Genomic DNA, 57,671 nt, shown 5'->3' with positions numbered 1-57,671 from the left:
GAAGAGAAGAGTGAATTTGGACGTTATTTGGTTAGTTTAGATTATATAAATGGCAAGCCAAAAATAAAAGCCTCTTTATTGAAAGATCAAAACCTTAGAGAGTTTTTATCTTCTTTAGTTTATCCTGTATATAATGTTACTGATTTTAATGATTTTTCAATTCCTTTCCGAGCAGTAGCTACAGATTTAGTTAATGGTAATGTGGTTGTTTTAGATGAAGGCTCTCTAGCAATTGCTATTAGAGCTAGTATGTCTATACCCAGTGTGTTTCAGCCTGTTCCATATAATGAAACCTTATTAGTTGATGGAGGCGTAGTAGATAATTTCCCGACAGATATAGCCAAAGAATTAGGAGCAGATATTATAATTGGTAGCGATGTTGGTGGAGGGTTACAGCCAAAAGAGAAGCTGGATAATATTGCAACTATTTTATTTCAAACATCTATGTTAACTAGTAATCTAAAAGATCCTGCAAATAGAGCATTGTGTGATATTTTAATCGATCATGTTGAAAACCTAACTTATTCTACTCAAGATTTCGAAAAAAGTAATGCCATTTATAAACAAGGTTTAATTGCAAAAGATGCTAATGTTAGTCAATTAGCTGCTTTAGCTGAAAAATTAAAGACGTATAAACAAAGAACACATAAATTACCTGAAGTAAAAGATGAATTTGTTATTGATAGTATTTTATATCATGATATTAGTAAAGAGAATTTAAATCTTGTAAAGGCAAGAATGAATATTTCTCCAAATAAAAAATATCATATCAAAGAATTGATTAGTGCTGTTGACAGAGCCATGGGAACTGAGCTTTTTTATCAATTAACATATAGAATTGAAGCTGTAGATGGATTAAAATATATGCATTTATATGGTTTTGAGAAAGCTAAAAATCAAATAAGTGGTGCACTCCATTATGACACTCAACAAGGTGTAGGCCTGGTTGTTAATTATTCTGGAAGAAATATTTTAGGATATTCTTCACGATTATTAATAGGTCTCGATATTGCAGAGCATCCAAAGTATAGAATTCAATATCAGCAAAATGTTGGTGAGACTAAAAATTGGTGGTGGCGAGCAGAATCTTTTGGTCAAAAATTAAAGCAAAATTATTTTGTTCAAGGAAATAAAGGGGAAGAATTAAAAACTTCATATTTCCAAGTTTATGGTCAAATTAATAAAAATCTTAATTCTATATATAATTACATTGGATTAGATATTAATTATGAATTTGTAAAATTAAAACCTTCAGTCGACCCTTCGTTTACTAATAATGCGTATGATTTAAGAAAGTACGATTTTAATAATGTGGAAGTAAGTTTCCAGTTTCATCATAATTCAATGAATCAGGTTTTCTTTGCTACATCTGGTATGTACATTAATACTCGAATAGGTAGATCTATTCTTCATGATGTAGATGTTTCATATGAAGATAATCCACAAAACAACACAGATAGTTCTACAAATGGTTTTTCAAAACTTAGTTTATTGTTTGAAAAAAGAATGGCGATAACTAGAAAAACAACACTAATAGCTGGCATGTCTTCAAGATTTATGTTTATTGACAAACTTGGGCAAAATGAAGTTTCAATTTTACAATATGGTCAAGCAGCTAAATATTTATTAGGTGGAAATCTTGTAAGACCCATTAGAGATACTTTTGTGTTTCAAGGGCTTGAAGATTCAGAATTAGTAGCGACTCAATTTATGAAACTAAATTTTGGATCTCAATTCAATCCATTAAATAATATTTATGTAACACCATATGTTAACTTAGCCTCTGTTGGATTTGGTGATTTTGATGATTATATGAAGGATGCTTTTTCTCCAAAAGGAGATTGGATTAATACAACAAATACTAGTTTGCTTTTTTCAATGGGAACAACAATTTCTTATAATTCTATTCTTGGACCTGTGAATTTTGATATGGCTTACATTAATAATCTAAACAAAGTAAAACTCTTTTTTAGTGTAGGGCTTCAATTAAGTATTCCATATTAACATTGTTTTAAAAAAGGATGAGAAAAATAAAAATTGACAGCGTTAAAATGTTTATAACGTAGCCATGAGTATTTAGCCAGATGTTTAATTTATCCATAATCTGATTTCCTTTTTTTCCAAAACTCCAATAAACAAATAGCGGTATAGCTGATATTAAACTCACCATAGCAAAAAACGGAAAAGCCCCTAATATAGAACTGTTGTGCGTGTTTAGAAGACTTCCAACCGTAAAGGACATAGCTATATCTCCTGGCATTAAAGCAATAAGAAAAAAAGCAATTAGCGCAATTCTAGATAATGTAGCATTTTTAACACTTTCCAACCATTTAGGAAGTTTGGTTAGTTTTTTTCTGTTAATAATTGTTTTAATTAAAATATAAAAAAGGATACCAGCAAGAAGATATTTAAAATAGGGTTTCCCATGAGAAGATAATTTATGAAAATGTGTTGCTTGTATTACAAAATAGTAAATATAGGTTGTTAAAATAATACTAGCGGTAATAGATAAAATATACACTAAAGAACTTTTTACAGGGTCTTTTCTTGTTATAAGTAACATAGGGACCAAAATTTGAGGCCCAAGCATGACAGTAAAAGCAAGAGGAACGAATGTTAAGTTATCCATAAACTATAATTAAGAATCAATAAGTAATTGGTTAAATATACGTAACAATTTACATACTTTTATTAATATAATTCTATATTAAAGTTTGTTGTATGTTTAAAAGAACTTTCATCTTAGAACACTGTAGGTTGGTTATTACATTGAAATCTTATATATTGTTCTGACTTAAATTTTATAATGAATAAAACTATTTTATATTCTGTATTCAGTTTACTTTTTTTATCCCTTAATTTTTCAGGTTATGGACAATCTGAGCTTCTAAATAATCAGGAAGTTATAAAATTGAACAATCTTTTAAAAAAGCATGCAAAAAATACAGACAGTCTAACTTTTTATGCCAATAAATTACTAAGTTATTCCGAAGAAAATAATCTGGAGTATTGGAAATACAGTGCTTATGTAGCATTAGGAAATTCGCAAAGAAATTCAGGGCATGTTATTGAGAGTAATAATATGTATCATCTTGCATTAAATATTGCAGAAGCTATTTCAGATGAGAAAGCGCAATATATGGTTATGAATAATATTGCAATGAACCATAAACGCTTAAACCGAAATGATTCGGCATATTTTTATTTTAAGAAATTAGATAAGTATCATTCTAAACAATTAGAAATTTTGCCTGCTAGTATAGCAAAAATGAATGTTGGATTAACGTTTCTTCAATATCAGGAATTAGATAGTGCAGAATATTACTTAAATAAGTCGTATAAAGGTTTTAAAGATTTAAACAATAAACGATTTATTGGCCAAAATTTGAATTTGCTAGGTGAGCTTGAATTACAAAACGAAGCCTTTAAATTAGCACTAGAGTATGCTGATTCTTGCCTTGTTTTAGCAAGAGAAAATAATTTGAACTTTTTGTTGCCTACTAATTATTCCTTGCATTCTAGAATTTATAAAGGCATGGGGAATACTGAACTAGCAGATAAGTATATAAAGCTTTCTCAAGAGTCTCGACCTAAAAACGTGGAGCTTTCAGATTCTAGAATATCAAATTTAAATAATGCCATTAGAGTTGATAAAGCAAAAGTATATGAGACAGTTATAAACGAAACCAAAGATTCTAAACAATTTTTTAAATCTAGTTTTGCAATAGCCTTGATTGTTATTTTAGTATTGGTTTTTATAGTATTTATTTTTTTTAAACGCCATAAGGCAATAGAAAGTGAGTTTAAAGACATTCAAAAAAAGATTGATGCTATAAGAGAAGCAAAGCAAGAAATGGGCAAACCTCATGAAGATAAGTTAATTCAGTTAAAAAGTAAAGCGTCGATTAATTCTTCAAATATTTTATATGTTAAGTCTGATGGGCATTATGTAAAATATTTTTTAGACACTAAAAAGAATCCAGAAGTAGATAGAAATACTATGATTGAAGTTGAAAAAATGCTACCATCTCAAATATTCGTACGTATTCATAAATCTTACATTGTAAATATTAATAGAATTAAAATTATTAATTCAAATAAAGTTATGCTAGATACTGGTGAGTGGATTAATTTATCTCGTGTGTATAAACAAGCTTTAAAAGATATTCTTAACAAGACCTAATTTTCTGGTATTTCATTTATAATTTCATGTAGGTTGTGAACAGAAAGCTGTCATTCACGACAAAAATTCTTTGTTTGGTTAGCTAATCCATAAATTACATAGTGCTATTAATCAATTTTTAGAATATACCAGTTTTGTATTCTAACCAAACCAGCTAACTATGAAATATTTTTACTTTAGATTAACTCTAGTTTTTTCTTTATTATTTTCAATTAACTTAAATGCGCAAATAGTTTTTACGGAAGACGTAACAGTGCCTTTTGATGGCGTTAGGGGTGACGTTGCATTTGCCGACGTTGATGGAGACAACGACCATGATGTATTGATTACAGGATATGATGGAACTAATCCCACAACTAAATTATACACCAATGATGGATTAGGTGGCTATGCGTTAGTGCCAGGCACTACCTTTCAAGCATTTTTTATAGGAAGCGCAATAGCATTTGCCGATATTGATGGTGATAACGACCAAGATGTGCTAATAGCAGGAAATACTAGTACTAACTTCCCATATTCGAGACAAACTAAACTATATACTAATGATGGTACTGGTGTTTTTACAGAAGTAGTAGGCACTCCATTCGATGATTTATGGGAACCCTCTTTGGATTTTGCTGATATAGATGGCGACAATGATTTAGATGTACTAATAACAGGTGCTGGAACAGCATCATATATTACCAAACTTTATACTAATGATGGTAGCGGTAATTTTACAGAAGTTATTGGAACACCTTTTATAGTAACTGGGTCGAGTGATTCCGAGTTTTTAGATATTGATAACGATAATGATTTAGATATTTTAATTACTGGAGTAGATGCTAGTGCTAATATAAATTCTTTCTTATATACCAACGATGGTAGTGGGAACTTTACCATCATGCCAAGCCAACCTCTTGTAGGTGTATATCAATCTTCAGTATCTTTTGCAGATATTGATGGTGACAATGACAATGATTTACTATTAACAGGTGTTACTAGTACAGGTCAAGGTGTTTTTCTTTATGAAAACGATGGTAGTGGTAATTACTCTTTAGTTCTTGGAACCCCTTTTGCATCAATGAGTGGAGAGGCTCTAGATTTTGCTGATATTGATGGTGATAACGATCAAGATATAGTAATTACGGGTGGTTTACAATCTAAAGTTTTTAGTAACGATGGCAATGGAAATTTTGTCGAAGAATTAAGCGTTCAAATTGAAGGAACCAATGAATCTGCTCTAGCTTTTGCAGATGTAGATAACGACAATGATCAAGATTTAATGGTAGTTGGAAATGGAGCATTATCAGGATCTATTGCCAGATTATATCTTAATGAGTCGAATCCTACAGTTGCTATACCAGACACCAACTTTGAACAAGCCTTAATCGATTTAGGTATTGACACCAATGGCTTAAATGGTAACATATTAGAAGTAGATGCGCTAGCTGTTACTCAACTCTACATTAGTGATCCTGTTAACAACCCCAATTTCCCAAATGTAAATGCTCCTATTTCAGACTTAACTGGATTAGAAGGTTTTACAAATTTAGAACGTTTTTCAGCAAATGATAATAGTTTAACGTCCATAGATGTTACACAAAACACGGCATTGGAGTTATTATTTTTAAAAAATAATCAAATAAGCACCATAGATATTTCGAACAATTTAAGTTTAACTCTTTTATCATTAGAAGGCAATAATCTGTCCAATATAGATGTATCCAGCCATACTGCTTTAGCTCAATTATATTTAGGAAGTAACAATCTATCAAGTATTGATGTAACTAATAATATTAATTTAGATAGGTTTTACATTAATGACAATCAATTAACTTCAATAGATGTTTCCAACAATACACTTTTAAAAAGGCTGTGGTTGCATAACAATTTAATTTCAACTATTGATGTAACAAACAATACAGCACTTGAATTATTATACTTAGAGGGTAACCTATTGACTTCTGTGGATGTCAGTCAAAATACCAATTTATTTAATTTAGCTGTAGGCTATAACTCAATTACCAGTTTAGATGTTACTAATCTCACTGTAATAGAGGCTTTAACTACTGAAGGGACCTTAATAAACTCATTAGATTTAAGTCAGAACACAATTCTTGAACAACTCGTGGTTTCAGATAATCCTAACTTAACAAGTATAGATGTATCAAACAACCCTCAGCTTTGGAACTTATTAACTTTTAACACACCTATTGCTAGTTTAGATTTATCGAACAATGCAATTACAAGTTTATACGCTGGAGATAATGCTGCTCTTAGTTTTATGGATTTACGTAATGGAAACAACGTAAACATGACCGTTTTTGATGTGCCTAACACGCCAAACTTAACTTGTATTAATACAGATGCTGTAACAGCACAAGTTATGGTAGATTCTGGAAAAGTATTAAGTACAGATTGTAGTAATACCACAACGATTGCAATTCCAGATTCCAATTTTGAGCAAGCCTTGATTGATTTAGGTTTTGACACCAATGGCTTAAACGGAAATATTTTAGAAACCAATGCGCTTGCAGTAACGAATCTATATATAGGTGATCCGTTAAACAATACTAATTTACCGAATGTTAATGCTACAATTTCAGATTTGACAGGTATTGAAAGTTTTACAAACTTAGTACGATTATATGCAAATGATAATAGTATTACAACTATAGATGTAACTCAAAACGTCCTTTTGGAAAGGTTGCAGATTCACAACAATCAAATAGCTTCTATTGATGTGACAAATAACACAGCACTTGAGGTATTATGGTTAGAAAATAATTTGCTAACTTCTGTAGATGTTAGTCAAAATACAAGTTTACTCAATTTAGCAGTAGGTTTGAACCCGATTACAAGTTTAGACGTTACTAATCTTACAGTTATTACAAACTTAACAACTGAAGTTACACAAATTAGTGCAATAGATTTAAGCCAAAATCCAGAATTACGACAAATGTGGATTGCAGACAATCCTAATTTGACAAGTATTGATGTATCAAACAATCCATTGCTTTTTAATTTAGGTATTTATAACACCTCAATATCAAGTTTAGATTTATCAAACACTGCTATAGAAACCCTATATGCAGGAAATAATGCATCACTTAGTTTTATGGATTTTAGAAACGGTAATAACATAAACGTAACTGTATTTGATGTGTCGAATAACCCACTATTAACTTGTATAAATACAGATGCTACTACTTCGCAAGTTATGGTTGATTCAGGAAAAGTATTAAGTACAGATTGTAATAACACCACAACTATAGCTATTCCAGATGCCAATTTTGAGCAAGCACTAATAGATTTAGGTTATGACACCAATGGATTAAACGGAAATATTTTGGAAACCAATGCACTAGCTGTTACTCAACTATACATTAGCGATCCTCTAAATAATGCTAATCTCCCTAATGTAAATGCTACAATTTCTGACTTAACTGGATTAGAAGGTTTTACAAATTTAGAGCGTTTTGCAGCTAATGAAAATAGCATAACGTCTATAGATGTTACACAAAACACTGCGTTAGAATGGTTGTTTTTAAGAAATAATCAATTATCTAGTATAGATATCTCAAATAATTTGGCATTAACAAGATTCTCATTAGAAGGCAATACAGTTTCCTCTATAGATGTTTCATCTCATTCAGCTTTAACTGAATTATATTTAGGTAGTAATAATTTTTCTAGCATTGATGTGTCTAATAACATAGCTTTAGACAGGTTTTATATTAACGACAATCAAATAACTTCAATAGATGTTTCCAACAATACACTTTTAAAAAGGCTGTGGTTGCATAACAATCTAATTTCAACCATTGATGTTACAAGTAATACAGCACTTGAATTATTATACTTAGAGGGTAACCTATTGACTTCTGTAGATGTGAGTCAGAATATAAGTTTACTCAATTTAGCAGTAGGTTTGAACCCGATTACAAGTTTAGACGTTACTAATCTTACAGTTATTCAAAACTTAACAACAGAAGTTACTCAAATTAGTGCGTTAGATTTAAGTCAAAATGTAGAATTACGACAAATGTGGATTGCCGACAATCCTAACTTAACGAGTATTGATCTTTCTAATAATCCACTGCTTTGGAATTTAGGTGTTTACAATACACCTCTAGAAAGTTTGGATTTATCAAACAATGCCATAACAAGTTTATATGCTAACGATATGCCAAACTTATACCGATTAGATTTAACCAATGGTATGAACACCAGCGTAACATATATAGACATAACTAATAACCCTAGTCTTGAATGTATTTCTGTAGATGACGCAGCTTATTCAACAGCTAATTGGACAGAAGTAGATCCAACTGCTGCATTTAGTGAAGATTGTAATTCCGTTTGGACAGTTTATACTACAGATCCAAATTTAGACACTGCAATTAATGCTTATTTGGGAGTTATTGATACAGACATGGATGGTGTGATGTCTTATGAAGAAGCATCTAATTATACAGGGACTTTAGATTTAAGTGGCTCTGGAATTATAGATATAACTGGACTTGAAGCTTTTACTAGTGTTACAGAAATTAATTTATCTGGAAATTCTATAACAGACATTAGTAGTTTAATTTTTGGTAACGTAGTTACATTAACGCGTAATGATTTACAATTTAAAACGGTTGAACGAAGAGCTTTTAATTCTTTACAAATATTAAACTGTAGTAATAATAATTTAAAAAGTTTAGATGTTAGTATTATTACAACATTAACATCTTTAGATTGCTCTAACAATCAATTAGAAGTTTTAAATGTCAAGAATGGGAATAATACAAACTTTGTAAATTTTGATGCTTCTGGAAACCCAAGCTTATATTGTGCTTTAGTAGATGATATTTCTTATTCTAATACCAACTGGACAGCAATAGACAACCAAACACTATTTAGTGATACGGACTGTAATGCTAAATTACAACCAAAAGTATTTTTGCAAGGCGCTATGCTAAATCCAGTTTCTGGTGAAGAGCATTTAATGAGAGATAATTTGAGATCTCTTGGGTATATTCCAACAACAAGTCCTTATGTAGATGGTTTAACATGCGATGTTTCTGTTTTTAATGTAACAGGAGATAACGCTATTGTAGATTGGGTAGAGATTTCACTTAGAAATGCCTTAAGTCCAGGAAATAAATTACAAACCAGATCTGCTCTGTTACAACGAGATGGAGATGTTGTAGATGTCGATGGAGTATCTGAAATAGCTTTTAATCTATGGGCAAAATCTTATTATGTCTCAATTAACCATAGAAACCATTTGGGAGTTATGTCTAATGGGCCAAATATTTTGAATTTTACTCCTTCTACATTTAATTTTTCCGATGGAAGTATCTCAACTTATGGCACAAATGCCCAAGTCGTTTTAGGTTCAGGAGATACAGGGCTTTGGGCTGGAAATACGAATGGAGATCACATCATACAATATTCTGGGGTTGTACCAGATTCGCCAAGTATCTTATCTTTTGTACTTAATGATCCAAGTAATATATTTAATTTACCAACCCACTTTGTAGATGGCTATTATAATTTTGATGTAGATATGAATGGGAGAGTTCAATATACTGGATCTACTCCAGAAACACCATTTATTTTACAGATTGTCTTAGCACACCCAGGAAATGTATTCAATCTAAGCACGCATCAAATACTAGAACAATTGCCATAAATTTTAACAAAACACTATTGATTTAAATTTTAATACTATGAAAAATTTTACATATTTATCACTCATTTTTTTAACGAGCTTGTTTTCAACACAAGTTTATGCTCAAGATGGTTACAGCTATACTTTAATACATGATGATGGTTATAACTTTACCGTAGCTGCAGTACCAAATTATGATTCTGGTACTTTTACACCAATAACAGAATCTTATGGTTTTGTAATTGTATTACCAGATGGGATAACAGCAACTTTTAATGAGTACTTACCAACTGGAACTTCAGGCACACCTACAGCTCTAGATGGAGCAGCTGTCTCAGGATTAGATCCCTCAATGGCAGACAAAGATTTATATTTAATAACAACAGTAACCAATGCAGCAACTTTTGCAGCTCATACTGCAGGGACAGTAATTCCATTAGTAAGTTTAACGGTTAATGGAGGTCCAACGTCTGGAGAGATTAGTATTTTATCTAACGATTCGGCATTAGTCTTGGCATATTCACCATTAGAGAGTTTTATGCAAGTAGATGTTGTAGACGATGGAACAGTTGTTTTTGGAAATGGTATTTTAGCAGGTACTGGATTAACAGGTAATACAAGCTTTATGTTTTCTACATTAACAGTGGAACAAGTTGTTTTAGAAGATAATACTATAACTATTTATCCTAATCCAGCTTCAGACTATATTACTATTATTTCAAATTTGAGCAGTACTTATATGTTGATAGATATAAACGGAAAAGAAATATTTAGTGGATCTGTAATAAATGGACAAAGCACTATAGATTTATCAAAACTTAATTCTGGAATTTATTTTATCCATTTCAAGAATGATAGCAATATTACTATCAAAAAAATAATTAAGAACTAAAGAAATAATTTTTATTTAATTTAATATTAGTATCAATTATATAAGGAAAAAAGACGCAAAACATATGTTTTGCGTCTTTTTTTAATAAAAAAATTCATCATGACATACCATGTCATACTTTTTTTAGAAGAGGTGAATTACATTTGTACTATCAAGTTGAAATGAAAAATAAAAATTTGATTAGTATTGATTTTAGAATGACCAAGATTGATTAATAGCAGAAGTTTTTTTGGTTGATTGTAAAAGAGTCTTGCAGAAATGTAAGGCTCTTTTTATTATGTTTTAATAGTACTGATTTAAAACAATAAAAAAGCCCTACACTCTTTCATGTAAGACTTTTACTATTGTAGCGAGACCGAGATTTGAACTCGGGACCTCTGGGTTATGAAAAATATAACTATTTGATAATCAATTAGTTATATTGATATTTTTGCTAAATTTGTATTCAAAAACGAGAACAATCTTTGTTCACTAGTTTATAATTATTTGAAGTTTCAATATATAAAATTTTTATAAAAAGACTGTTATTTAGACAGATATAATTTCTGTTTGAAAATGATGGTATTTACTTGTAACAGTTTTTAAATTTTAATTAGGTGATTCTGGAAGTGAACACGGTTTTTTATTTATTTAATGAAAGTTTACTTAATAGAAGCACATGAATTTTAAAATAATATAACCAAAAACATTCTTATCTTAGTTGTGCCAAATATAGACAATGACCTTCCAATTTAAATTTCTAATATTTTTATCTTTAATCTATGGGGCTTGTGGTTTTGCTACTTGTAAAATAGTACAACAAAAACCAGTTGATAGTGCTGTTTATTACTACTACAAAGTTTTAAAACCAGATTCTAAAACTGATTTATTGCATGCATTTGTATTTTACAGAAATAAAAAAGATGAAAACTTAAAACAACAGGATACATTAAATGCTATTTATAACCTAAGACAAATAGCAATTATACAAAAGAAATTAGGCATATTGTACGATAGTGAAACTACTGCTATTGAGGCTTTAACTCTTTTAGAAAAACTCCCTTTTGAGAAAACCACAAAAGAATCTAAAGCTGGAATATATAACCATTTAGGAAGGGTTTATAGTGAAATGCAGGATTATACTAATGCCATTATTTACTATAAAAAAGCTCTTGATATTGCAGAAACTGAGGTGCAGGATTTGGTATTACGTAACAATATAGCATATGCGCATATCAAGGAAGGTAGATTTTCATTGGCTCTAAAAGAGTTTGCAACTATTTTGAATGATAGTGAAAAGTATAATGATTCCATAATTATTGCCAGAACATTAAATAATTTGGGTGTAGTAAAGGGAAAATTACAAGATTCAACAGCTCTAAGAGATTTTGAGAAAGCTTTAGAAATCCGATTGTCTTTAGGTAATAATTCCGATATTTTAGGAAGTTATTTAGACCTATCGGTATATTATGAAGATAAAGGAGATTTGGTACAGTCAAGATACTATGCCCAAAATGCTTATAAACTAGCAAAATTATCCAATAACCCAACGCATTTGGCACATGCTCTTAGTCTCTTACTGGATCTTAAGGAAGATGATGAAGTACATTCCTATAAACAACTGATGGATAGTATTCAGACGGCTAACTTATTGATAGAAGGGAAATATGCTTCTAAAAAATATGCTCTTGCTAAACAAGAAGCCTTGGCAAATGACAGACTTTTGCAACTAGAAAAAGAAAAAAACTATAAATATCTATATGGTTTCCTTGCTATATTTATTTTAAGTCTAGGTGTTATTACTGCCTTTTTTCAAAAGCATCGTTTTAAAAAGCAAAAGCAATTAGAAATATATAATACGGAACTCCGAATCTCAAAAAAAGTTCATGATGAAGTTGCTAATGGTGTATATCACATTATGACTAAGATTCAGCACGAGGAGAAAAACAATGAAGCAGTTTTAGATGATTTAGAAATAATTTATAATAAAACAAGAGATATTTCTAGAGAGCATAATGAAATCCCAATAGACGAAAATTACCATGATCTATTATTCGATATTTTATTAGCTTCAAAAAGCTCAGAAGTAAATATTATTATAAAAGGGTTAACTAAAATAAATTGGGAAGATATTTCTGATGTTAAAAAAATCACCATTTACCGTGTGTTGCAAGAATTAATGACTAATATGAGCAAGCATAGTCAGGCATCATTAGTGGTTGTTGATTTTAAAGAAACGGCTAGAAAAACAACTATTTCATATTCAGATAATGGCATAGGATGTACGTTAAATAAGAACAATGGCTTGCTAAATGTGGAAAACCGTATTCATACATTAAATGGTTCCATTACTTTTAAATCTCAAACAAAGCAGGGGTTTCATGTTTTAATTAGCGTTTAAAATGTTTAAAAAAGTATTAGTTTCAGATGATTTGGTTAGCATTAATTTAGGAATGTTGACCATTTTAGATAGCCTTAATGTAAAAGATGTTGCGTCAGTACAATATTGTGATGATGCTTATTTAAAAATTAAAAGAGCGGCATTTGATGATGTTCCATTCGATTTGTTAATAACAGATTTATCTTTTAAGAAAGATCATCGTGATCAAACTTATCAAAATGGTGAAGATCTTATTATAGCTTTAAACAATGAATTTCCAGACCTAAAAGTAATAGTGTATTCTATAGAAGATCGTATTCAAAAAGTCAAAAGATTAATTAATAATTATCAAGTTAAAGCATACGTTTGTAAGGGTAGAAGAGGACTTGTAGAATTAGCTGAAGCGATTAAATCGGTAAATAATAACCAACTTTATGTTTCCCATGTAGTATCCCAAGCTTTACATAAAAAATCAGATTTGGAAATTGATGATTATGATATTTTCTTAATCAAACAATTATCAAATGGTTTAACACAAGACCAAATTAGTACTTATTTTAAATCAGAGAATATCTCACCAAGTAGTTTAAGTTCTATAGAGAAAAATCTTAACAGATTGCGTATTCAATTTAAAGCCAATAATGCTATTCATTTAGTTGCCATTGTTAAAGATTTAGGGTTGATTTAATTTATTTCTTCTCTTTACGGATAACAGTAAGGAAATAGAAATACCTTATTTTATATTTGGTCTAAGCTATTAACATGCTTAATTAACGTGGGAGAGTTTATAAAGCGTACATGCTATTGTACGCTTTATTTTTTTATTAATATTATTTGTTAATTGTTTTCTTTACAAATGTATTTTTCTTTAATGTAGATGGTAACTTCTTTTAATGTTCTACCAGTTATGGGGTGAACTCCAAAATGATTAAAAAATTCATATTCTCCATTAATGGATTTTCCGTACCATAAATTTGCGCTACCATCTTCTTTAAAAAACATGTAATTACATTCTGGGTCAATCCTTTTAAAATTATTCAACAAATTTTCTTGAATTGGTATGGCGTTAACTTCTTCACAGCTAACTTTCTCATACTTTACATTATCAGTCCAAGTCATGCACTTATTTGAAAGAGAATCAAATCCAAAATAAGAAGCTATAACAATTAAAGAACCTACTATTATTCTCTCTTTCGTTTTTTTTGGCTTAACTAGTTTTGATTCAGGAATAGGGTTTTTATTTACATAATCATTGAAATCTTCGTATTCTAAAAATTTACTCAAATGATCAGCTATTGCTGGGGAGATATTTATCTGGACTTTGTTTTTTTTAATAAGATTGTTATAATAATTACGTAGTGTTCTCTCATTAATTTGAAAATTATGCAGCTCTTCAACTTTATCTACAATATACTTAGCTTGTTGTGTAACAATATCTGAATCAATATCATTTGCTGATTTTTTAAAAACTAAAACTACTAATTCCCTATACCTATTCATCTAATCTTAATATGCTTTAAAGCTACAAATAAAAATAAATTTAGATGGAAAATACTTTTCCATCTAAATTCCATATGCTTTCCAGTCCTAAAAACATATATATCCTTCATTTGCTTCAAATCGAATTGATGAAGTAGTCTGTAAAGTAAATTGGGAAGTTAGCTTTCAAACTACATCTTCAATTCATTCTTCCCGAATTAGAGAGACGTCTCCAATTAAAATGTGTGTGTTGCTATACACTTTATGAATCCTAAAATCATTCGGGCAGCAACACTATTGTCTAATTTAAAAAGAGCCAACAATGAAAAAAATGTTTTTACTGCTTATCATATCAAGTCTTTATGTAGGTTTAGTTTCATGTGATCCTGAATCTATAGAAGACAACAATAGGACGGCAGAATGTTGTGGGAATGAAGGAGACCTTCCTCCACCACCTCCACCATCTGGAGGTTAGTATATGGAATGAATTTATTAATCTTAAAATAAAATTGAGGAATGATTTTATGAATTATTCCTCTTTTTTTTTGCTTACGGATTTCCGTAAGGGTTTATGATTTAATGTGTTTAAGTTTGAATCATTAAACTTTAAATAGGATAAATATGGCAAAGTATTATGTAAATAAAAATTCACAAGCAAATGGTGATCATGAAGTTCATAAAATTGGATGTTCATTTATGCCTGAAGATCAAAATAGAGATTATTTAGGAGATTTCAACAATTGTAAAGATGCAGTTAACAAAGCGAAGAAGTATTATTCTAAAGTAAATGGCTGTTATTATTGTTCAAAAGATTGCCATACATCATAAATTATAAAACTATGAAACATATTTATATTGTAATTATAGCGTCTGTTATATTTTCTTGCTCTTCACCAATGAATAAAAAGTTTAATGAAGAAACAGCTAAAGACGATATAGAGAGAATAAAAACTAAGTTAGATTCAACAGAATTAATGCTTTTAGCTGGAACTATGATAAGGCTTAAGCTTCAAGATGAGACACTTGAAACAATGACTTATTCAGAGATATTAGAAAAAGGGAAACTTTGGAAAATTGAGCAAGAAAAAATTGAAGCAGAACAAAGAGAGCTTGCTGCTAAAGCATTAAAAATTGAAAATGATAGGATTAGACGTTTATCTGAAAGCATAATAGTATCATGTTTTTCTAAAGGATTTACTAAGTATGATTATGAAGATTATATCACATATAAATTTGTTATTCAAAATAAAACTGATAGGAAAATAAGAGCAATAAAAGGGTCTATAACTTTTAATAATTTATTTGATGAAACTATAAAGTCTTTGAATCTTGTGTATGATCAGTCAATTGATCCAGGGATGGAAGTAACATATAATGCTCAAACTGATTACAATCAATTTACAGATAGTGATAAGGCATTAAAAAACAAAGAATTAAAAGATATGAAAGTTGTTTGGAAACCTGAGAAAATTATTTTTGAAGACGGATCAATCTTAGAATAAATAATTTATGCGTTTCAGAATTCAAAAGCAAATAAAAATTAGGCGATAATAGAGTGTTAATGGACTTACGTCTAGTGATAAAACAAGTTGCCTAGCTAGAAAGTGTATCGTTAACCTCAAAAGATTATAAGAAATTTTTTTCTAAATCATCAATAATACATATTTATCAGTGTTTATAATGCTCTTATCATTAACTATAATATTTGTAATGCAAATTTATCATGGGATATAGAAGAGGTTATTATAAGAAAGATGGAACATACGTACAAGGTCATTACACCAAATCAAGAAGTAAATCTAATACCAACAAAAATAAAAAAGGTTGTGCCAGTATAATTATGACACTCCTAATTTTTTTCAGTTTCACATTATATTTAATAAACTTATTATGATTTCAACCGAATTAAAGAGCCATTTTTTAAGATTATATCAAATGGCATTTTCAGACGACAATTTTGATGTTCTTGAAATGCAAATGCTTTATAAATTTGCAGAAGAAAGAGGTGTTACCAAAGTGGAATTGGATAATATACTTTTAAATCCATCACATGAAACAGCAATACCTGAAATGGTCGAAGACCGACTTGAATATTTATATGATCTCGCAATTATGATTTGGGTTGATGGAATAGTAACCCAAGACGAAAGAAATACATTGAGAAAATATTGTGTCAAATTTGGGTTTTTAGAAGAGAATATTGATGAATTAACAGGTTTTTTGCTCGAAAATGCAGAAAAAGGAATTGCTAAGGGTGAATTGCTAAAATTAATGAACGAATAAGATGAGTGCACTAAAAAAGATATTTGCGTTAAAAAGTGGCGAACCAAAAACAGTAGAAAAGCCAACCGAGGAAGATCAAAAAAAAGTAAAACTTACTTTTTTTGAAAGCGGTTATGGATCTTCCAAACAAGCTCAGGGTAACGAAAAGGTATTTAGAGCTTGTTTAGAAGAAGTTTATATGGATTTTAAAGGAAAATGTCGTGAGGATGAAAAATTGCAGAATGAATTGAATGCACCTTACATGGACGAAAAGGGTAGGCAGGAAACGGAACTCAAGAAACGTTTAACTGCTCAGGGATTAATGGAAGAATCCATTAAAAATTTTGAAGACAAAATTGTTGTATATAAAAATGATATTGTGGAAGTAAAACGTGAACCTGAAAAATATGGTTTAGACGTTGATAAGAAACCAAAAGCACAATTTTATTTGGGGTTATTTGTAATAATACCTATTACCTTTTATTTACTTGTATTTTATATGTCAGCGTCATTCTCAGCTTTTTTTAAGAATTTTGATAATAACGAGTTAACAGCAGCTATATTTGACGGTAAGGCATTATCAAAAGCCATTGAAGGAGGATGGCTTGAAGGTGTTTTTATTGCAACTATTCCATTTGCATTTATGGGATTGGGCTATTTAATTCATATGTTTTTAAAACACAAACATTGGACTTCCTATTTGAAAATTGCCACTTTATTTATTGTGACCTTCATTTTTGATGCAATTCTTGCTTATCAAATTGAAAAGAAAATTTATGAAATAGAAAGAACACCAGATTCGCCAATATTTGATTTACAAATTGCATTTTCTAAGGTTGAGTTTTGGGGAATCATTTTTGCTGGTTTTGTGGTTTATATTATTTGGGGTTTAGTTTTTGATTTTATAATGAAGGAATACGACAATTTTGATAAGATAAAATCTTTTATCAAATCAAGAAAAGAGGATATTAAAAACTGCGAGCAAAATATTATAAAACTCAAGGAAAAAATGAACCCTTTAAAAGAAGAAATCTCTGGAATTGAAGGGAAAATCATAGATCTACAAAGAACCATAGATGGTTTTATTTTTTCTAATAAACAGTATCTAACTTACCATACTGAATATGTAAAAGGTTGGTTTTTGTCAATTGCTGATAATTTTGATGGTCTTAATAGAAGAGATGAATTATTGACAAAGTGTGAGGAAGTTGAAAAATTACATTTGGATGCACACAATGTAAATGATGAAGAATATGAAGGAAGATTATACAAACTAATCAACTAGAAATTTTTATGAAAAAAAACATTATCATATTGTGGCTTAGCTTTATTGTTTTATGTTCATGCAAGAGAGATAAAGAATTAGAATCAAGTGAGAAGCTGCAACCAGAGTATACTATGATTAAATTATCAGGGGACAGACCAAATCTCAATATTAGTATATTACTTGACTTGTCAGATCGAATTGATCCGGTTAAATACCCAAATGGAGCAATGGATTATTACTTAAGAGATATTGGTCATATAAAATCTGTAGCCCAAGCTTTTGAAATTCATTTAAGAAATAAACAGAGCATTAGAATTAATGATCATATTCAATTATATCTTGATCCAGAACCTTCAGATAGAAAATTAAATGAAAAAATTAAAAGTCTAAAAATGTCTTTTACAAGAGACAATGCTACTCGCGAATTAATCCTTCAAACATCTAAAAGTTATGACAGTATCGCAAGGCAAATATACGAAACGGCTATAACTGATAATAAATATGTAGGTTCAGATACTTGGCGATTTTTTAAGAATAAAGTAAAAGATTATTGTATTGATGATCAATCAAGAAATATTTTAGTAGTTTTAACGGATGGCTATATTTATCACAAAGACACCAAATTAAAAGAAATAAATCACACAACTTACTTAACTCCCCAAGACATTCGTAAATTTAAACTTGATGATAAAGATTGGCAAGAAAAAATAACCAACGAAAATTTTGGTTTTATACCAGCAAATTCTGATTTAACAAATCTGGAGGTACTTGTTTTAGGAATTAATTCTGATAAAAAGAACCCGTATGAAGAAGATGTCATTATTAAATATTGGACAGACTGGTTAGAAAATATGGGAATAAGTAAATTTGAAATTAAAGTAACTGACCTTCCAACTAACATGGATAAACTAATTAAGGATTATATTTTAAATGAATAGAGTAAAACATTTAGTACTGTTTTTTATTTTAGTTTCTAATATAGTTTTTGCCCATAAAACAATATTAAAAGATACAATCATTAACGGCAAAGTCGTAGGCATTACAGATGGAGATACGTTTAAATTGTTAACTCAAGATTCCACATTATTAATAGTTAGATTAGCCAATATAGATTGTCCTGAGAGAAAACAACCATTTTCTATTAAAGCTAAAGAGTTTGTGTCTCAGGCAATATTTAATAAAGAGGTAACTATTAAAGTTTTAAAGAAAGATAGATACAGACGTTTAATAAGTGTTGTATATTACAATGATAATTTAAACCTAAACCAAGAACTGCTAAAAGCTGGATTGGCGTGGCACTATCTAAAATATTCGAATGATACTACTTTACAAATGTTAGAAGACCAAGCCAAAAAAAATAAAGTAGGTTTATGGCAAGACCCAACAGCTATAGCTCCTTGGGAATGGAGAAATAAAAAAAAGAAAAAAAGTAAGTAATGCAACCTTTAAAGATATTTATTATCATTATTACCCTAGGGTTTACATCTTTAGCGTTTTCCCAAGATGTATTTACTACAAAAACGGGAGAAAAATATCATAAAGAATCTTGTCGGTATTTAAGTAAATCTAAATATAGGGTAGATTTAAAAGATGCTATTCAATATGGTTATGACCCATGTTCCGTATGTAAGCCTCCAGCAAAAGCATCAAATTCAAGTAGTAATACTTCTAATTATACCAGAAGCAATACCACAAATACTTCTTCAAACACATCAAGCTCTTCAGCCACACAATGTACTGGCAAAACAAAGGCAGGAAATCGTTGCAAACGGACTACTAAAAGTGCTAGTGGCAGATGTTATCAGCATTAGCGAAAAGACCTATAGAACCATCTAAACACTTAACCCCTTTTGAATAAGAAAAATTATTTCACGCTTTAATTTTTGGTTACGGGTTTCCGTAAGGTAATTTTTTATTATTGGATTAGATTTGAATACAAATCAAAATCCATATCATGAAAAAACTATTACTAGTCCCTTTCGTATTTTTAATCTTAGCTTGTTCTACAAAATATATTAAATTTTCACCTTCCAATAACGAAATCTTTACAACGGATAGATTGTCTGAGTTTTTAAAGAAAAACCCATCTCCTAAAGTCGTATTAAGAACTCCTAATTTTTCTTCTCAAACAACCGAAGAGGAAGATATAAGCTATCTATATAGCGCCATTGAGAAAGAGTTTTTAAGCAATGGATTTGTGGTTCGTGATAGAAATTTGTTTAATCAAGTGGTATCAAATAATGAAAACACAGTAGATTATGCCAAATTAAAAGCCAAAACAGATACCGACTTAATTATTGAACTAATAAAACTAGATAGAGAAGTTATTTATGAAACTAATAAATATCATACAGATAAGGGGAAATCGGGTTTATTGGACGATCCATATAAGCAATATGGTGCAGCTGTTGAATTTAAAGTGGTTTTAATAGATAATAATGAGTTTGCAGGCACCTATAAATTTCACTATGCACCATGTTCTGAAGGAAATGGCTGTGAAATTAGCGAGTCTTTTAAAGAACGAATGAAACGAATAGAGAAAAAGAAAGAGGGCTATGTAATCGTTGAAAAAGATGTGTTAGAAGAATTTATGAGACATGCTACCTTACGTTTAGTTGAAGATATGAGAGACTAATTAAAACCAAGATTATGAAATACTTTTTAAACTACTTAGTTGGCGTACTTATTCTTTGTGTATCAGTAAATACATTTTCACAGGAGGTTGCCTGCAATGACTTATTATCTTTCATTAAAGAAAATGGGTATAGCAAAGGAAGTCTAAGTAGTTACACCTTAGATTCAGAATGGCTTTATGAAGTAAAGACTTATAGCTATGACTATAAGATATATGTTGTGGCTAAAATAAAGACAAGTGAATACAGTTATAGCACGAATACCTATATTTTCTGTGGTATCCCTTCATACAATTGGTCTAACTTTCAATATGGAGGTTATGGAGATTCCAATTCTTATGGCGAACGTTTCCACAAATATATTATCGATTATAAGTGTAATTGTTATTAATAAAAAGCTCCAACTATATTTTTTAAATATATTTTTTCTTAAATTAGTAGTCCTTCCCTTAGAATAATAGCGTCCTAAAAAATCTACAGAATTATTGAGAGTTATCTCAAGTACTAACTTATGTTATACTCACTTAATAACATAAATTATGAAATCAAGAGTATTCATTATGGCATTGTTGTTTGTAACAACAAGCTTATTTTCACAATCAAGTAGCATTAACTACAGAGCCCTAATCAAAGATGGAAATGGTAATGTAGTAGCCAATCAAAGTGTCACTATTCAATTTAAAATATTACAAGGAGATGGAATGTTCAATGTCTATCAGGAAACCCATATTCCTGATACAGATGCCAATGGTATTGTAATTGTAAATATTGGGGAAGGTTCTGTAGATAGTGGTATTTATGAAGATATAGATTGGGGAGTAGATGATCATTATCTTAATGTCCAAATTAATACAGGTAGTGGTTTAATAGATATGGGAACCACGCAATTTATGGCAGTACCTTATGCATTACATGCATTTAATAATTCAGGTTTAGAACCTATTGATGAAGGTAATGGTGTTGGGTGGAGATTAACTGGTATGGATCCTGCTAATTTTAGTGATATTGGAAACTCTGCAATTGATTTATCAATACAAACTGATGCTGATGATAGTGGAGGAGCAAGTGGAGTATTTTCAATAGCTATGGGACAAGATGCTAAAGCTACTTACGACGGAGACATTGCTATTGGTAAAAATGCAAGAGCAACTAGTGGTTTTAGTACCTCAGTTGGCTATGATTCTGGAGCCGGATTACGTTCAGTTTCATTTGGATATAATTCTCAATCTGGAGGGGATGGAACAGCAATTGGTAATAATACTCAAGCTGGTGACTTTGGAGCAACTGCTATTGGTTATGATGCATCCGCTAATGAAGAATATAGTATTGCAATAGGTTATAATTCTGAAGCAAAAGATTTTGGATCAATTGCCATTGGTCCATCTGCTGTAGCTAATGGAGTTTATGCAACATCTATTGGGAGAGCTCAAGCAAATAGTTTTGGAAGTACTGCTTTAGGGGTTGGTAATGTTGGCTTTGGCGATCTTTGGGAATGGATTCCGGAAGATCCAATATTAGAAGTTGGTATTGGTGGTGGTTCAAACGCATTAACAATACTTAAAAACGGAAAAGTTGGTATAGGTACGCACACACCAAGTGTTGAACTTGATGTAATTGGTTCTATTCAGTATACAGGAACTATAGCCGATGTTTCAGATGAACGTTTAAAAGAAAATATACAGGATATTGAAAATGCTTTAATACGTGTACAAAAAATAAATGGCTACTCTTATAATATGATTAATGATAAAGAGAGAACCATAGAGTATGGTGTCATTGCACAAGAAGTTCAAAATGTATTTCCAGAAATTGTAGTGGTAGTTGATCCTGATAAAGGACATTTAGGAGTTAGTTATATTCAGTTGATTCCTATTCTTTTAGAAGCTTTAAAAGAACAACAAGAAATAATTGAGCATCAAAATAATAAAATAAACACATTGGCAAAAGAGTATTCAGCATTAAAGTCATTAGAAAGTCGTGTAGAACAATTGGAATCTTTATTAAATACCAACCAACAATGAAACATTTAATAATAATAGTTGTAGTGTGCCTTTCTATTTCTCTTCAAGGGCAAACCTTAGAAAAATTCAGTATCGATAGTGGAGGTGCTAGTGCAACAGTAGGAGGAATAGAGATTCTGTATACTTTAGGAGAGGTGAACGTTCAAGAATTAAGTACAGGAAACATTCAGGTGTCTGAAGGATTTATTAATAGTAATATGAAAATTAAAATAGATCCAAAATTATTCTTGCAAGGACCACTATTAAATCCTGCTTCAGCTGGACTTATGAACGATGATCTTAGACAAAATATACTAATTCCAATTACAAGTCCTTATGCAGATACAGCTAATTGCAATGCATCTGTATTTTCAGTAACTGGAGCAAATGCGATTGTAGATTGGGTTTGGATTGAACTTAGAGCTGCAAATGATAATACTAAAATAATTAATGCGCATTCTGCACTTATACAACGTGATGGCGATGTGGTAGACTTGGATGGTATTTCTAACCTTATAATGATTGCTGCACCTACCAATTATTACGTTGTTGTTAAACATAGAAATCATATAGGAGCCATGAGTGCTTCTACCATTGCCTTGAATGAATCCACAACAACAGTAGTAGACTTTACAAACAATAGTTTTTCTACTTATGGTAGTAATTCACAGGTAGTATTAGATTCTGGAAATACAGCTCTTTGGGCTGGAGATACAAATGGTATTGGACAAGTAAGGTTTTCTGGAGCAAACAACGGCAGTAATACTATTAAAGATTTTGTTTTAGCAGATCCTGCAAACGGATTTAATTCAGTCACTTTTTCTTCAACGGGTTATTTAAATGCAGATTTAAATATGGATGGAAGTGGAAAGTTTTCTGGTTCAGGAAATGATAGTAATGTCATAAAAGATAATGTTTTATCCCATCCTGGAAATGGGTTTAATTCACCAACATTTACCATTCTGTCAACCGTACCAAACTAATATATTTATAAAATGTATTCATATTAAAAACACATCACATGAAAAATTATTACTTAATATCTGCCATTTTTTTAACTACACTCTTTTGTTCTGCTCAAAATTATGAACTTGGTATAGTACATATTTCCAATTACGATTTTAAAGTGGTAGCCATTCCGGATTTCGATTCTGTTGGAAATACTGATATTTCTGATATTGGTTTTACTATAGTGCTTCCATCTGGGAGTGTTGATGTTGTTAACCCTGTTGGTTTATTAACAGCCCGTACATGGACTGTACAACAATTTGATGCCACTTTCTTAACTGGTCAAGGTTTAGGAGATGGTAGTAAAGATGTTTTTCAGTTTAACTTACCTCCAGGACAAAGTATTTTAGCACATGCTTCTGGACAGCAAATAGATTTAGTAAACTTTCAAGTTACCAACGATCCGGTTTCTGGACAAATGAATTTTCTTTTGAACTCAGATCCAATTACAATGGGAGCTGGAGGTGTTTTAGATAGTTTCTATAACTCGAATATTGATGCTACTACTACACAAGATTATTTCTCGATGCCAAATGCGATTTTAGATAATTTTATGTTTTCAACATTATCAGTAGACAGTTTGCAAGATTCTTCATATGAGTTACAAGTTTTCCCAAATCCAGTAAGCAAGAATTTAAATATTATTTCTAAACTAAGTGGCACTTTCATGTTGATTGATGCAAATGGTAAAGAAATATTTAATGGGTCCATAAAAAATGGAAGAAACACAATAGATTTATCAAGACTTAATTCAGGAATTTATTTTATTCGTTTTAATAATGATAGCAATATAACTATTAGAAAAATAATGCGATTATGAAAAACTTATTAAAATATTTTATCGGAATCTTCATTCTCTGTTTATCAGTAAATACTTTTTCACAAGAATTTGCTTGTGTGGAACTTATTAATTATGTTAAAAAGGAAGGTAGGGAAATAGGTTCTGTAAGCTCAATCCAACTTATAAATTCTTCTTGGTTAAAAAAAGTAACTTGTTATAATATAGATGGTAATTTAGCAGTAATTGCTAATATAAAAACCAATGATTATAGCTTATATGGAAAGGATTATATTTTCTGTGGGATAACTTCATATAATTGGAATGCTTTTAATAATTCCTTGTACCTCTTAAATAGTACTTATGGTGAGCTTTTTCATAAATATATTTTCGATTATAAGTGTGATTGTTATTAAGGCTTTTGTTTTTTACAACTAACATTTTTAATTGCTTATATCATTACTTTTAATATCTTTAAACTCTCCTTAGTATGAATCTAGAATATGACAGTGTCGTTAATATTCTGTAGCATTTAATATAATAATATCAACCAATTTATTTGAATGACCAAAAACCAATCTAAAGCAGATATCAATTTCGAACAAGAACTTTGGAAAGCTGCTAATGAGCTTCGTGGTGCTGTTGCTGAAAACCAATATAAAGATTACATCTTACCACTCATATTTTTGAAGCATGTATCTGAACGCTATGAATTACGTAGAGATACATTAATAGAACTTTTTAAAGACGAAGCGTCTGATTATTACACATCAGATGTTGAAGAACAAAAATATGTTTTAGAAGACCCAGACGAATACCTTTCTAAAAGCACTTACATTATACCAGAAAAAGCAGATGTTAAACCTAAAGATTTAATGCCGATTCTAATAGAGAAAGGGTTTTTTAACCAAGATCTTAGAATAGGTTTGCCTTTACGGAATGTATTGAGGGATTTGGATGAAGTCAATCTTTTATATTTGTTGCCTCAAGTTCGTGTTGAGAGAAAAGAAACCAATAGGTTTTGGTTTTTTAACCCACTTAAAATTTAATAAAAAGAATGAATAAGAGAGATTATATTCGTGACATTTTTTGTTTGGAAGGTGATTGGGATGATAATTTGAGAAAAACTCGAACTATTTCTCCTGCACTTAATTTATTGAAAAAGAATAGTGATATAGAAGTATTGCATAAGACATGTATTACTAAAAAGGAACTAAAGTCGCGAGTAAGTATAATTATTAATGGAGATCAGAAAAGTTATGCTAGATTTAAAATTATATACTTTGCATTCCATGGTAAAGGAAGCCAAATTGATCTAGGAGTGGAGAATATTTCATTATCAAGATTATCAAAATATTTTGAAGATGCCATTTCCAATCGTATAGTTCACTTTGGTAGTTGTAAAACGATATCTGATGAAGATGAGGTGACAGATTTTCTGGAAAAAACTAATGCTTTTGCCGTTACCGGATATTCAAAGAATGTTGATTTTATTCCTAGTACTGTTTTGGATATATTATTTTTTGAGGAATGTCAGAAGTGGAAAAACATTAAAAAAATTAAACAAAAAATGGAATCAAAGTATAGTCAACTGATAGATGATCTGGGCTTTGAGATTTATTTTTAGAACATTTTTAATTATTAAATATGATATTTGATAGAGTAAAAAAAGAGCATATACTACATGCTATCAAAGACTTTGAAGAAAAAGGTTATCCAAAGGAGTTTGGTCCATCTTCAACCTATGATTTAGTTTATGAAAGCAAGCATTATCCTCCAAAAGCTATCATGGCTTACGCAAATTATCATGCAGAAGGAAGAGCAATAGAACGCTATTTTAAAGGAGGTTTAGGTACAGATTGCTTTAATGCGTTTGAGAAAAATGGATTTGAAATTATTTTGAAACCTAATAAGAAGATGAATTTGAAGAAAGAATTTATTAAGTGGTTACATAAAAACACTAAAGAAGGTAGTAATCGCGTATCAAGTTACTCCAAAGCTATTGATTTACTTAATAAGATACTGGACTATAATGTTTATGAAACCGATAACTTAAAGCTTCTAAATGGCTTGTATAAGGAGTTAATTGTAGAGCAACGAACCATAGGAGGTAAATACTATGTAGAAAAATCACCATCTTATGGAACAAATGGATTCTATTCAGCAAGTATTAAGAAGTATATTGAATTTTTAGAGCAAAAATCTGGAGATATAAATAATAATTCTATGGATTTAGTTCTAAAGGGTTTAATCTCATCCTATAAAGATAAAATTAAGGACAAAAAGCTTAAAGATGAAAAATATAAATGGGAGTTTATTTCAGAATATCATGGTAAACCAGATGTTGATGCATCAAATTTTGAGGAAGAAATAAAATCTATTAAGTGGAACAACCTAACATATCGATTATCAGGATCTGTTTTAAACCATATTGTTACAGATAGACCTGAAGAATTAAGAAGTTTATTTAAAGCGCTTTTTAATAATTCAACCTTACTTAAAGACCGAGTTAATAAATGGGATCAAGATTTGCTAGAGGTCTATCGTGATCTAAATGAAGAGCATTATCACCATCAAGACGAAAGAGCCATTTCAGTATATTTAACACTACAATATCCAGAAACATACACTTTTTATAAAAGTAGTTATTACAAAAAATTCTGTGAAATTTTAGGAATAGAACCAAAAGGCAAAGGGGAGAAGTATGATCATTATATGGAGTTGATCAATATGTTTGTTAATGACTATATATCAAAGGACCAAAATTTAGTAGAACAACTTAAAACAATTATCCCAAAACATTACGATGGCTCAAATAACTTACTGGTAGCTCAAGACATTTTATTTCAGGTACTCGATCAAGAAAGAGTGCCTAATTACTGGATTTTTCAATGTAGCCCAAACATTTATAATATTACTGATGCTTTAAAAGCAGCCCACGTAAAAAGTTGGAAAGTTGCAGCACACAAAGATAAAATAAAACATGGAGATAAAGTTATTCTTTGGGTTACAGGAAGAGAAGCTGGATGTTATGCTTTAGCAGAAGTAACTTCGGAGGTAGGTGTTTTTGAAGAAGAAAATAATGAAAAACAATATTATATTTCTGGCAATGATTCTGGAGAGACGGAACGAGTGAAAATTAAAATAACAAAATACTTGGCTGAAGATCCTGTTTTTTGGTATTCAATAAAAGATAATCCTAAATTTTCGAATTTTAATGCAGGTAATCAAGGCACAAATTTTAATGCAACAGAAAAAGAGTATAATGCTATTTTAGAATTAATTGATGGTAAAATGAATACACAAGTAAAAGGTTTGTTTGAATTATATAGAGATTATTTAATTGAAACAAGAAAAAATGAAATAAGTGAATCAACCATTGCAGGTTATGTTGAAACAGCCTCTATTAAAATTCCGAGTAGATGGGAAGAATCTTATGGTGTTAGTTTTGATTTATTTCAACTTAATATTAAAGATTTAAAGAAGATATTATCATTAACTGATAAAGGTTTTTCTGGTTACACTTCGTTTAGTCCATTTATTTATGATTTAATTGAAAATTACGAAGTTAAAGAACCAATGAATCAGATACTATATGGTCCTCCAGGAACGGGAAAAACCTATTATTTAAAAGACCAGTTATTTGATAATTATACCTTAAAGGAAACATCAATTACAAAAGCTCAACATTTTGAAACTGTTGTTAGTGGTTGTTCTTGGTGGCAAGTTATTGCTATTGCTTTATTAGATTTAGGGGATTCTAAAGTGTCAGATATTTTTAATCATGTATGGATACAGAAAAAAGCTAGTTTATCAAATTCTAAAACCATTAGACCTACACTTTGGGGACAACTGCAAAGTCATACTATAAATGAGTGTGAATATGTAAATGTTTCTAGTAGACAGCAACCGTTAATTTTCAATAAAACTGAAGACTCGTATTGGGAAATATTAGAAGATCAAGTAAAAGAATTAGTGCCTGAATTATACGATTTAAAGGATTCAGTAGATAATTACAATCCAGATCCAGATAAAATTATCAAGAATTTTGATTTTGTAACCTTTCATCAATCTTTTGCTTATGAGGATTTTATTGAAGGTATTAAGCCAATTCTTCCTGAAAATGGCGAAGAAGCAACAGACTTGGGTTATACTATTGAAGATGGTGTTTTTAAAAAGATATGTATTAAAGCTAAAAACGATCCATATAATCGTTATGCTATTTTTATAGATGAAATAAATAGAGGAAATGTGTCTGCAATTTTTGGGGAATTGATAACATTAATAGAAACAGATAAACGTCAAGGAACTACAAACGAATTAAATATTAAATTACCTTATTCTAAGAAGGAGTTTAGTGTGCCATCAAACTTAGATATTTATGGCACCATGAATACAGCAGATAGAAGTGTAGAAGCATTAGATACTGCCTTACGTAGACGTTTTGAGTTTAAAGAAATGATGCCAGATTACAGTGTTATTGAAGAGGAGTTTGTTGAAGATGTAGTATTATCAGAAGTTTTGCAGACCATTAACCAACGTATTGAATTATTAATAGATCGAGATCATACTATTGGACATTCGTATTTTGTTGGTGTAGATACCGAAGAAAAATTAGCGAATGCATTTAACAATAAGATTGTGCCTTTATTACAGGAATACTTTTATGGTGATTATGGTAAAATAGGTCTAGTCCTTGGAAAAGGTTTTGTAGATAAAATTAAAAACGACAAGACAGAGTTCGCTAATTTTGATTATGATAACGCTAATGATTTTAAAACACCTACTTTTATTTTAAAGAAAGTAGATGAGGAAACAATTATTGATGCTGTAACAATGTTATTAGGTGTAAATGAAACTACATTAAGATAGTTGGTCTTACGTAAAAACATATCAGTTTTTGAACACCAACGGTTATATATTGGTCAGCATGGTTTTAAGCAAAGCCATTTAGATGCACTTTTAAAGTTAAATGAGTTTCACGATGGTAATTACTTCGAACCTATTGCAAAAGGTGTCAAGTTTAATCAATATGTAGGTGTGATTCAAGTAGATGGTTTAACTATTGAGATTCATCCTAAAGCAGATAAAGACGACGAGGATAATAAATGGAAAGGAGTCTTGCTTAAAATGTTACAAGCTTGTGGTAAGCTAAAAGCAGAATCTTCTGGAGCAGCACATGTAAAAAGACAGCATCTAAATTTATTAGAAGTTTATTTTGAACTCTATCTACTAGAAGTAGAAGGGTTAGTTAGAAAAGGACTAATAAAACAATATAGAAAGCAAACTCAAAACACAAAAGTATTAAAAGGTAAGTTAGAGTTTGCAGGGCAAATTAGAAAAAACATTATTCACAAAGAGCGTTTTTACACCACACATCAAGTTTATAATAGTAATCACTTTTTACATCAAGTATTACAGAAAGCGTTAACTATTGTTTGCCAGTTTACCAATGGATCTAGACTACAAGATTTAACCAATAGAGTACAGTTAAACTTTCCAGAAGTAGATAATATAATTATTACAGCTAAACAGTTAAATGAGATCCAACTAAATAGAAAATCTAATGGTTATATTAATGCTTTAGAATTAGCAAGATTGATTATTCTAAATTATTCACCTGACATTTCTAGTGGTAAGGAAAAAATGCTATCCTTATTGTTTGATATGAATGAATTGTGGGAAACCTATATTTTAAAACAATTACAAAAAGCTTGTTTAGGTACAAATATTGAGGTTTCAGGACAAGAATCTAAATCGTTTTGGGGAAGTAACAGTCTAAGACCAGATGTCGTATTAAGAAAAGTAGAAAAGACCTTTATAATTGATACCAAATGGAAACGACCTCAGAGAAGCTCAGCTTCAGTAAGTGATTTACGTCAAATGTACGCCTATTGTCGTTTTTGGGATGCAGAAAAAGCGATGTTACTATATCCTGGAGAAGAGAATGAAAATAAATTTAAATCCTATAAGACTGACGATTATTCAAAAGATCATGAGGATATTCATAATCTTATTGATCATCAATGTAAAATGGGATTTGTGTCTGTTTTAAACGAAAACAATGACGATCTAGATTCAGAAATTGGAGAGAAAATATTAAAGTTGTTATTTGGGAGTTAATTTCTATTAACTTTCCTTTTCAACCATTTTATATAACCTTCCTGATTTCGATCATACCATTCACTCGAAATAAGGTATCTAGAATTATAGCTTTTATATGGATTAGCATAGTATCTCGTATAATCTCCAATAGTTCTATTATTAATTGTTGGAAGATTTTCGTCAACCAATTTTAACACAGGATAATTCATATCAAAAATCATTTTACTGTAATTTTCCTCAGTCAACTTTTTGATTTCTATTTCAGATATTAACTCCGATTCTAAAATTTCAGGTAATGTCGCTCTAACTAATAATCCTATTTTTAGTTTATTTAGCTCAGAAAAAGGAGCATTTATTATTTCAAACAATTCTTCATTAACCATATTGTATGATTTATTAGACCTACCAAAGGCATTTAAGTTATGCTAAACGAAAAGGTAATAAATTTAAGTATTAATCAGAAATGTTTTGCTAAAGCAATAATAAGTTTTTTGTAAATATCTAATTTGTTAAAATAAGTTAGATTTTGACTACAAGCATAGTCAATTAGACTACAATTAGAGTCAATAACAACGGTTCAGCAACAGTTCAGCAACGTATTAGCTAAGGTTCAGCTACAGTTCATATAATAATAATTAAGTTTGGATAATGGACATGTTATTTTAAAACAGCTTGATTTTTTAATTAGTGTTTTTAAGATTATGATGTTTATTTTACTTTGGCTATTGAAATCATATATGAATTACTACCATCGTAGTTGGTATTAGTCTGAATAATAATATTTTTTTCTTTATACCAATATTGAAAACTTAATTCACCAGAATTGTCATTCAATTCGGATAATTCTCCATCATCAATTATTTCTTTGAATTTTAAATATTTTTTTTTCTCATTAAAAGAATATACCAAAACTTGCATGCCACGTTCTTCAATTCTCATAATTATATTTCTGAAATTATTCTTTTTGGATTTATCACAATTATAAACTTGATCAATAGAATTATATGAAAAGCCATTTTCCAAAACAAAAGTATCAAATTCAACTTGACTATATGAAAGCACATTTACTAACTGGTCAAAGGATAAATTACATTTTTGAGAATATATTGAGTGAATAGATAGAATTGATATTATTAAAATAATTTTTTTCATTTTTCAATTAGAATTTTAACTTTTTATAACGGTCTCAGCTATGCATTGTTAGGTGGTTTAAATACCTAATTTAGCAAATAAAAATCGAATAGTAAATCCGCGAGAATTTTCGTAAGTAGCTAGAACTAGCAATTGATTATACTCGCCATAAGTTTACAGTTATTAAATTTCATAATATACTTCATCAAATGGAACTCTAAACCTTGGTCCATAGATTCCTTTATCATCTCTTTTTCCACATCCAATAACCATAGTTATTTCAGCACTTCTAGGAAGTTTTAAAATTCTTTTTACTCTTAAGGTATCACTGCCTTCCATAGGACACGTATCATAGCCAATTGCTGCCATACTTATCATAAAGTTTTCAGCAGCTAACCCAGCACTTTTATGAGCTACAATCCTCATATCACTTAGTCGGGTTTGTCTGTATGTAGGTTTGAACAAACCAATGGTTTGAAAGACAATATATTTGATGAAACCTAATATCCCCAAAAAATCTATGTAAATCGTTGGAATCAATTTGCTGTAATAATCTAAAGCCATTTTTTTTCGCTTCAAATCGCGATCACTAAGACCTTCTTTATCATAAACCTTGTTCAAAAAATCTAGATTGGCTTTTGCTCGTTTTCTCCAAAGATCTTTACGAGCTACCACAACAACCAGTTGTTGTGAGGTCTTTGCTGCACTCTGATTTAAACAAGCCTTAGTCATTTTACCTAAAGTTTCTTTATTAGTAATATGGTAAAACTCCCAAAGTTGAAGATTACTGCTCGTTGGTGCTAACGAAGCATTAACTAAGCATTGTTTTACTTTTTCAGAATCAATGGATTCGTTTTTATATACTCTCGTTGACCTTCTGTAAGAAATAGCTTCTGAAACTGTTTTTTCCATGTTTTTTTATGTAAAAATTAAAAAGTAAAGTTTGTTTACATTCCAATGTTCAAAATGTTTGCTAACGTGTTTGTGAAAGATTAGTTGCGTGGTTTAGCATGTAATTTAGCAAACTTTCACGAACCCGAGAAAATTCCGAAAGAATTTTCCAAGTGTGCAATTGCCAAAGCAATTAATTATACACGTTGCTAGGTGCAGTTTTATATTTAGTTAAATGTTCAATAATAGCTTTTTCTACTTCTAAATAATTTGATTGAATTAGCCAATGTCCTCCATCTATTTTAATAAAGGTATAATCTCCTTTCATGTACTTATGATTATTTTCAGCGGCAACTTTACCAATTGCTAAATCATTTTTGCCCCAAATAAATAGAGTGGGCGTTGTAATATCTCCAACAGGTTGATTATTTACTTTTTTAAAATTCGCTCTATAATAATTTAATGCTGCTGTTAATGAATACTTTCTACGAAATACAGAAAGATAATTATTCAGTTCTTCGGGTGAACTATGTTTCCATAATTTCCTGAATTTTTCAAAATCATTTTTCCGCAACATGATTTCAGGAATAACAGGTAATAAGAACCATCCTATGTAACGACTCTTTTTTCTTTGTTCCTTATCCATTTTAATAGCTTTTCTAAAACCTCTAGAGTGAGGAACTGATAAAGCTGTCCAGCTAATTATTTTTTCGGCATTATTGTAGACAATATTCCATCCAATTCCAGCTCCCCAATCATGTGCTATAAGATGAAATTTATTTACATTAATGGCATCTGCAATGTTCAAAATATCGTCACTTAATTTGTTTATCGTATAGTTTTTCACTCCTTTCGGGCTAGCATTCTTGCTGTAGCCACGCATATCAGGTGCTAAACAAAAATATCCCATTGAGGATAGTTTTTTCATCAAATTAATCCACATAAACGAAGTTTCTGGGAATCCATGAAGAAATATTATCAGTTCGTTTTCATCATTTCCTGATACTCTACAATCAAATTCAAATTCTTTAGTTCTTATTTTCCTTATTTGCATGATTTGAAGTAATTGCACCTAACGGTTTTGTATATAGTTAGTTCCGTGGTTTATGCACTAATTTAGCAAAAGGAAACCGAACCTTAGGAAAATCCGTAGGATTTTCCGAGTAGGCAAGAACCAAGCAATTATTTTTGCACGGTGTTGGCACTTGTTTTTAATTTATTCTTTACCACTAAAAATCCAGTAAATATTAACATTCCGATGCTGGATAATAAATGTACTTTTTTGAAATCCATATTCAATTCAGGGTAAAAAAGCAATGCGATTCCTGCATTAATTGACAAGTGAAATAAAATTGCAATAAGAACACTTCCCTTTGAATTAATTACTAACCAAGTAATTATTATGGATAGACAGATTAGCATAGTAAAATATGCAATTACAGGAATTATAGATATTGGTTCTCCACTAACCAAGGTTCCGAATGGTGCCCACCATAGTGGAATATGCCAAACAAACCATATAAATCCAATAATGATTGCACTTTTCAAGTTTGAATATTTTTTTTGAAATTCGGGCAATAAAAAACCTCTCCACCCTAGTTCTTCTCCCAAAGGTCCAGCATACAATCCCGTTAATAATATTGTTGGTATCGATAGATATGCCATTTTATCAAAACCTCCAATTTCCCCTATAAACTGGCTGTAAAGAGTCATACCAATAATGACAAATATTATAGGTAAAGAAATTATGTATAAATAATATTTAAAAGGGACTTTCCATATAAAAAGCTTTTTGATTAATTCAAATAACCCTTTGAGTCCATCAAAGAATAGAGTTGTAATTATTCCGGAAATTGTTGGTCCATATACCCCAACAAAAAAGAAAACTAAAAATTTACTAATTGACTCTTGATTAATTCCGTCTGATAGGTAGTTTAATCCAATAATCCAAAGTACCCAAGACCATAAAAAGGTCAGTATTAAAAACACAAATAATTTTTTTCTATTCATTTTTTAACTGTTTACTAAAACGGTTTTGTATATGGTTTGTTCCGTGGTTTATGAACTAAATTTAGCAAATAAAAACCGAATAGAAAATCCGAGAGGATTTTCGTAAGTAGGCGAGAACTAGCTTTTTTTCAACTCAGTTCTTTGTTAGCCTTTCGTTTTATCTCTTCTAAATTTGATCGTAGGTGCATCAGGTTTTCAAGTACCTTTGAATAGGTATCTAGTATAAATATTCGGTCATTTTTAATTTTCCACAAATAGCTTAACATCTTTTTTTGTTCAATTTCTGAAACATTTAAAGGAAGTTTAATTGTTTCTATTTCACCATAATTATTAAATATTAGATTTGGGGAAATATGATTGTTAATTTCTTTAAAATAGTTGTCGTGAAAGTTTCCTTCAGGATCTTGTTCCTCCAACTTCATAATAAAGGGATAATCTTGTTCATATAATTTTATAATGTTATTTCGTAAAGAATCATCTTTAATTATTTCAAGACCTCTCGATTTTAATGATTCATAACCTGATTTGTTTTGAATTGAGATATAACCTCTAGTTAAATATCCATAATAATAATTAATCGAATCTGGTTTAACTTCCTTGTTGGTGAGCATATTATAGTAATATTCACAAGCTTTAAGCCCAGCTCTATGTGCACTCATATTTGCCTTTATATCATTTAAATCTTCCTTTAATCCTTTCGAAATTTCTACTAAAATTTTATTTTCAATAATATTTTCCTTTCTGTTCTCATTCCAATTATTTATTTGGAGCGCAATTAAAATACCGATAACAACAAGAATTATTTCTCCAATAGCGTATTTTAGATACTTTCCAGTTTTGTTTTTCTCCATAAGGTCGAAGCGTAATTTTCTAAAGAATTTTATCATTTGTTAGTGGTTGGTCATAATGAAGGCTAACGGTCTCGGCTATGAGTAGTTGCGTGGTTTAGCGATTAACTTTGCAAATACACACCAAACTGAAAATCCGCGAGGATTTTCAGAAGTATGCGAGAACAAGCAATTACTTATAGCCATTGTTGTATACAGTTTTTTATTTCTGGTATGCACCTGATGAATATGTCAATTCGTAGCTATGAGTATAAATTTCAAATACGATACCAAATGGGTCTTCCACATAAACCATTTTATAAGGCTTTTCATTAGGATAATATTCCCGTATTGGCATTCTCTGCTTGCCACCTGCTTCTACTATTCTTTTAGTCAAATTTTCAATGTCTGGGTCTTGCACACAGAAGTGGAAAAGCCCTGTATTGAAAGGATTGAATTCTGGTGCTTCTTTTTTGCCATGTGGGAACGAAAAAAGTTCAATTCCAATTCCGTCAGACGTTGACATATGAGCGATTTCGAATTCTTCCCAATTCTCTCCAAAAACATCAATGCACATTTGTCCAATGGCTGTATCATTTTCTTTTTTTACTGTAGATGGTTGCATTATCACATACCATCCCATAATATCCTGATAAAATTCTACAGCTTTTTGTATTTCGGGAACAGTTATTCCAATGTGCGAAAATGATTTAGGGTATTTTATTTCTGTCATTTGATATTGCTTTTAAATTGTATACAACAATGGCTATAAACAATTGTCTATATCCGCATTATATATACACTACTAATATAATAGTTTTATGTGTAAATATTCCTACGTACTAATACGTATTTTTATTAATAACGTAGTGATTTAGCCTATATAGTAATGAAAAGTAAGAAGAAATCTAGTAGATATTTTAAGGTTATCCGTTAAGTGGCATAAAAGAATAAAAAATTTCATTAGTTTCTAAATCAAAATAGGGGAATGCACCTTGAGAGTTTGGTGGATGATTTACAATTTTATGATAACGTTTTATTTTAGATGCAATATAAGCAATGTCAGCTTTTGTGGCTGATCTATTTTCAGCAGAAGTCGCTAAAAATTTTAAGCCATCTGCGAGTAAAGTACCAGCTGTTGAATTTCCAACACCAGAAAGACTCATTTTTTCAACTTTATTTACTATAGGTTTGTCGTTTTGTGCTTTCTCAGGTTCTGATAAATTTTTAGTAGAATTTTTAGCATGATGAGCTTTTGATCTGCATGAGTTACTACAAAATTTTTGTACACGGCGTCTTTTTGGCTCAAATTCCTTAAAACAATAGTCACAGTTGTAAAATTCTTTTTCCATTATTTATGCGTTAAATAAACGTTTGTTTGACGTATAATTTCTTTTTGACCATTGATTTTGGTTACAAACGTCACCTTTTAGACTACAACTATAGTCATTTGAAATATTGTTTAAATCCATTAATCAAGATATTTTGGGTCAATATTAAAAACAGTTTCTAATAAAAATTTTCGCGCTTTTTCATCTGTTATTAGAGATTCCTTTTCTGTTTTTTTAGAAGATTTTTTTACTTTCGGAACAATTAGTTGCTTTTCTTCTTGTTCTATTATTTCAATAATTGGTGTATCTTCTATAGTTTCATTAGCAGCTTTTACATACTGATTTATATCAATATTATTATCTGTTTCATGTAAACCAAAATAACTATAAAACTTTGTTTGATGTTTATTAAATAAGGATGCTTGAGATTCAAACATAGTTTTAATATATAAAGGTGTATTTGGAAGATCTATCAAGATGTTTTTAGACATCCAAGAAATAATTATCCAATGTGCATCTACATGTTCTTTATATTGATGTAATAAATGATTAAAAGCAGTCTCACTAACTTTTTCTTTTTGCTCAAATAATTGGTCAATATTATCATTTAATAGGTCTCCCTTGTTTAGAATGTCCAACCCATTAAATTCTAATGTATTTGTTGTTATTTTTCGTTCTAAATTAGAATAAGCAATAATATTGACCATATCAGGTTTAATAATATCCTTTATAAAAGTCTTTTCTATTTCTGGATAATAACGTTTTGGTATATAGAAAATATAACTTCTAAATATGTTATCTCGAATGGTCTGAAAAACCTGATTCTTATTTTGCATATTATCTAATTAAATCTGAATAATCACTTGGTAAATGAGCATCTATATCTCTTAAGTATAGTTCAAGTGCTGCCATAGATGTATGGCCAGTAATATTCATCAAAACACTTTTAGCTTCAAATGGCGAGCTTTTCTCGACTAATTTTCTATATAATTTGGTTATAAACGTATGTCTGAAACTATAAAGGCCATAATCTTTTCCTAGTTTAAATTTCTCCTTAACGATTCTTTTAAAGCGCTTTGAAAAATAATCTCGTCTATTGTCTATTTGGGTATCCCATTTCATTCCTATTCCATAAGGTGTAATTAACGGATTGTCTCCTGGCAAATTTGAAATATCTGGTAGTACTTCTAAAATTAAATCTGGAATAATTTTAGTTTTCAATGGACTGTTTTTGGCTTTAAAAGACAATGTCTTTGTATCTAAGTTCAAATCTTTAACTCGTAAACGACAAACTTCTATAGGTCGCATAAAATTAAAGGATATAAACTTGATGTAAAGTAATAGGTTTGGATCGTTTTTTTCTAGATACTTAAAAATGGCATCTAAGGTTTTAGGATCATAACGTTTGTGTTTTTCTGGTATCGATCTTAAAACAGGAGTTTTACGAATCACATTCACAGGAATAATTTCGTTGTCTTCCAAAACTTGCATCATGCTACCTAAATCCAAACGACTATTGTTTCTGCTTCGTGGTGTATTTTTAATAAGATGTTGGTTTAAAAAATCCATGCACATTTTTCGTTTAATCTCATTGGCATAGATAACATCTGGAAATTCTTTGTTGAGCCACTTAATAAAAACCTTAGATCGATTTCTATAATCTTGAAGCGTTCTAGGTTTAACTAATTTTTCCTTCATCTTCAACGCAAAATCGAAAGCTTCGCGTAACGTCATTCTATTCTCTTCTTCCTTTTCTGGTTCTACTTCTTTTATGGGAGCAGCAATCATTATTGGCTCAACCTTCTTTATTGGTTCAACACTTGGTATTTCTACTACTTGTGTAGAAGTTCTTGGTCTTTGTAAAAAAGGGTAGGGCTTTACTTCTTCTTTTTGAACCATGGAAATTGGTACAATTGGACTTTGAGACATAGGTGCACACGCTTCTGGAACAGGTTCACTTTTTTGTGGTTTCCCTAAAAAACGGTCTAAATTATCTTCGTAAGGATTGTAGCCTTCTCTTAAAAGTTTGTGAAGCGTTTTTCTATAAAAGTTTAAAACATTTAAACGGTCTGTTTTAGTTTTCAACTTGTTAGCGATGCCATAAATATTTTTCTGTCTTTCCAATCTTCCTGTTTCAGGATTTCGGAATCCAAAATAAACGTACCATCTACGTTTTATATCGCCATTGGCCATGTAGATTTTCGGGGCAGAAAATGTTTTTTTATTTGACAAATCGTGTTCTAAAAGGGGCTCTCTTTCGTGTTCAAAGGTAAGAAATTCATTTAATGTAAGCATAGAAAAAACGGTTTAGAGTGAACTAAACCGTCTGTTTCTGATGTAATACATTTGTAGCGAGAACGAGATTTGAACTCGTGACCTCTGGGTTATGAATCCAACGCTCTAACCAACTGAGCTACCTCGCCATGAAAATAATTTGAGCTTCAAAATTAAAACTCTAAAAGTTGAAAAGGAATTTGTTCTTAATCTTATTGATTAGAATCATAATTATGAACTATCCTTTTTAACGGGTGCAAATATAAAAACAAATTTATAGAGAGCAAGCATTACTTGTAATAATTATTATTAAAAATAGTTTTAAAACTTATTAATTAATGTATATATTGAGCGCTATAAACATAATCTCTACAATGGACGAAAAAATAAAATTTGAAATGGAGTTCCCCATTCACGCTTCACCTCAATTACTTTATCAATATATATCTACACCTTCTGGCTTATCTGAATGGTTTGCCGAAAATGTAAACTCTAGAGGTGAGCTATTTAGATTTATTTGGGATGGTGTTGAAGAACAAGCTAAATTAGTGAGTAAGAAGAGTGGAGAACGTATTAAATTTAAATGGGTTGTTGATGAAGATGCATCGTATTATTTTGAGATTAAAATTCAGGTTGACGAAATAACAAAAGACGTGAGTCTAATTGTTACAGATTTTACCGAAGAAGATGAATTAGAAGAAGCTAAAATGCTTTGGGAAAATCAGATTTCAGATTTAAAACAGGTATTAGGCTCTGCTTAGTGTATTTTTACTTTATTAACTTATATTTGTCCCGAATTTATTTCGGGATTTTTTATGGTAAATTTTAATGGAAACATATTAGAAGAAGAACACGCAATTTCTATTAATAATAGAGGTCTAAATTATGGCGATGCACTATTTGAAACCATAAAGGCAACTCATGGAAAATTGCTTTTTTGGGAAGATCATTATTTTAGATTAATGGCCTCAATGAGAATTCTTAGAATGGAAATCCCTATGAGTTTTACCATGGAGTTTTTGAATGAACAAATAGTTGAACTTCTAAATCGTAATAATCTGTTAAACAAAACAGTAAGGGTTAAATTATTTATTAATAGAAAAGAAGGTGGTTTATATCTGCCAGACACAAATAATGTCGATTATTTAATAACAGTCAAACCTTTAGAATCAGACTTTTATTTGCTAGATGAAACAACGTGTCAAGTAGATTTGTTTAAAGACTATTTTGTCTCTCCAAGTTTACTATCAACTCTAAAAACAAATAATAAAGTTTTACATGTTGTAGGAAGTATTTTTGCAAAAGAAAATAACTTACAAAATTGTTTTGTTTTAAATACAGATAAGCATGTTGTTGAGGCTTTAAATGGTAATATTTTTATTGTAAAGGATCATGTTATAAAAACACCACCACTTGAAGATGGATGTTTAAAAGGCATAATGAGGAAACAAATTATAGAAATCATTCAATCTATGCCAGAATACAGTTTGGAAGAAAGTTCAATTTCACCTTTTGAGCTTCAAAAAGCAGATGAAATATTTATTACAAATGTGATTGTAGGAATACAACCAGTAACAGGTTATAGAAAGAAGATTTATAAGAATGAATTATCTAAAGGGTTACTTCAAAAATTAAACGTAAAAATAAGATTAACTAACTAATTAGCACTTGGATCTTCAGGTGCATTAGACCAAATACTATATTCTCCACCTAATTCTACCATCTTTTCTTTCCAAAAAGATTGGTAATCTTTTTCTATAATAGATTTTTTGTAAATATTCTCAGTTACTACCCAAGAATTTGTTTTTAATTCTTCGTTTAATTGGTTCGAGTTCCAACCAGAATATCCTAGAAAGAAACGAATATTATTTTCACTAATTTCATTATTAGCAATAAGTTCTGCAACTCGGTCAAAATCTCCACCCCAAAAAATACCTAAAGAAATTTCAATGCTATTTGGTATTAATTCAGGTACCTTATGGATAAAATATAAATTATCCTGTTCTACAGGACCACCATTATAGATTTTAAAATTTGCTTTAATTTCTGGAATTAGGTCGTGTATTGTATAATCTAACGGTTTGTTTAGAATAAAGCCTATTGAACCTTCTTCTGTATGGTCTGCTAACAAAACAATAGAGCGATTAAAGGAAACATCGCCAATTATTGATGGTTCTGCGATTAACAAATCACCTTTTTTTGGTTGTATTGTAATCATATAGTTGAGGATTAGTAATTAAATGTAGCATTTTTTTTTTTAAATTCAAATTGTTAGAAACAAAAAAAGCCTTCGAGTAAAGAAGGCTTTTTGAATATAAAAGAAGTAAAAACTAGTTTACAGCGCTCGATAAATCTGAACCTGCTTTAAACTTAACTACGTTTTTCGCTTTAATTTTTATAGTCTTACCTGTTTGAGGGTTTCTTCCTTCTCTTGCAGCTCTTCTTGTAACTGACCAAGATCCAAATCCAACTAAAGAAACTCTGTTACCTTTTTGTAAAGCTCCTTCAATTTCAATTAACGCACATTCTAAAGCCTTTTTTGCAGCTGCTTTAGTAATTCCTGCGTGTTCTGCCATAGCATCGATTAAATCTGATTTGTTCATAATTTAAATTTTAATTATTAATAAATTGTTGGTTAAACATTTTTTGTTAAATCCATTACAAATTTATACGGATTCTTAAATCATGCAAGTAATAGCAAGGGAAATACACTATATTGTTGATAACTTAATGCATTTGTTAATAAACATAGTGCGTTTTATCGATTTTTTTATAATATCAATAAGAATAAGGCTTTAGAGCATTTTTGCTGATTCATGAAATTGATATCCATTTAAAAGTGATTTTACATCCATTTTTCGCTTTCCTGGAAGTTTAATTTCTTTAATATTTATAAAACCATCTGTTACAGCTACTTTTAATTCTTTTTTAGTTGTAATAATATGTCCAATTGAAAAAGAATGCGATTCTTCTTCAATATCAGAACTATATATTTTTACTTCTAAAATTTCCTCTTCATTCTGTAGAAAAGTCCATGCTGCTGGATATGGGCTTAATCCTCTAATCTTATTGTAAATATTTTTTAAAGAGTCATTCCAATCAATTTTACAATTATCTCTATTTAATTTATAGGCTGTTTTAGTTTCCTCATCCTGTGGTTGTGCTTTTGTGCTGACTTTGTTAGTTTCAATTAGTTTTACAGTTTCTAAAACTAATTGACTTCCAGCATGCATAAGTTTGTCATGTAAACTTCCTGCATCTTCATTTGGATCAATTAAAACATCTTGTTGTAATATTATTTCTCCTGTATCTATTTTTTCATCTATAAAGAATGTTGAGACACCAGTTTTTGTTTCGCCATTAATAATAGCCCAATTTATTGGTGCAGCACCTCTATAATCTGGTAATAAGGAAGCATGTAAATTAAATGTTCCATATTCTGGTAGTTGCCAAACTACTTGAGGTAGCATTCTAAATGCAACAACAATATGTAAATTTGCTTTTAGGTCTTTTAATTCTTTTACAAAGTCTTCATTTTTTAAATTGGTTGGTTGCATAATATGTAAGCCTTTAGATTTAGCAAACAATTTAACAGCACTTTCGTTTAGTTTTCTACCTCTACCTGCAGGTTTATCTGGAGCAGTTATAACTCCAACTATATTATAATTGCTTTCAACTAAAGTCTTTAAAATGGTAACAGCAAAGTCTGGTGTTCCCATAAATACAATTCTTAAATCTTTCATTACTTATTTAATTTATAAGTGTTTCTATCGGTAATACTTATTAGTTGATGTTCTAATAGCATTTTAATGCATGTTTTAATATCTGTTTCAGGGTGTTTTAGAATTTTTGCTAAATCTCTTGAGCTTAAGTCAGTTTGTAATAAAGCATTTAAGACGTCTTCTTTAATAAGATTGATTTCCTTTTTTGATTTTTTTGTGCTTTTTGTGATGCAAACGGAACAAATTCCACAATCTGATATATTTTTCTCTCCAAAATAGTTTAGTAGCTGCACACTTTTACAAATCTTGTTGTCTTCAACATATGCAATAACAGCATGAACTTGTTTATATTTTAAATCGTTTTGTTGTTCAATATAATGCGAAATTCTATTAATTGCTTTATCATCTTCCCTTGGTTGTAAAAAAGTAATTTCAGAATCAGTTGTAGATAGGCTAAGAGTAATAATTTCGTCTCTATCTAATTGCTTTAAGGTTGCAAATAATTTGTCTTCTGAAACAGATGCTTTTCCTGAAACTAGAATAGAATTTATTTTAATGTCATTTTCAAAAATACCACCATAAGTTCTTAAAATAGTTTTAACTATTACATTGATATCTTGATGTTTTTCTAAATATGAAAACAATCTTGTGTTACTAACTATAAACTGTAAGCTTGTTCTTTTATTAAACTGTTTAGAAAGACTAATAATGCTAGTTCTGTCTAATAATTGTAGTGTGTTGTATGCTAATAAACTATTTAATTGATAGGTTTTGCAAAACTGATTGAAATTAAAATCGAACAAAATGTCTTGACCTTCTCCATAAGAAACCTGAAAATAGTTACTTAATTTTCTGTAAATGTGCTTAACATCTTTTACAGTTGGAAGCACGTTTAAAAACTGATTTTTAACCAGTAGCACATCACTTTTATTTTTTAATATAATTGCAAATGCTTTTTCGCCATTTCTTCCAGCTCTACCAGCTTCTTGAAAATAACTCTCAATACTTTCTGGTAAATTTAAATGAATAACCGTTTTTACATCAGGTTTATCAATTCCCATTCCAAAAGCATTGGTGGCAACCATAACTTGTTTTTGATTGTTGATCCATTGCATCTGGTTGGCCTCTTTTATTTTATTAGATAAACCTCCATGATAGGTTGTGGCGCTTATACCTTTATTATTTAGAAAATCGGCAATTTCAAGTGTTAACCTTCTACTTCTTACATAAATAATAGAAGATTGTGGGTTTTTCTTTAAAACAGTTTCTAAACGATAGTATTTGTCCTCTTCATCAAACGTCATGTAAGCTAGATTAGAGCGCTCAAACGATTGCCTAAATATTTTTGGCTGAATAAAATCGAGTTCTTCAACAATATCTTTTACAACTTCTGGAATTGCTGAAGCTGTTAAGGCAATACAATTAACTCCTGGCTGTATTTGTCTTAATAATTGAATGTTTTTATAGGCTGGTCTAAAATCGTTTCCCCATTGAGAAATACAGTGTGCTTCATCTACAGCAATTAAATTAACATTCATTTGTTTAATCCTGTCTTGTACTAATTCTTGCTGCAGACGTTCAGGAGAGAGGTATAAAAACTTATAATTTCCATAAATACAATTATCTAAAAGCGTATCTAACTCACTTTTAGAAATACCACTAGTAATACTTAATGCTTTTATTCCTTTTTGTTTTAAAGAGGACACTTGATCTTTCATTAATGCTACTAAAGGAGATACCACAATGCAAATCCCTTCTCTAGCAAGTGCAGGAATTTGAAAGCATAACGATTTTCCTCCACCTGTTGGTAATAAAGCAAAGACATCTTCCCCTTCTAAAACAGCATCAATAATTTCTTCTTGAAACGGTCTAAAGGAGGTAAAATTCCAATAACGTTCTAATATGTTTATAGGATGCTGCATTACAGCTTGGTTATGGTGTCAAGTAAATAATCTACTCGGTTCTCAATAGTATCAAAAGGGATGTTTATTAAATTGTATTTGTACTTTTTGTAAGTGTTTAATAATTGTTCATGAATTTTAACTGCTTGGTCAAAGTTTTCATAGCGTTCATTATCGCTAATAAAAATATCTTGCCATGGAGCCAATACATATACTTGGTCGTATCTGCAATTTTGACAGGCAACTTCAAAAGATTTCGGATAAGATTCACTAGCATAATCCATATATGCCAAAACGTCTGGAACACCTCTATCTATAAATACAAAAGAAGTTTCAGTAGATTTTGCTTCTTGAAATTGTTTTATTCTACTATCCAATAAGCGTTCGCTAAACAAAAGAGGATTGGTTAAAAAAAGTTGCTCAACCCCATCTTTTCTGGCATCAAGGATAACTTGTCTTGAAATTTCTTCAAGACATAAATAATTTCTATTAATTAATTCGTTTATTAAAGAAGTTTTACCTGTTCCTGGTCCTCCAGTAATAACAATTTTTTTAGAGCTCAAATTGGCAAGATTTTAGCTGTAAAATTCGGAATTTAATTCAGAAATAAAAAATGTAAAGGAAATAGTATCTTTACAACTTGAAATTAACAGGTTGAAATTAATAAAAATTAAAGCAAATTATTATAAACCTATTACAATTAAAAAAAGTAAAAAAGCACATGAATAAAGATAAAAAAACTAAAGAATTTTACGAAAAATTAAAAATTCAGCTTTACGATACTTCTATATGGCCTACAGAGTATCTCTATAAATTTATAGTAAAATCTAATACTGAAAGCATTGCAGGTGTAGAAGCGCTATTTAATAATTTGGGAGCTGTAATAAAAACAACAGAATCTAAAAATGGCAAATACACGAGCATTTCTATAAGTGTTAAAATGAAAAGTCCAGAATTTGTTATTGAAAAATATATTGAAGTTTCAGAAAAAGTTGAAGGTGTTATTAGTCTTTAGTTTTTTTTTGTACTTTGCGCATGCATAATTAACTTCATGCAAAATTATAACTCTACACCATTTTTATTTTGATAGAAAATATAGAATACAACACAGAACGTGAACATTTAATTATTCCTGAGTATGGAAGACATATGCAGAAAATGATTAACTATGCTAAATCACGTGAAACAAAAGAAGAGAGAAATAAAGTAGCTAAAGCAATTATTTCGGTTATGGGAAATCTGCAACCTCATTTACGTGATGTTCCAGATTTTCAACATAAACTTTGGGATCAGCTGTTTATTATGGCAGATTTTGATATAGATGTAGATTCTCCTTATCCAATGCCATCTAGAGAAGAATTATATGCTAGACCAGAAACATTAAAATATCCTCAAAATTTTCCAAAATATAGATTCTACGGAAACAATATTAAAACCATGATTGATGTGGCTTGTACATGGGAAGAAGGTGAAATGAAAGAAGCATTGGTTTACACGATAGCAAACCACATGAAAAAATGTTTTCTAAACTGGAATAAAGATACAGTAGAAGACGATGTTATTTTTGGTCACTTACGTGAATTATCTGGTGGAAAATTAGATCTTAAAAACTTTGATGAAGATTTAACAGATGCTACAAGCTTAATGAGGAGTAAGAAAAAATATTCTTCAAGCACTAAAAAAACACATCATAAAAAAGGAGGAAGTCATTCAAATAGACCAAGAAAACGTTATTAAGTAGCTAATGGGAATATTCAAAATTGAAGGAGGTCATCAGTTAAAAGGAAAAATACAGCCTCAAGGAGCAAAAAACGAAGCACTTCAAATTTTATGTGCTGTTATACTTACACCAGAACTTGTTACTATAAATAACATACCAGATATAGTAGATGTTAATAAATTAATTGAATTATTAAAGAAACTAGGTGTAGAGGTAAACAAGATTGGAACTGGATCTTATACTTTTAAAGCTGAAAACATAAATCTTAAGTATTTAGAATCTGCCGAATTTAAAAAAGATGGAAGAGGTTTAAGAGGATCTATTATGATTGTAGGACCACTTTTAGCTCGATTTGGTAAAGGATATATTCCAAAGCCAGGTGGAGATAAAATTGGAAGAAGAAGATTAGATACCCATTTTGAAGGTTTTATTAAATTAGGAGCCAAATTTAGATATAATAGAGAAGACTATTTCTATGGTGTTGAAGCCAAAAGACTAAAAGGAACCTATATGCTTCTAGATGAAGCTTCGGTTACAGGAACAGCAAATATTGTTATGGCTGCTGTTTTAGCAGAAGGAACTACTACAATTTATAATGCAGCTTGCGAACCTTACTTACAACAACTTTGCAAAATGCTTAATCGTATGGGAGCAAAAATTAGTGGTATTGGTTCTAATATGTTAATTATAGAAGGTGTAGATAGTCTTGGAGGTACTGAGCACAGAATGCTTCCAGACATGATTGAAATTGGAAGTTGGATTGGTTTAGCTGCCATGACAAAGAGTGAGCTTACTATAACAAACGTTAGTTGGGATGATTTAGGACAAATTCCTAATGTGTTTAGAAAACTAGGAATTACTGTAGAACGTCAAGGAGATGATATTCATATTCCAGCCCATAAAAATGGATATGAAATTCAAAACTATATTGATGGTTCTATTTTAACTATTTCTGATGCACCTTGGCCAGGATTTACACCAGATTTATTAAGTATTATTTTAGTTGTTGCAACACAAGCAAGAGGTAGTGTTCTAGTGCATCAAAAAATGTTTGAAAGCCGTTTGTTTTTTGTAGATAAATTAATAGACATGGGAGCAAAAATTATTCTTTGCGATCCACATAGAGCGACTGTTATTGGTCATGATTTTAAATCGCAATTAAAAGCAACTACCATGACTTCTCCAGATATTAGAGCAGGTGTGTCTTTATTAATTGCTGCATTATCAGCAAAAGGAACATCTACAATTCATAACATTGAGCAAATAGACAGAGGTTACGAAAATATTGATACACGTTTAAGAGCTATTGGAGCGAAGATAGAGCGATTAGATTAAACTGCATTTAAAGCTTCTTTATATATTTTTAAACAACGTTCTCGAGCTTTTTTATGGTCAACTATTGGAGAAGGATAGGTGAGTTCTTGAAATTCTGGAACCCATTTGGAAATATATTTAAGCTCTTTATCAAATTTTTCTATTTGTGTAGTGGGATTAAATATTCTGAAATATGGAGCTGCATCCACACCACAACCAGCAACCCATTGCCAGTTTCCAATATTGCTAGCCATTTCGTAATCGTGTAACTTTTTGGCAAAATAAGCTTCTCCCCAACGCCAATCTATAAGTAAATGTTTGCATAAAAAACTACCAACCAACATTCTAACCCGATTATGCATAAAACCTGTTTGGTTTAATTGTCTCATGCCAGCATCAACTAAAGGATAGCCTGTTTTTCCTTGACACCAGAGTTTAAATTCTTCTTCGTTATTTCGCCACTTAATATTGTCATATTTTGGCTTAAAACTTCTATGAATTGTTTCCGGAAAATGCCATAGGATTTGCATAAAAAACTCTCTCCAGATTAATTCTTGCAAAAAAACTTCGTTCGTTTCTGCTATCGCTTTTTTCACTATTTGTCTTATGCTTACAGTTCCAAAACGTAAATGTGGTCCTAGTCTAGATGTGCTATCTTTTGCAGGAAAGTTTCTAGTATCTTCATAGGTTTGTATTAATTTAGAATCTACAGTATAATCTAAAATCTCTTGATTTGATGGTTTGAACCCTAAATGTTGAAGACTTACATTTGGAACATCTTTTATGTGAAGTAAGCTATTGAACAGACTTTTTGTATCAAAAGTTTTTAATTCTTCAGCTTGAAATTTAGTCTTCCAAGTTTTCATATAAGGAGTATAGACCAAATAAGGTTTGCCATCTTTTTTTACAACTTCGTCTTTTTCAAAAATAACCTGATCCTTAAAAGTTCTAAATGTTATGTCTTTCTTTGAAAAAAAGGTTTCAATTTCAGTGTCTCTTTTTTTAGCATAAGGCTCGTAATCGTGATTGGTGTAAACAGAGTCAATGCGATAATTACTAACTATATCTTTGAAAACATCTATAGGTTTACCCTTATATAAAGAAATATCACTTTTGTATTTAACTTGAAGTTCTTCTTTTAATTTTTGAAGAGTTTTATAAATAAAAGTAACTCTAGAATCGTCTTTTGGAAGTTCGTCTAAAATTTCAGTATCAAAAATAAAGATAGGTAATACAGGAAGTTTATCATTTAATGCTTGATAAAAGCCTACATTATCATCTAAACGTAAATCTCTGCGAAACCAAAAAATATTAATTGTTTGTTGCATTATAAGTATCAATTATATACTTAATAGTTACAGATTGACTGTTAATTTGAAGAAGGTCTACCTTTTAATCTTTTTTCAACTTTGCGTTTCATTGCAGTAAGTCGCTTCATGATTTCCATGATTTCTTCATTCTTTTCAGTTTTGTAAACTTCATTTAAACTTAGAATAAGCGCTTTAGCTTCTCTGGAAATTTCAATACGATCGCTTGTAGATAAGGATTTTAAACTTGTTTTTTCAAATTCTAAAGCTTTGTCTATAAGTTCCATAATTTTTACTGATTTAATAATTATTTATAATTAAAACTCTGTTTTAAGTACTTAATTTTTTTATCATTCCATTAAAAATAATTCCATGAAATGGTAATACACTATACCAATACAATCTGCCAGCCAAACCGTGAGGTCTAAAAGTGGCTGTTTGTTTTAATATTTTATCTTCAATTTTAAATTCTAACCATGCTTCACCAGGAAGCTTCATTTCGGCATAGAGTAGGAGTCTTTGCTGTGTTTTATCGGCATAAATAACTCGCCAAAAATCTAAAGCATCTCCAGAATCCAACTCTGTAACACTAGTTCTACCACGTCTCAAGCCAATTCCTCCAAAGAGTTTGTCTACATAACCTCTAAGTTTCCAAAGTGTATTTCCGTAATACCAACCTGTTTGTCCACCAATAGCCCATATTTTGTCGATAGTCTTTTTTGAATTGATAACCTCGTGTTCTTTGTAATCTTTAAAACAGCCATAACTTGGAATATTAATATAGTTGTGAAAGTTGTCTTTTAGGGTTCCACTACTAATAAACGAATCTTTCCAACTAGATATAATACTATTTTGTTCAATTTTTTCAAAAGCCAGTTTTACAGCCTCTTTGTATGTTAAAGGTTCGACCTCCAATATAGCATTTATTTCGCTATGATTCCCAATTATTTCAACACCCATACTATCTACTAAGTTAGAGGCTAATTTGTAAGAGGTCGAAGTTACAAAATATAACCAATATGACGATAGTTTTGGTGTCATTACTGGAACGGTTATAATGTGCCTTTTTAGGTTTCTAACTTCTGCAAATTGGAGTAGCATTTGTTTATAGGTTAATACTTCTGGTCCAAAAATATCGAAAGTTTTGTTGAAAGTTTCATTATTGTCAGCACTCTTAGTTAGAAAGGCTAATACATCGCGAACAGCCAAAGGTTGTGTTTTGGTATGGAGCCATTTTGGGGCAATCATAACTGGTAGTTTTTCTACCAAATCTCTTATAATTTCAAATGAAGAACTACCAGAACCAACAATAATTCCAGCTTTAAATACAGTTAAGGCATAATATTCAGATTCTAAAGTGTCTTCAACATTTTTTCGAGATTTTAGATGCTTAGACAGATTATTGTCATTAGTTATACCACTTAAATAAATAACTTGTTTGATTTCTGTTTTCTCTATTTGGGATTTAAAATTTAATGCACACCGTTCTTCTAAACTTTCAAAATTATTGGAAGCATTAGACATAGAATGTATTAGAAAATAAGCTATATCTATATTTTTTGGAATATTATTTAAAGTCTCAGGCTTTAAAAAATCTACTTCAATAACATCAATATGTTTATTATCGAGGTAGTTTTTATCTGCACGTAATTTATCTCTAACAGCACAAATAACATGATGCCCTTCTATTAACAATAAAGGAATTAGTCTTTTGCCTATATAGCCAGTTGCTCCTGTTACGAGAATAGTCATTATAGCGTATTAAAATTATTAATTACAATATTTTTTGCTTTCAAGTCGAACATTAGGTTATAAAGTCCAAAGAAGGTTCTATTCATATATATAAAATGTTTCGAACCTCTATTAGCATTATATTTTCTTATTTGTGAATTTTTAGAATATTGCTCGCCTAATTGGGCTATTTTTATAAAGAATTGATTGTTTGAAAAATCGAATGTTTCATCATGTAATGGTAATGAAAATAAACTAAGCATATCATGAAACATTTTGGAGAAAAAGGATTTTTCTTCTTCAGTGTCTTCTTGTTTTAATATTTCTAATTCGTATAATTTTGAAAGAAATACTTCTTGATTACTAATATTTTCCTTTTTAGCCAATTCAAAATAAGGAATATAAAAGTTTTCTGGAATGGTTTTTACACAGCCAAAATCTAAAGCTATCAGATTTCCTTCGTCTGAAATTAAAAAATTTCCAGGATGAGGATCTGCATGTACTTTTTTCAAGTAATGAATTTGATACATGTAAAAATCCCAAAGGGCTTGTCCAATTTTGTTGGCCTTCTTTTCGTCTGTATTTTGTTTGGTGAATTCAGATAAATGCTTGCCTTCCATATAGTCCATGGTAATAATTCTATCTGAAGACAAGTTTTCATAATATTTTGGAAATTTTAAATTTGGAATGTGTGCACATGCTTTTGCAATTTCTTGACTTTGTGCTACTTCTAAAATGTAGTCAGTTTCCTCGATGAGTTTTGTTTCAACTTCTTTAAAATATTTATCTGAATCTTTTCCTTTAATATTAAACATGCTCATGGCTACAGGCTTTACCATTGCTAAATCTGATGTGATACTTTCTGCAACTCCTGGATATTGGATTTTCACAGCAAGTTTTTTCCCATTTTTTTCTGCTAAATGTACTTGACCAATACTAGCAGCATTTACAGAAGTTGCGTTAAAAGTATCATATAATTCTTCTGGTGTTTTTCCAAAGTGCTTTTTAAATGTTTTAAGTACTAAAGCAGGTGATAATGGTGGAACGGAAAATTGAGCTAAAGAGAATTTCTCTACATAAGCCTGAGGCAAAATAGATTTTTCCATACTTAACATTTGTGCCACTTTTAAGGCACTACCTTTAAGTTGTTTTAAACTATTGTATATATCCTCTGCATTGTTTTTATTTAAACGATCTTTGGCTTCGTCTTTATTAGTAACCATTTTATCTCCATAATATTTAATATAGTTTACACCAACTTTTGCTCCAGTTGTTACTAATTTGGATGCTCGTTGAATTTTTGATGTTGGAATTTTATCTATTGTTTTCATAAGTTCAAGTTTACTTTTTCTTTAAATAAAAATTTCCCAAAATCAATAACACTTTTAAGAGGCGTGATCTGGAGAATATCGAAACTAGTATTTACCGACTTCTCAATAAAAATATCTGTTTTTTCGAACGATTTTGAAGAGTCTTCCATCCAAAACTTTAATGTTATTAAGAACTGAACCCAAGCAGATTCCTGTAGTGCCTTTTGTTGAATTTGATCTATTTGTTTCTGTTTTACATCTATCATATCTATATCTATTTCTTTAATGTAGTTTGTAAAATTATGTCTTAATTTTGACAACTTTTTAAGACCTTTTAAGCTGTTTTTTTCTTGTTCTAAAGAAAACATAACATAGCTTCTGTTGGCAGTCAAGTTTTCAAAAAAGGTATAATAGAAACTAAGGAGTTTATTTCTTGAGTCGAAAGAATTGTAATCTTGACTCTTGTTTAATATTCCTATTGTATTCTCAAAAAAAATATTAAATATATATTTTTCTAATGCTTCGAATGAGGTGAAATGCATGTAAAAATCTTGTTCATCAAATTTGTTTTCACTTGAAAACTTATAGACAGTATCTGGTTTTTTATTATGTTTTAGTACATAATTCATGTATAAAGACATAATATCTTTATTGCTTAGTGCTTTCTTTTTTGCCATAATAACAAATTATTTTTTGTAAATATACAATATTGTCTAACTATATCATGAAAAAATTAGACAATTATTTGTTAATATTATAAATATTTGCTTAAGCCACATTAGTTATTAGTTTCTTGAGATAGAAATAAATGTCTGAATTTCTGATTTTTATATCATTTTTAATCATAAAAAAAGCTTCGATTTCTCGAAGCCTTTTATGGATTATAACTTGTTTGAGTTAGTTTTTAATTACTTTATGAACATAAGATTCTTGATTAGAATTTAAATGAATAAAATATATACCACTTGTATAGCTACTTAAATCTAATTGATTTGTAGTTTTAAAATGAATCTCTTTTTTATTAATGTTTTTCTTGAAAGATAAATTTATAGAATTAATTAAATAAAATTAATCATAAACATTTTTTATAAAATTGTATATTTGAATACTAAATATTTTAATAATGAAAAAAAAACCAATCCTATTTTTAATAGCAATTTTAGTTTCAATGTCTACGGCATTTTCTCAAGATTTAAAATCTGAAAAAGAACTTAGAAGACAAGCAGCAAAAGTGGATACTGTTTATACAGTACAAGAACGAGCCAATATTGAAGCATGGTTCTATGAAAGAGTAAACGAAATGCATTTGTCAGATGAAGAAAGAGAAGAATATGATACTATAGTGTATTCTTATATTTTTCAAATGAGTCGTTTGAACGATAAGGATAAGGATTACACTATTGACGAAATTCATGTGAAATTTGATGACATTGTAGATACGATGAATGCAGAGTTAAAAAGTGTATTGACTACCGAACAGTATATAAATCATCTTGAAAATTTCAATGAAATTGTTAGAAGTATTTATCATAAATATGGTTGGGAAGATTAACCTCTTACATTTATATGATTGTATTTTAATCTTTTATTAACAGTTTGAAAATCAATCAGTATGTATATTTGAATAATTAATTAACATTCTAAAAAATAAACAATGAAAAAAATATTACTAATAATTGCTTTAGTAGCCATTTCAATCAATTTGAACGCTCAAGTAGTTACACCACAACCAAGTCCATTAAGTAAAGTTGAACAAAAAGTAGGATTAACAGATGTTACAATAGAATATTCTCGTCCAGGAGTAAAAGGACGTATAATATTTGGAGATTTAGTTCCTTTTGAAAAAAAATGGAGAACAGGAGCCAATAAAAACACAATTGTAACTTTTAGTGATAATGTTACTATTATGGACCAATTAATAAAAGCAGGATCATATGCTTTATATGTAACTCCTGGTCCAAAAGTCTGGGAAGTTGTTTTTTATTCTGAAACTGATAATTGGGGATTACCAAAAGAATGGTCAGATAAAAATATAGTAGCTATAGTAAATGTAGAAGTAAACCGTATTCCATTTAAGGTTGAAACATTTACAATAGATATTAATCAAATTACCAATACAAGTGCTGCAATAGAAATTATTTGGGAAAACATTTATGTAGCTATTCCATTTCAAGTACCTACAGATGAAAAAGTCTTAGCTTCTATTAACGAAGCCTTAAATGGAACTCCAACTTCAAATGATTATTATGCTGCAGCAGTATACTATTTACAAGAAGGAAAAGACATTAATCAAGCAAAAGAATGGATCGATAAAGCTATGAGTATGACTGATAAGCCTGCGTTTTGGCAATTAAGACAACAGTCTTTAATTTATGCTAAAACTGGAGACATAAAAGGAGCTATATCAATAGCTCAAGCATCTCTAGCTAGTGCAAAAGAAGCTGGAAATGAAGATTATGTTAATATGAATTTAGCTTCTTTAAAAGAATGGAGTGAAAAGTAATTTATTTATATACTTATATATGAAGCCTTATAGTTTTTACTATAAGGCTTTTTTTATTAATCAGTTTCTTCTAAAAAGAAAATCTCTTCAACAGACTTACCAAATAGCTTGGCAATTTTTAAGGCCAAAACGGTTGATGGTACATATTTGTTTTTCTCCATAGCATTAATAGATTGTCTGCTAACGCCTATTTTTTCTGCTAAATCTGCCTGAGTCAAGTTATGGATGGCTCGTTCTACTTTTAAATTATTCGTCATGGCTATTGGATTTAAGTTTTAAGAAATTAAAACGAATAATAAAGAAAAGTAAAGGCGTAAACATGTTAAATACAAGAACATCAAAAAATGTTAATCCATAAATAAACAGAATAGCAAAAATAAGAATAGCATAATTGAATATTAATGCCCAAACCAAAGAATCAGTTCTTAATTTGTAAATAAACTCGTCTTCTACTTTTTCTTTAGTAAAAACTATAATTAAACCTCCTATTATAATTGCCAATGAAATAAGCTCATCTAAAATGCTATTCTCTTCAATTATTTTAAAAAATCCCCTTTCTTCTTTCATAATAAAGTCTTCATTATAAATAGAAAAAACTTTCATGGTAAGAACATCAGATTCATAACCAATGGAATACATAAAAATGCCTCCAATAAGTCCTAAAATAAAAAGAATCCAACCAAGGCTTTTGTACTTGTTTGGTAATAAATAGTTTGTTTTCATAACTGTTCGATTTAAAATTGATTAATCAAAAGTAAAGAAAACTTTACATATAGACAAGCAAAATGTTCTTTTGGTTAAGAAAACATGACTAATTTAATATTGCTATGAAGATTTTGAATTCAACTTTTGAAGCATAAATGCAATTAGAATTACTAGAATACATCCAAATAAATTAAGCCATAAATATGGCATCCAATCAAACCACCAGCCAATAATTACAATTATTTGAGTAATCAAGGCAGCAACAAAAACAGCATTGCCACGCACATATTTAAAGAAAAATGCCAATAGGAAAATACCTAACACATTCCCATAGAAAATAGATCCAATAATATTAACTAATTGGATTAGATTGTCTGCTAAATAGGCTACACAGGCAATTATAATGGCTAAAATTCCCCATCCTAATGTAAACCACTTAGTAGCTTTTACATAATGTTCTTCAGTTTCTTTTCTGGCGTAATTTCGTTTATATAAATCTAAGGCAGTTGTAGAAGCTAAGGCATTTAATTCGCTTGCAGTACTAGACATAGCTGCACTTAATATGACTGCTAAGAGTAATCCTATTAAACCTCGAGGTAAATTATTTAGAATAAAATGTATAAACACATAATCCTTATCGTTAGTTTCTACACTTACTAAAGTTTCAGTAGAAGCTTTTTTAATAAGTTGTTTAGCAGCTTCTCTATTTTCTTTATCAGCTTCATTTGCTAAAGCAATAGCTTCAGCATAACTGTTTTCTCCAGTTGCTACAAAATCTTTTATAATGGCTTGTTTCTCATTAAAAATTATGGCTTGTTCATCTTGGATATCTTTATACTCTTCAGCATAAGAGGAATTTAAGATAACTTTTTCTGCAGCTGGATTAAAGTTAATTGGAGATGTATTAAACTGATAAAATACAAATACCATAACACCAACTAGAAGAATGAAAAATTGCATTGGTACTTTTAAAAGACCATTAAAAATAAGTCCCATTTGCATTTCTTTAACCGATTTTCCAGATAAATAACGCTGTACTTGACTTTGATCTGTACCAAAATAGGAGAGAGCTAAAAAAGTTCCACCAATTAAACCACTCCAAATAGTATATCTGTTTTCCAGATTAAAAGAGAAATCCAAGACATCCATTTTGCCACTAGCTCCAGCAATTTCTAGAGCTTTTGTAAAAGTAATATCTGCAGGCAAATAACTAATTATTAAAAAGAACGCAATAAACATTCCAGTGAAAATAACAGCCATTTGGTGTTTTTGAGTCATACTTACAGCTTTGGTGCCACCAGAAACCGTATATATAATAACTAAAATTCCAATAATAATATTCAAGTAAGTTAGGTTCCAACCTAAAACAGCCGATAAAATAATAGCTGGAGCATAGATTGTTATTCCAGCAGCCAAACCACGTTGAATTAGAAATAAGATAGCTGTTAGGCTTCTAGTTTTTAAATCGAATCGATTCTCTAAAAACTCGTATGCAGTATAAACTTTCAGCCTATGATATAATGGAATAAAAACCATGCAGATAATAACCATGGCAATAGGTACCCCAAAATAAAACTGGACAAAGCCCATACCATCATGAAAAGCTTGTCCTGGAGTAGATAGAAAGGTTATGGCACTTGCTTGAGTTGCCATAACAGATAAACCTATGGTCCACCATTTCGATTCATTTCCACCACGAACATAATCTTGTACGTTTTTACTGCCTCTGGTTTTCCAAGTTCCATAACCAACAATGGTTACAAGTGTACTTATTAAAACAATCCAATCTAGTGTTTGCATAGCTTAAAGAGATTTCATTATAAAATAAAACAGAACGATGTAAACAAAATTTGCAACTAATACTATAGTATATAGTTTAAGCCATGGTTGTTTTTGTGGATTGTTTTCAGACATATTAATTGGTTGAAGACGTTTTAATTGGTGTGTTTTCTTTTCCTATAGAAAGCATGTTGGCAAATAATCTATAAGCACCAGCTACACCTTCAGGAAATTCTCTAAAGAAGCTTAAGCCTGTATAAATGTAATAACCTTTACCATATTTGGCGACTAGCAAACTTCCTTTCTTGGCAGATTCACCTTTATCATGCATTGATAAAATAGGAGTAAACTCTTTAGACCATGAGTTAGGAAAATATAAACCACGTTCTTGAGTCCAACCTATAAAATCTTGTTGTGTTATTTTATTTGGCGTATTTAAAACTGGATGGTTGGGTTCTAAAAATTTTACTTCAGCTGTTTCGTCTGTTACGCGATCTCTGGAAAGTTCTAATTTATAAGGTGCCAATTCATCTACTATTAGTCTATGACTTGTGTTGTATTGCACTATAAGGTTGCCACCATTAGAAACATAATCAAATAATTGC

The 57,671-nt window shown here is 30.1% G+C and carries 58 protein-coding genes and 1 tRNA gene (2 of these 59 cut by a window edge); 31 read left to right on the top strand and 28 right to left on the bottom strand.

The window, feature by feature from the left end; translation table 11 throughout:
- Nucleotides 1-2,004: the 3' portion of a patatin-like phospholipase family protein gene (locus LX78_RS09345; RefSeq protein WP_245881508.1), read on the top strand. It extends 306 nt beyond the left edge of the window; the window shows 2,004 of its 2,310 coding nt (coding positions 307-2,310); its start codon lies beyond the left edge, outside the window; it ends in the stop codon at nt 2,002-2,004.
- A gap of 7 nt (nt 2,005-2,011) precedes the next feature.
- Here the strand turns inward: LX78_RS09345 and LX78_RS09340 are convergent, their stop codons facing one another.
- Complete coding sequence (locus LX78_RS09340; protein WP_109682402.1) at nt 2,012-2,629, bottom strand: GAP family protein; 618 nt, start codon at nt 2,627-2,629, stop codon at nt 2,012-2,014.
- Between the two features lie 177 nt (nt 2,630-2,806).
- Here LX78_RS09340 and LX78_RS09335 point away from each other — a divergent pair, with 177 nt between their 5' ends.
- The 5 genes from LX78_RS09335 to LX78_RS09315 all read left to right on the top strand — a co-directional run bounded on the left by LX78_RS09335 (nt 2,807) and on the right by LX78_RS09315 (nt 13,766).
- A complete protein-coding gene (locus LX78_RS09335) occupies nt 2,807-4,183 on the top strand; it encodes a LytR/AlgR family response regulator transcription factor (protein WP_109682401.1) in 1,377 nt (458 codons plus the stop codon).
- Between the two features lie 160 nt (nt 4,184-4,343).
- A complete protein-coding gene (locus LX78_RS09330; RefSeq protein ID WP_109682400.1) occupies nt 4,344-9,848 on the top strand; it encodes an FG-GAP-like repeat-containing protein in 5,505 nt (1,834 codons plus the stop codon).
- Nucleotides 9,849-9,885: 37 nt separating this feature from the next.
- Nucleotides 9,886-10,719: a T9SS type A sorting domain-containing protein gene (locus LX78_RS09325; protein ID WP_109682399.1), complete on the top strand. Its 834-nt coding sequence runs from the start codon at nt 9,886-9,888 to the stop codon at nt 10,717-10,719.
- Between the two features lie 718 nt (nt 10,720-11,437).
- Nucleotides 11,438-13,099: a tetratricopeptide repeat-containing sensor histidine kinase gene (locus LX78_RS09320; RefSeq protein WP_109682398.1), complete on the top strand. Its 1,662-nt coding sequence runs from the start codon at nt 11,438-11,440 to the stop codon at nt 13,097-13,099.
- A 1-nt stretch (nt 13,100) separates the two neighbouring features.
- Nucleotides 13,101-13,766 carry a response regulator gene (locus LX78_RS09315; protein ID WP_109682397.1) on the top strand — a complete coding sequence of 222 codons (666 nt, stop codon included), beginning with the start codon at nt 13,101-13,103 and terminating at the stop codon, nt 13,764-13,766.
- Nucleotides 13,767-13,915: 149 nt separating this feature from the next.
- On the opposite strand, the gene LX78_RS09310 is transcribed toward LX78_RS09315, so the two are convergent.
- Nucleotides 13,916-14,578, bottom strand: a complete 663-nt coding sequence (locus LX78_RS09310) for a hypothetical protein (protein ID WP_109682396.1) — start codon at nt 14,576-14,578, stop codon at nt 13,916-13,918.
- A 301-nt stretch (nt 14,579-14,879) separates the two neighbouring features.
- Between LX78_RS09310 and LX78_RS14835 the strand changes: the two genes are divergently transcribed.
- From LX78_RS14835 to LX78_RS09225, 18 genes are all read left to right on the top strand, one after another.
- Complete coding sequence (locus tag LX78_RS14835) at nt 14,880-15,032, top strand: hypothetical protein (protein ID WP_170109831.1); 153 nt, start codon at nt 14,880-14,882, stop codon at nt 15,030-15,032.
- A 146-nt stretch (nt 15,033-15,178) separates the two neighbouring features.
- Nucleotides 15,179-15,385, top strand: a complete 207-nt coding sequence (locus LX78_RS09305) for a hypothetical protein (protein ID WP_109682395.1) — start codon at nt 15,179-15,181, stop codon at nt 15,383-15,385.
- Between the two features lie 11 nt (nt 15,386-15,396).
- Nucleotides 15,397-16,059 carry a hypothetical protein gene (locus LX78_RS09300; RefSeq protein ID WP_146192563.1) on the top strand — a complete coding sequence of 221 codons (663 nt, stop codon included), beginning with the start codon at nt 15,397-15,399 and terminating at the stop codon, nt 16,057-16,059.
- 388 nt (nt 16,060-16,447) lie between these two features.
- Nucleotides 16,448-16,840, top strand: a complete 393-nt coding sequence (locus LX78_RS09295; protein ID WP_109682393.1) for a hypothetical protein — start codon at nt 16,448-16,450, stop codon at nt 16,838-16,840.
- Between the two features lies 1 nt (nt 16,841).
- Nucleotides 16,842-18,104, top strand: coding sequence for an ABC transporter permease (locus tag LX78_RS09290; protein WP_109682392.1), 1,263 nt, complete (start codon nt 16,842-16,844; stop codon nt 18,102-18,104).
- A gap of 8 nt (nt 18,105-18,112) precedes the next feature.
- Complete coding sequence (locus tag LX78_RS09285) at nt 18,113-19,024, top strand: hypothetical protein (protein WP_109682391.1); 912 nt, start codon at nt 18,113-18,115, stop codon at nt 19,022-19,024.
- Nucleotides 19,017-19,523 carry a thermonuclease family protein gene (locus LX78_RS09280; RefSeq protein ID WP_109682390.1) on the top strand — a complete coding sequence of 169 codons (507 nt, stop codon included), beginning with the start codon at nt 19,017-19,019 and terminating at the stop codon, nt 19,521-19,523. Before LX78_RS09285 ends, LX78_RS09280 begins: the two co-directional genes overlap by 8 nt.
- Nucleotides 19,523-19,897 carry a hypothetical protein gene (locus LX78_RS14720; protein WP_146192562.1) on the top strand — a complete coding sequence of 125 codons (375 nt, stop codon included), beginning with the start codon at nt 19,523-19,525 and terminating at the stop codon, nt 19,895-19,897. Before LX78_RS09280 ends, LX78_RS14720 begins: the two co-directional genes overlap by 1 nt.
- Nucleotides 19,898-20,040: 143 nt before the next feature.
- Nucleotides 20,041-20,721, top strand: a complete 681-nt coding sequence (locus LX78_RS09270; protein ID WP_109682388.1) for a hypothetical protein — start codon at nt 20,041-20,043, stop codon at nt 20,719-20,721.
- Between the two features lie 14 nt (nt 20,722-20,735).
- Nucleotides 20,736-21,110 carry a hypothetical protein gene (locus LX78_RS09265; RefSeq protein ID WP_109682387.1) on the top strand — a complete coding sequence of 125 codons (375 nt, stop codon included), beginning with the start codon at nt 20,736-20,738 and terminating at the stop codon, nt 21,108-21,110.
- Nucleotides 21,111-21,258: 148 nt separating this feature from the next.
- Nucleotides 21,259-22,740, top strand: coding sequence for a tail fiber domain-containing protein (locus tag LX78_RS09260; protein WP_109682386.1), 1,482 nt, complete (start codon nt 21,259-21,261; stop codon nt 22,738-22,740).
- On the top strand, nt 22,737-23,702 hold the full coding sequence (locus tag LX78_RS09255; protein WP_109682385.1) for a hemagglutinin protein: 966 nt from the start codon (nt 22,737-22,739) through the stop codon (nt 23,700-23,702). Before LX78_RS09260 ends, LX78_RS09255 begins: the two co-directional genes overlap by 4 nt.
- Nucleotides 23,703-23,740: 38 nt before the next feature.
- Entirely contained in the window at nt 23,741-24,547 is an 807-nt protein-coding gene (locus LX78_RS09250) for a T9SS type A sorting domain-containing protein (protein WP_109682384.1), read from the top strand.
- Complete coding sequence (locus tag LX78_RS09245) at nt 24,544-24,921, top strand: hypothetical protein (protein WP_109682383.1); 378 nt, start codon at nt 24,544-24,546, stop codon at nt 24,919-24,921. The genes LX78_RS09250 and LX78_RS09245 overlap by 4 nt, the downstream gene beginning before the upstream one ends.
- A gap of 147 nt (nt 24,922-25,068) precedes the next feature.
- Nucleotides 25,069-25,554, top strand: coding sequence for a type I restriction-modification system subunit M N-terminal domain-containing protein (locus tag LX78_RS09240; RefSeq protein WP_109682382.1), 486 nt, complete (start codon nt 25,069-25,071; stop codon nt 25,552-25,554).
- 8 nt (nt 25,555-25,562) lie between these two features.
- On the top strand, nt 25,563-26,132 hold the full coding sequence (locus LX78_RS09235; RefSeq protein ID WP_109682381.1) for a DUF6642 family protein: 570 nt from the start codon (nt 25,563-25,565) through the stop codon (nt 26,130-26,132).
- Nucleotides 26,133-26,152: 20 nt separating this feature from the next.
- A complete protein-coding gene (locus LX78_RS09230) occupies nt 26,153-29,377 on the top strand; it encodes an EVE domain-containing protein (RefSeq protein ID WP_109682380.1) in 3,225 nt (1,074 codons plus the stop codon).
- Nucleotides 29,378-30,628: an McrC family protein gene (locus LX78_RS09225; protein WP_109682379.1), complete on the top strand. Its 1,251-nt coding sequence runs from the start codon at nt 29,378-29,380 to the stop codon at nt 30,626-30,628. It begins immediately after the preceding gene.
- On the opposite strand, the gene LX78_RS09220 is transcribed toward LX78_RS09225, so the two are convergent.
- The 11 genes from LX78_RS09220 to LX78_RS09170 form a co-directional block, all read right to left on the bottom strand.
- Complete coding sequence (locus tag LX78_RS09220; protein WP_109682378.1) at nt 30,625-30,993, bottom strand: hypothetical protein; 369 nt, start codon at nt 30,991-30,993, stop codon at nt 30,625-30,627. The genes LX78_RS09225 and LX78_RS09220 overlap by 4 nt on opposite strands.
- A 325-nt stretch (nt 30,994-31,318) precedes the next feature.
- Complete coding sequence (locus tag LX78_RS09215; protein ID WP_146192561.1) at nt 31,319-31,762, bottom strand: hypothetical protein; 444 nt, start codon at nt 31,760-31,762, stop codon at nt 31,319-31,321.
- A gap of 162 nt (nt 31,763-31,924) precedes the next feature.
- A complete protein-coding gene (locus tag LX78_RS09210) occupies nt 31,925-32,653 on the bottom strand; it encodes a nitroreductase family protein (protein WP_109682376.1) in 729 nt (242 codons plus the stop codon).
- Nucleotides 32,654-32,825: 172 nt separating this feature from the next.
- Nucleotides 32,826-33,686, bottom strand: a complete 861-nt coding sequence (locus tag LX78_RS09205; protein WP_109682375.1) for an alpha/beta hydrolase — start codon at nt 33,684-33,686, stop codon at nt 32,826-32,828.
- A gap of 128 nt (nt 33,687-33,814) precedes the next feature.
- Nucleotides 33,815-34,642 (bottom strand): CPBP family intramembrane glutamic endopeptidase, encoded by an 828-nt coding sequence (locus LX78_RS09200; RefSeq protein WP_109682374.1) that lies wholly within the window; start codon nt 34,640-34,642, stop codon nt 33,815-33,817.
- 128 nt (nt 34,643-34,770) lie between these two features.
- Nucleotides 34,771-35,529 (bottom strand): DUF6090 family protein, encoded by a 759-nt coding sequence (locus tag LX78_RS09195; protein ID WP_109682373.1) that lies wholly within the window; start codon nt 35,527-35,529, stop codon nt 34,771-34,773.
- A 163-nt stretch (nt 35,530-35,692) separates the two neighbouring features.
- A complete protein-coding gene (locus LX78_RS09190; RefSeq protein ID WP_109682372.1) occupies nt 35,693-36,202 on the bottom strand; it encodes a lactoylglutathione lyase family protein in 510 nt (169 codons plus the stop codon).
- Nucleotides 36,203-36,395: 193 nt separating this feature from the next.
- Nucleotides 36,396-36,821, bottom strand: coding sequence for a hypothetical protein (locus tag LX78_RS09185; protein WP_109682371.1), 426 nt, complete (start codon nt 36,819-36,821; stop codon nt 36,396-36,398).
- A gap of 119 nt (nt 36,822-36,940) precedes the next feature.
- Nucleotides 36,941-37,636: a hypothetical protein gene (locus tag LX78_RS09180; RefSeq protein ID WP_109682370.1), complete on the bottom strand. Its 696-nt coding sequence runs from the start codon at nt 37,634-37,636 to the stop codon at nt 36,941-36,943.
- A gap of 1 nt (nt 37,637) precedes the next feature.
- Nucleotides 37,638-39,095, bottom strand: a complete 1,458-nt coding sequence (locus LX78_RS09175) for a tyrosine-type recombinase/integrase (RefSeq protein ID WP_109682369.1) — start codon at nt 39,093-39,095, stop codon at nt 37,638-37,640.
- A 54-nt stretch (nt 39,096-39,149) separates the two neighbouring features.
- Nucleotides 39,150-39,223: transfer RNA gene (locus LX78_RS09170), tRNA-Met, on the bottom strand.
- A 225-nt stretch (nt 39,224-39,448) separates the two neighbouring features.
- Between LX78_RS09170 and LX78_RS09165 the strand changes: the two genes are divergently transcribed.
- Together LX78_RS09165 and LX78_RS09160 are read left to right on the top strand one after the other, a co-directional pair.
- The gene (locus LX78_RS09165) at nt 39,449-39,835 is read left to right on the top strand and encodes an START-like domain-containing protein (RefSeq protein WP_109682368.1); all 387 of its coding nucleotides are present in this window, start codon (nt 39,449-39,451) and stop codon (nt 39,833-39,835) included.
- A 54-nt stretch (nt 39,836-39,889) separates the two neighbouring features.
- Nucleotides 39,890-40,735 carry an aminotransferase class IV gene (locus LX78_RS09160; protein WP_109682367.1) on the top strand — a complete coding sequence of 282 codons (846 nt, stop codon included), beginning with the start codon at nt 39,890-39,892 and terminating at the stop codon, nt 40,733-40,735.
- On the opposite strand, the gene LX78_RS09155 is transcribed toward LX78_RS09160, so the two are convergent.
- The 5 genes from LX78_RS09155 to LX78_RS09135 form a co-directional block, all read right to left on the bottom strand.
- Nucleotides 40,732-41,292: a YqgE/AlgH family protein gene (locus LX78_RS09155; RefSeq protein WP_109682366.1), complete on the bottom strand. Its 561-nt coding sequence runs from the start codon at nt 41,290-41,292 to the stop codon at nt 40,732-40,734. The two genes, LX78_RS09160 and LX78_RS09155, sit on opposite strands and share 4 nt — an antisense overlap.
- A gap of 112 nt (nt 41,293-41,404) precedes the next feature.
- On the bottom strand, nt 41,405-41,677 hold the full coding sequence (locus tag LX78_RS09150; RefSeq protein ID WP_109307983.1) for an HU family DNA-binding protein: 273 nt from the start codon (nt 41,675-41,677) through the stop codon (nt 41,405-41,407).
- Nucleotides 41,678-41,869: 192 nt separating this feature from the next.
- Entirely contained in the window at nt 41,870-42,817 is a 948-nt protein-coding gene (gene fmt, locus LX78_RS09145) for a methionyl-tRNA formyltransferase (RefSeq protein WP_109682365.1), read from the bottom strand.
- Entirely contained in the window at nt 42,817-44,718 is a 1,902-nt protein-coding gene (locus LX78_RS09140) for a RecQ family ATP-dependent DNA helicase (protein WP_109682364.1), read from the bottom strand. The genes fmt and LX78_RS09140 overlap by 1 nt, the downstream gene beginning before the upstream one ends.
- A complete protein-coding gene (locus tag LX78_RS09135) occupies nt 44,718-45,260 on the bottom strand; it encodes an AAA family ATPase (protein WP_109682363.1) in 543 nt (180 codons plus the stop codon). Before LX78_RS09135 ends, LX78_RS09140 begins: the two co-directional genes overlap by 1 nt.
- Before the next feature lie 158 nt (nt 45,261-45,418).
- Between LX78_RS09135 and LX78_RS09130 the strand changes: the two genes are divergently transcribed.
- From LX78_RS09130 to murA, 3 genes are all read left to right on the top strand, one after another.
- Nucleotides 45,419-45,712, top strand: coding sequence for a DUF493 family protein (locus LX78_RS09130; RefSeq protein ID WP_109682362.1), 294 nt, complete (start codon nt 45,419-45,421; stop codon nt 45,710-45,712).
- Between the two features lie 68 nt (nt 45,713-45,780).
- On the top strand, nt 45,781-46,434 hold the full coding sequence (locus LX78_RS09125; RefSeq protein ID WP_109682361.1) for a DUF4290 domain-containing protein: 654 nt from the start codon (nt 45,781-45,783) through the stop codon (nt 46,432-46,434).
- Between the two features lie 7 nt (nt 46,435-46,441).
- Nucleotides 46,442-47,752 (top strand): UDP-N-acetylglucosamine 1-carboxyvinyltransferase, encoded by a 1,311-nt coding sequence (murA, locus tag LX78_RS09120; RefSeq protein ID WP_109682360.1) that lies wholly within the window; start codon nt 46,442-46,444, stop codon nt 47,750-47,752.
- Here the strand turns inward: murA and LX78_RS09115 are convergent.
- The 6 genes from LX78_RS09115 to LX78_RS15045 all read right to left on the bottom strand — a co-directional run bounded on the left by LX78_RS09115 (nt 47,749) and on the right by LX78_RS15045 (nt 53,105).
- Entirely contained in the window at nt 47,749-49,059 is a 1,311-nt protein-coding gene (locus LX78_RS09115; RefSeq protein ID WP_109682359.1) for a cryptochrome/photolyase family protein, read from the bottom strand. The two genes, murA and LX78_RS09115, sit on opposite strands and share 4 nt — an antisense overlap.
- Before the next feature lie 41 nt (nt 49,060-49,100).
- Entirely contained in the window at nt 49,101-49,325 is a 225-nt protein-coding gene (locus tag LX78_RS09110; RefSeq protein ID WP_109682358.1) for a hypothetical protein, read from the bottom strand.
- A gap of 43 nt (nt 49,326-49,368) precedes the next feature.
- Nucleotides 49,369-50,790, bottom strand: coding sequence for an SDR family oxidoreductase (locus LX78_RS09105; RefSeq protein WP_109682357.1), 1,422 nt, complete (start codon nt 50,788-50,790; stop codon nt 49,369-49,371).
- Nucleotides 50,790-52,100, bottom strand: coding sequence for an ABC1 kinase family protein (locus LX78_RS09100; protein WP_109682356.1), 1,311 nt, complete (start codon nt 52,098-52,100; stop codon nt 50,790-50,792). The genes LX78_RS09105 and LX78_RS09100 overlap by 1 nt, the downstream gene beginning before the upstream one ends.
- The gene (locus LX78_RS09095; protein WP_109682355.1) at nt 52,097-52,756 is read right to left on the bottom strand and encodes a TetR family transcriptional regulator C-terminal domain-containing protein; all 660 of its coding nucleotides are present in this window, start codon (nt 52,754-52,756) and stop codon (nt 52,097-52,099) included. Before LX78_RS09095 ends, LX78_RS09100 begins: the two co-directional genes overlap by 4 nt.
- Nucleotides 52,757-52,976: 220 nt before the next feature.
- Entirely contained in the window at nt 52,977-53,105 is a 129-nt protein-coding gene (locus LX78_RS15045) for a T9SS type A sorting domain-containing protein (protein ID WP_408068261.1), read from the bottom strand.
- Between the two features lie 142 nt (nt 53,106-53,247).
- Between LX78_RS15045 and LX78_RS09085 the strand changes: the two genes are divergently transcribed.
- A complete protein-coding gene (locus LX78_RS09085) occupies nt 53,248-53,631 on the top strand; it encodes a hypothetical protein (protein ID WP_146192560.1) in 384 nt (127 codons plus the stop codon).
- 102 nt (nt 53,632-53,733) lie between these two features.
- A complete protein-coding gene (locus LX78_RS09080; protein WP_109682353.1) occupies nt 53,734-54,582 on the top strand; it encodes a DUF2911 domain-containing protein in 849 nt (282 codons plus the stop codon).
- 56 nt (nt 54,583-54,638) lie between these two features.
- Here LX78_RS09080 and LX78_RS09075 read toward each other — a convergent pair whose 3' ends face one another.
- From LX78_RS09075 to LX78_RS09060, 4 genes are all read right to left on the bottom strand, one after another.
- On the bottom strand, nt 54,639-54,839 hold the full coding sequence (locus LX78_RS09075; protein WP_109682352.1) for a helix-turn-helix transcriptional regulator: 201 nt from the start codon (nt 54,837-54,839) through the stop codon (nt 54,639-54,641).
- The gene (locus tag LX78_RS09070; protein ID WP_109682351.1) at nt 54,829-55,305 is read right to left on the bottom strand and encodes a hypothetical protein; all 477 of its coding nucleotides are present in this window, start codon (nt 55,303-55,305) and stop codon (nt 54,829-54,831) included. The genes LX78_RS09075 and LX78_RS09070 overlap by 11 nt, the downstream gene beginning before the upstream one ends.
- 102 nt (nt 55,306-55,407) lie before the next feature.
- Nucleotides 55,408-57,087, bottom strand: a complete 1,680-nt coding sequence (locus LX78_RS09065; RefSeq protein ID WP_109682350.1) for a sodium:solute symporter — start codon at nt 57,085-57,087, stop codon at nt 55,408-55,410.
- A 115-nt stretch (nt 57,088-57,202) separates the two neighbouring features.
- Nucleotides 57,203-57,671 carry the final stretch of a PIG-L family deacetylase gene (locus LX78_RS09060; protein ID WP_109682349.1) on the bottom strand. Its footprint extends 2,054 nt past the window's final position, so only the last 469 of its 2,523 coding nucleotides appear in the window; its start codon lies off the right edge, out of view; the stop codon is at nt 57,203-57,205.

It is taken from the genome of Xanthomarina spongicola, from assembly GCF_003148645.1.
Taxonomy (GTDB): domain Bacteria; phylum Bacteroidota; class Bacteroidia; order Flavobacteriales; family Flavobacteriaceae; genus Xanthomarina; species Xanthomarina spongicola.
This window is presented reverse-complemented; position numbering and strand designations above follow the sequence as displayed.

Coding starts and splice junctions, on each gene's coding strand:
- LX78_RS09340 (WP_109682402.1), bottom strand. CDS start 2,629: ATGGATAACTTAACATTCGTTCCTCTTGCTTTTACTGTCATGCTTGGG.
- LX78_RS09335 (WP_109682401.1), top strand. CDS start 2,807: ATGAATAAAACTATTTTATATTCTGTATTCAGTTTACTTTTTTTATCC.
- LX78_RS09330 (WP_109682400.1), top strand. CDS start 4,344: ATGAAATATTTTTACTTTAGATTAACTCTAGTTTTTTCTTTATTATTT.
- LX78_RS09325 (WP_109682399.1), top strand. CDS start 9,886: ATGAAAAATTTTACATATTTATCACTCATTTTTTTAACGAGCTTGTTT.
- LX78_RS09320 (WP_109682398.1), top strand. CDS start 11,438: ATGACCTTCCAATTTAAATTTCTAATATTTTTATCTTTAATCTATGGG.
- LX78_RS09315 (WP_109682397.1), top strand. CDS start 13,101: ATGTTTAAAAAAGTATTAGTTTCAGATGATTTGGTTAGCATTAATTTA.
- LX78_RS09310 (WP_109682396.1), bottom strand. CDS start 14,578: ATGAATAGGTATAGGGAATTAGTAGTTTTAGTTTTTAAAAAATCAGCA.
- LX78_RS14835 (WP_170109831.1), top strand. CDS start 14,880: ATGAAAAAAATGTTTTTACTGCTTATCATATCAAGTCTTTATGTAGGT.
- LX78_RS09305 (WP_109682395.1), top strand. CDS start 15,179: ATGGCAAAGTATTATGTAAATAAAAATTCACAAGCAAATGGTGATCAT.
- LX78_RS09300 (WP_146192563.1), top strand. CDS start 15,397: ATGAAACATATTTATATTGTAATTATAGCGTCTGTTATATTTTCTTGC.
- LX78_RS09295 (WP_109682393.1), top strand. CDS start 16,448: ATGATTTCAACCGAATTAAAGAGCCATTTTTTAAGATTATATCAAATG.
- LX78_RS09290 (WP_109682392.1), top strand. CDS start 16,842: ATGAGTGCACTAAAAAAGATATTTGCGTTAAAAAGTGGCGAACCAAAA.
- LX78_RS09285 (WP_109682391.1), top strand. CDS start 18,113: ATGAAAAAAAACATTATCATATTGTGGCTTAGCTTTATTGTTTTATGT.
- LX78_RS09280 (WP_109682390.1), top strand. CDS start 19,017: ATGAATAGAGTAAAACATTTAGTACTGTTTTTTATTTTAGTTTCTAAT.
- LX78_RS14720 (WP_146192562.1), top strand. CDS start 19,523: ATGCAACCTTTAAAGATATTTATTATCATTATTACCCTAGGGTTTACA.
- LX78_RS09270 (WP_109682388.1), top strand. CDS start 20,041: ATGAAAAAACTATTACTAGTCCCTTTCGTATTTTTAATCTTAGCTTGT.
- LX78_RS09265 (WP_109682387.1), top strand. CDS start 20,736: ATGAAATACTTTTTAAACTACTTAGTTGGCGTACTTATTCTTTGTGTA.
- LX78_RS09260 (WP_109682386.1), top strand. CDS start 21,259: ATGAAATCAAGAGTATTCATTATGGCATTGTTGTTTGTAACAACAAGC.
- LX78_RS09255 (WP_109682385.1), top strand. CDS start 22,737: ATGAAACATTTAATAATAATAGTTGTAGTGTGCCTTTCTATTTCTCTT.
- LX78_RS09250 (WP_109682384.1), top strand. CDS start 23,741: ATGAAAAATTATTACTTAATATCTGCCATTTTTTTAACTACACTCTTT.
- LX78_RS09245 (WP_109682383.1), top strand. CDS start 24,544: ATGAAAAACTTATTAAAATATTTTATCGGAATCTTCATTCTCTGTTTA.
- LX78_RS09240 (WP_109682382.1), top strand. CDS start 25,069: ATGACCAAAAACCAATCTAAAGCAGATATCAATTTCGAACAAGAACTT.
- LX78_RS09235 (WP_109682381.1), top strand. CDS start 25,563: ATGAATAAGAGAGATTATATTCGTGACATTTTTTGTTTGGAAGGTGAT.
- LX78_RS09230 (WP_109682380.1), top strand. CDS start 26,153: ATGATATTTGATAGAGTAAAAAAAGAGCATATACTACATGCTATCAAA.
- LX78_RS09220 (WP_109682378.1), bottom strand. CDS start 30,993: ATGGTTAATGAAGAATTGTTTGAAATAATAAATGCTCCTTTTTCTGAG.
- LX78_RS09215 (WP_146192561.1), bottom strand. CDS start 31,762: ATGAAAAAAATTATTTTAATAATATCAATTCTATCTATTCACTCAATA.
- LX78_RS09210 (WP_109682376.1), bottom strand. CDS start 32,653: ATGGAAAAAACAGTTTCAGAAGCTATTTCTTACAGAAGGTCAACGAGA.
- LX78_RS09205 (WP_109682375.1), bottom strand. CDS start 33,686: ATGCAAATAAGGAAAATAAGAACTAAAGAATTTGAATTTGATTGTAGA.
- LX78_RS09200 (WP_109682374.1), bottom strand. CDS start 34,642: ATGAATAGAAAAAAATTATTTGTGTTTTTAATACTGACCTTTTTATGG.
- LX78_RS09195 (WP_109682373.1), bottom strand. CDS start 35,529: ATGATAAAATTCTTTAGAAAATTACGCTTCGACCTTATGGAGAAAAAC.
- LX78_RS09190 (WP_109682372.1), bottom strand. CDS start 36,202: ATGACAGAAATAAAATACCCTAAATCATTTTCGCACATTGGAATAACT.
- LX78_RS09185 (WP_109682371.1), bottom strand. CDS start 36,821: ATGGAAAAAGAATTTTACAACTGTGACTATTGTTTTAAGGAATTTGAG.
- LX78_RS09180 (WP_109682370.1), bottom strand. CDS start 37,636: ATGCAAAATAAGAATCAGGTTTTTCAGACCATTCGAGATAACATATTT.
- LX78_RS09175 (WP_109682369.1), bottom strand. CDS start 39,095: ATGCTTACATTAAATGAATTTCTTACCTTTGAACACGAAAGAGAGCCC.
- LX78_RS09165 (WP_109682368.1), top strand. CDS start 39,449: ATGGACGAAAAAATAAAATTTGAAATGGAGTTCCCCATTCACGCTTCA.
- LX78_RS09160 (WP_109682367.1), top strand. CDS start 39,890: ATGGTAAATTTTAATGGAAACATATTAGAAGAAGAACACGCAATTTCT.
- LX78_RS09155 (WP_109682366.1), bottom strand. CDS start 41,292: ATGATTACAATACAACCAAAAAAAGGTGATTTGTTAATCGCAGAACCA.
- LX78_RS09150 (WP_109307983.1), bottom strand. CDS start 41,677: ATGAACAAATCAGATTTAATCGATGCTATGGCAGAACACGCAGGAATT.
- fmt (WP_109682365.1), bottom strand. CDS start 42,817: ATGAAAGATTTAAGAATTGTATTTATGGGAACACCAGACTTTGCTGTT.
- LX78_RS09140 (WP_109682364.1), bottom strand. CDS start 44,718: ATGCAGCATCCTATAAACATATTAGAACGTTATTGGAATTTTACCTCC.
- LX78_RS09130 (WP_109682362.1), top strand. CDS start 45,419: ATGAATAAAGATAAAAAAACTAAAGAATTTTACGAAAAATTAAAAATT.
- murA (WP_109682360.1), top strand. CDS start 46,442: ATGGGAATATTCAAAATTGAAGGAGGTCATCAGTTAAAAGGAAAAATA.
- LX78_RS09115 (WP_109682359.1), bottom strand. CDS start 49,059: ATGCAACAAACAATTAATATTTTTTGGTTTCGCAGAGATTTACGTTTA.
- LX78_RS09110 (WP_109682358.1), bottom strand. CDS start 49,325: ATGGAACTTATAGACAAAGCTTTAGAATTTGAAAAAACAAGTTTAAAA.
- LX78_RS09105 (WP_109682357.1), bottom strand. CDS start 50,790: ATGACTATTCTCGTAACAGGAGCAACTGGCTATATAGGCAAAAGACTA.
- LX78_RS09100 (WP_109682356.1), bottom strand. CDS start 52,100: ATGAAAACAATAGATAAAATTCCAACATCAAAAATTCAACGAGCATCC.
- LX78_RS09095 (WP_109682355.1), bottom strand. CDS start 52,756: ATGGCAAAAAAGAAAGCACTAAGCAATAAAGATATTATGTCTTTATAC.
- LX78_RS09085 (WP_146192560.1), top strand. CDS start 53,248: ATGTCTACGGCATTTTCTCAAGATTTAAAATCTGAAAAAGAACTTAGA.
- LX78_RS09080 (WP_109682353.1), top strand. CDS start 53,734: ATGAAAAAAATATTACTAATAATTGCTTTAGTAGCCATTTCAATCAAT.
- LX78_RS09075 (WP_109682352.1), bottom strand. CDS start 54,839: ATGACGAATAATTTAAAAGTAGAACGAGCCATCCATAACTTGACTCAG.
- LX78_RS09070 (WP_109682351.1), bottom strand. CDS start 55,305: ATGAAAACAAACTATTTATTACCAAACAAGTACAAAAGCCTTGGTTGG.
- LX78_RS09065 (WP_109682350.1), bottom strand. CDS start 57,087: ATGCAAACACTAGATTGGATTGTTTTAATAAGTACACTTGTAACCATT.